43 protein-coding genes and 1 pseudogene (1 of these 44 running past the window's edge) are annotated in these 57671 nt (G+C 36.8%); 21 read left to right on the top strand and 23 right to left on the bottom strand.

The features are described from left to right. Positions 1 to 282, top strand: the 3' portion of a protein-coding gene (locus tag F6K40_RS12190) for a C6orf136 family protein (RefSeq protein ID WP_293136059.1). Its footprint begins 129 nt before the window's first position; only the last 282 of its 411 coding nucleotides appear in the window; its start codon lies beyond the left edge, outside the window; the stop codon is at positions 280 to 282. 365 nt (positions 283 to 647) lie between these two features. Here F6K40_RS12190 and F6K40_RS12185 read toward each other — a convergent pair whose 3' ends face one another. The 3 genes from F6K40_RS12185 to trpS all read right to left on the bottom strand — a co-directional run bounded on the left by F6K40_RS12185 (position 648) and on the right by trpS (position 3378). Then, positions 648 to 1541: a methylenetetrahydrofolate reductase gene (locus F6K40_RS12185; protein ID WP_293136056.1), complete on the bottom strand. Its 894-nt coding sequence runs from the start codon at positions 1539 to 1541 to the stop codon at positions 648 to 650. 434 nt (positions 1542 to 1975) lie between these two features. Next, on the bottom strand, positions 1976 to 2179 hold the full coding sequence (locus F6K40_RS12180) for a hypothetical protein (RefSeq protein ID WP_293136053.1): 204 nt from the start codon (positions 2177 to 2179) through the stop codon (positions 1976 to 1978). Between the two features lie 182 nt (positions 2180 to 2361). After that, on the bottom strand, positions 2362 to 3378 hold the full coding sequence (trpS, locus tag F6K40_RS12175) for a tryptophan--tRNA ligase (RefSeq protein ID WP_293136050.1): 1017 nt from the start codon (positions 3376 to 3378) through the stop codon (positions 2362 to 2364). A gap of 428 nt (positions 3379 to 3806) precedes the next feature. Between trpS and F6K40_RS12170 the strand changes: the two genes are divergently transcribed. The 4 genes from F6K40_RS12170 (at position 3807) to ygfZ (ending at position 8337) form a co-directional block, all read left to right on the top strand. Continuing rightward, entirely contained in the window at positions 3807 to 4238 is a 432-nt protein-coding gene (locus F6K40_RS12170) for an NUDIX domain-containing protein (RefSeq protein ID WP_293136047.1), read from the top strand. A gap of 204 nt (positions 4239 to 4442) precedes the next feature. Further along, complete coding sequence (locus F6K40_RS12165) at positions 4443 to 5000, top strand: DNA-binding protein (RefSeq protein WP_293136044.1); 558 nt, start codon at positions 4443 to 4445, stop codon at positions 4998 to 5000. Between the two features lie 1672 nt (positions 5001 to 6672). Then, on the top strand, positions 6673 to 7059 hold the full coding sequence (locus tag F6K40_RS12160; protein WP_293136041.1) for a hypothetical protein: 387 nt from the start codon (positions 6673 to 6675) through the stop codon (positions 7057 to 7059). A 225-nt stretch (positions 7060 to 7284) separates the two neighbouring features. Continuing rightward, positions 7285 to 8337 carry a CAF17-like 4Fe-4S cluster assembly/insertion protein YgfZ gene (ygfZ, locus tag F6K40_RS12155; protein WP_293136039.1) on the top strand — a complete coding sequence of 351 codons (1053 nt, stop codon included), beginning with the start codon at positions 7285 to 7287 and terminating at the stop codon, positions 8335 to 8337. 1402 nt (positions 8338 to 9739) lie between these two features. On the opposite strand, the gene yidD is transcribed toward ygfZ, so the two are convergent. The 3 genes from yidD to F6K40_RS12135 all read right to left on the bottom strand — a co-directional run bounded on the left by yidD (position 9740) and on the right by F6K40_RS12135 (position 12520). Then, positions 9740 to 9958 carry a membrane protein insertion efficiency factor YidD gene (gene yidD / locus F6K40_RS12145; RefSeq protein WP_293136037.1) on the bottom strand — a complete coding sequence of 73 codons (219 nt, stop codon included), beginning with the start codon at positions 9956 to 9958 and terminating at the stop codon, positions 9740 to 9742. Positions 9959 to 10780: 822 nt separating this feature from the next. Continuing rightward, positions 10781 to 11662: an aspartoacylase gene (locus F6K40_RS12140; RefSeq protein ID WP_293136034.1), complete on the bottom strand. Its 882-nt coding sequence runs from the start codon at positions 11660 to 11662 to the stop codon at positions 10781 to 10783. 15 nt (positions 11663 to 11677) lie between these two features. Further along, on the bottom strand, positions 11678 to 12520 hold the full coding sequence (locus F6K40_RS12135) for a M15 family metallopeptidase (protein ID WP_293136031.1): 843 nt from the start codon (positions 12518 to 12520) through the stop codon (positions 11678 to 11680). 972 nt (positions 12521 to 13492) lie between these two features. Between F6K40_RS12135 and F6K40_RS12130 the strand changes: the two genes are divergently transcribed. Both F6K40_RS12130 and F6K40_RS12125 read left to right on the top strand, forming a co-directional pair. Beyond that, positions 13493 to 14485 carry a ribose-phosphate pyrophosphokinase gene (locus F6K40_RS12130; RefSeq protein WP_293136071.1) on the top strand — a complete coding sequence of 331 codons (993 nt, stop codon included), beginning with the start codon at positions 13493 to 13495 and terminating at the stop codon, positions 14483 to 14485. A gap of 1326 nt (positions 14486 to 15811) precedes the next feature. Continuing rightward, positions 15812 to 17593 carry a DUF262 domain-containing protein gene (locus tag F6K40_RS12125; protein WP_293136029.1) on the top strand — a complete coding sequence of 594 codons (1782 nt, stop codon included), beginning with the start codon at positions 15812 to 15814 and terminating at the stop codon, positions 17591 to 17593. 154 nt (positions 17594 to 17747) lie between these two features. On the opposite strand, the gene F6K40_RS12120 is transcribed toward F6K40_RS12125, so the two are convergent. The 3 genes from F6K40_RS12120 to F6K40_RS12110 all read right to left on the bottom strand — a co-directional run bounded on the left by F6K40_RS12120 (position 17748) and on the right by F6K40_RS12110 (position 19427). Further along, positions 17748 to 18092: a XisI protein gene (locus F6K40_RS12120; RefSeq protein WP_293136027.1), complete on the bottom strand. Its 345-nt coding sequence runs from the start codon at positions 18090 to 18092 to the stop codon at positions 17748 to 17750. Beyond that, a complete protein-coding gene (locus F6K40_RS12115) occupies positions 18080 to 18535 on the bottom strand; it encodes an element excision factor XisH family protein (RefSeq protein ID WP_365671157.1) in 456 nt (151 codons plus the stop codon). Before F6K40_RS12115 ends, F6K40_RS12120 begins: the two co-directional genes overlap by 13 nt. A 265-nt stretch (positions 18536 to 18800) precedes the next feature. Next, complete coding sequence (locus F6K40_RS12110) at positions 18801 to 19427, bottom strand: hypothetical protein (protein WP_293136024.1); 627 nt, start codon at positions 19425 to 19427, stop codon at positions 18801 to 18803. Positions 19428 to 19702: 275 nt separating this feature from the next. Here F6K40_RS12110 and F6K40_RS12105 point away from each other — a divergent pair, with 275 nt between their 5' ends. Beyond that, positions 19703 to 19861 (top strand): addiction module protein, encoded by a 159-nt coding sequence (locus tag F6K40_RS12105; RefSeq protein WP_293136021.1) that lies wholly within the window; start codon positions 19703 to 19705, stop codon positions 19859 to 19861. Positions 19862 to 20535: 674 nt separating this feature from the next. On the opposite strand, the gene F6K40_RS12100 is transcribed toward F6K40_RS12105, so the two are convergent. The 3 genes from F6K40_RS12100 to F6K40_RS12090 form a co-directional block, all read right to left on the bottom strand. Then, positions 20536 to 20850, bottom strand: coding sequence for a hypothetical protein (locus F6K40_RS12100; RefSeq protein WP_293136019.1), 315 nt, complete (start codon positions 20848 to 20850; stop codon positions 20536 to 20538). Then, positions 20810 to 20935: a hypothetical protein gene (locus tag F6K40_RS12095; protein ID WP_293136016.1), complete on the bottom strand. Its 126-nt coding sequence runs from the start codon at positions 20933 to 20935 to the stop codon at positions 20810 to 20812. The genes F6K40_RS12100 and F6K40_RS12095 overlap by 41 nt, the downstream gene beginning before the upstream one ends. Before the next feature lie 68 nt (positions 20936 to 21003). Next, on the bottom strand, positions 21004 to 25467 hold the full coding sequence (locus F6K40_RS12090) for a HEAT repeat domain-containing protein (RefSeq protein ID WP_293136067.1): 4464 nt from the start codon (positions 25465 to 25467) through the stop codon (positions 21004 to 21006). Between the two features lie 336 nt (positions 25468 to 25803). Between F6K40_RS12090 and F6K40_RS12085 the strand changes: the two genes are divergently transcribed. The 12 genes from F6K40_RS12085 to F6K40_RS12030 all read left to right on the top strand — a co-directional run bounded on the left by F6K40_RS12085 (position 25804) and on the right by F6K40_RS12030 (position 44590). Continuing rightward, positions 25804 to 27474, top strand: a complete 1671-nt coding sequence (locus F6K40_RS12085; RefSeq protein WP_293136013.1) for a DUF3352 domain-containing protein — start codon at positions 25804 to 25806, stop codon at positions 27472 to 27474. A 677-nt stretch (positions 27475 to 28151) separates the two neighbouring features. Continuing rightward, the gene (locus F6K40_RS12080) at positions 28152 to 28706 is read left to right on the top strand and encodes an energy transducer TonB (protein WP_293136010.1); all 555 of its coding nucleotides are present in this window, start codon (positions 28152 to 28154) and stop codon (positions 28704 to 28706) included. A 1468-nt stretch (positions 28707 to 30174) separates the two neighbouring features. After that, complete coding sequence (locus F6K40_RS12075) at positions 30175 to 30855, top strand: actin-binding WH2 domain-containing protein (protein WP_293136007.1); 681 nt, start codon at positions 30175 to 30177, stop codon at positions 30853 to 30855. A gap of 902 nt (positions 30856 to 31757) precedes the next feature. Further along, the gene (locus F6K40_RS12070; RefSeq protein ID WP_293136005.1) at positions 31758 to 32495 is read left to right on the top strand and encodes a hypothetical protein; all 738 of its coding nucleotides are present in this window, start codon (positions 31758 to 31760) and stop codon (positions 32493 to 32495) included. Between the two features lie 316 nt (positions 32496 to 32811). After that, positions 32812 to 33726 (top strand): flagellar assembly protein H, encoded by a 915-nt coding sequence (locus F6K40_RS12065; protein ID WP_293136003.1) that lies wholly within the window; start codon positions 32812 to 32814, stop codon positions 33724 to 33726. Positions 33727 to 34260: 534 nt separating this feature from the next. Next, positions 34261 to 34452 carry a hypothetical protein gene (locus F6K40_RS12060; protein WP_293136000.1) on the top strand — a complete coding sequence of 64 codons (192 nt, stop codon included), beginning with the start codon at positions 34261 to 34263 and terminating at the stop codon, positions 34450 to 34452. Positions 34453 to 35016: 564 nt separating this feature from the next. Further along, positions 35017 to 37998: an L-glutamate gamma-semialdehyde dehydrogenase gene (pruA, locus tag F6K40_RS12055; protein ID WP_293135998.1), complete on the top strand. Its 2982-nt coding sequence runs from the start codon at positions 35017 to 35019 to the stop codon at positions 37996 to 37998. Between the two features lie 275 nt (positions 37999 to 38273). After that, positions 38274 to 40238 carry a bifunctional serine/threonine-protein kinase/formylglycine-generating enzyme family protein gene (locus F6K40_RS12050; protein WP_293135995.1) on the top strand — a complete coding sequence of 655 codons (1965 nt, stop codon included), beginning with the start codon at positions 38274 to 38276 and terminating at the stop codon, positions 40236 to 40238. Positions 40239 to 40425: 187 nt separating this feature from the next. Next, positions 40426 to 40854, top strand: coding sequence for a helix-turn-helix domain-containing protein (locus F6K40_RS12045; RefSeq protein ID WP_293135993.1), 429 nt, complete (start codon positions 40426 to 40428; stop codon positions 40852 to 40854). Beyond that, positions 40788 to 41375: an IS630 family transposase gene (locus F6K40_RS12040; RefSeq protein ID WP_365671171.1), complete on the top strand. Its 588-nt coding sequence runs from the start codon at positions 40788 to 40790 to the stop codon at positions 41373 to 41375. The genes F6K40_RS12045 and F6K40_RS12040 overlap by 67 nt, the downstream gene beginning before the upstream one ends. A gap of 559 nt (positions 41376 to 41934) precedes the next feature. Further along, entirely contained in the window at positions 41935 to 43437 is a 1503-nt protein-coding gene (locus F6K40_RS12035; RefSeq protein ID WP_293135991.1) for a CIA30 family protein, read from the top strand. A 589-nt stretch (positions 43438 to 44026) separates the two neighbouring features. Then, the gene (locus tag F6K40_RS12030; RefSeq protein WP_293135989.1) at positions 44027 to 44590 is read left to right on the top strand and encodes a hypothetical protein; all 564 of its coding nucleotides are present in this window, start codon (positions 44027 to 44029) and stop codon (positions 44588 to 44590) included. 356 nt (positions 44591 to 44946) lie between these two features. Here the strand turns inward: F6K40_RS12030 and F6K40_RS12025 are convergent, their stop codons facing one another. The 8 genes from F6K40_RS12025 to F6K40_RS11990 all read right to left on the bottom strand — a co-directional run bounded on the left by F6K40_RS12025 (position 44947) and on the right by F6K40_RS11990 (position 53788). Next, positions 44947 to 45888 carry an Rpn family recombination-promoting nuclease/putative transposase gene (locus tag F6K40_RS12025; RefSeq protein ID WP_293135986.1) on the bottom strand — a complete coding sequence of 314 codons (942 nt, stop codon included), beginning with the start codon at positions 45886 to 45888 and terminating at the stop codon, positions 44947 to 44949. Between the two features lie 313 nt (positions 45889 to 46201). Next, on the bottom strand, positions 46202 to 46921 hold the full coding sequence (locus tag F6K40_RS12020; protein ID WP_293135984.1) for a Uma2 family endonuclease: 720 nt from the start codon (positions 46919 to 46921) through the stop codon (positions 46202 to 46204). Positions 46922 to 47141: 220 nt separating this feature from the next. Then, positions 47142 to 48932, bottom strand: coding sequence for a bifunctional serine/threonine-protein kinase/formylglycine-generating enzyme family protein (locus F6K40_RS12015; RefSeq protein ID WP_293135981.1), 1791 nt, complete (start codon positions 48930 to 48932; stop codon positions 47142 to 47144). A 174-nt stretch (positions 48933 to 49106) separates the two neighbouring features. Beyond that, on the bottom strand, positions 49107 to 49418 hold the full coding sequence (locus tag F6K40_RS12010; RefSeq protein ID WP_293135978.1) for a hypothetical protein: 312 nt from the start codon (positions 49416 to 49418) through the stop codon (positions 49107 to 49109). A 783-nt stretch (positions 49419 to 50201) separates the two neighbouring features. Further along, on the bottom strand, positions 50202 to 50615 hold the full coding sequence (locus tag F6K40_RS12005) for a hypothetical protein (protein ID WP_293135976.1): 414 nt from the start codon (positions 50613 to 50615) through the stop codon (positions 50202 to 50204). 66 nt (positions 50616 to 50681) lie between these two features. Further along, positions 50682 to 50825: a hypothetical protein gene (locus tag F6K40_RS12000; RefSeq protein WP_293135973.1), complete on the bottom strand. Its 144-nt coding sequence runs from the start codon at positions 50823 to 50825 to the stop codon at positions 50682 to 50684. Positions 50826 to 51004: 179 nt separating this feature from the next. Beyond that, entirely contained in the window at positions 51005 to 52120 is a 1116-nt protein-coding gene (locus F6K40_RS11995) for a NarL family transcriptional regulator (RefSeq protein WP_293135970.1), read from the bottom strand. Positions 52121 to 52834: 714 nt separating this feature from the next. Then, the gene (locus tag F6K40_RS11990) at positions 52835 to 53788 is read right to left on the bottom strand and encodes a DMT family transporter (protein ID WP_293135968.1); all 954 of its coding nucleotides are present in this window, start codon (positions 53786 to 53788) and stop codon (positions 52835 to 52837) included. Positions 53789 to 53912: 124 nt separating this feature from the next. Between F6K40_RS11990 and F6K40_RS11985 the strand changes: the two genes are divergently transcribed. Then, entirely contained in the window at positions 53913 to 54629 is a 717-nt protein-coding gene (locus tag F6K40_RS11985; protein WP_293135966.1) for an FkbM family methyltransferase, read from the top strand. Positions 54630 to 55087: 458 nt separating this feature from the next. Here F6K40_RS11985 and F6K40_RS11980 read toward each other — a convergent pair whose 3' ends face one another. From F6K40_RS11980 to F6K40_RS11970, 3 genes and pseudogenes are all read right to left on the bottom strand, one after another. Beyond that, positions 55088 to 56080, bottom strand: coding sequence for a DMT family transporter (locus F6K40_RS11980; RefSeq protein ID WP_293135964.1), 993 nt, complete (start codon positions 56078 to 56080; stop codon positions 55088 to 55090). Positions 56081 to 56295: 215 nt separating this feature from the next. Next, positions 56296 to 56985, bottom strand: coding sequence for a class I SAM-dependent methyltransferase (locus F6K40_RS11975; protein ID WP_293135961.1), 690 nt, complete (start codon positions 56983 to 56985; stop codon positions 56296 to 56298). 325 nt (positions 56986 to 57310) lie between these two features. Then, positions 57311 to 57671: pseudogene (locus F6K40_RS11970) on the bottom strand (glycine amidinotransferase); the annotation flags it as partial.

Here is a 57671-nt window from a genome sequence, read left to right as displayed (position 1 = left end):
TTTAATTATCGAATTATTTTTTGGACTTTGCGTTTTCATGGTCGGCTATTTTTTACAGAACTATATTTTGATTTACATAATGTTCAACAAACCGCAGAAGATATAATTTTGGCAAATTGGACTGTGCGTGGCGTCTTAAGAGTTCCTTGGAAAACTAAGATTTTATTTAATGGTTATTCAACTTATAAGTTGAATCAAGATAAGTTGATTTATGAACATATTGATACTTGGGATAGAAAACCAAGTGAAATATTAAAGCAGTTTTTATACTCTAGGGATTAGGGAGTAGTTTTCAATCTGAATTCTGAATTATGACTCCTACCCTCACCCATAAGACTTATGTAAACATTCAGCTTTTAAACGTAATAACTTGAGTTTAGGTTAGTTAAAGGAGACCTTTTTATTCATAACTTTTAATTTTCTGGCGCTGGTAATTGGTAAGATGATTTTCACCTAGGTGTAAGACCCATCATTTATTTTAATAAGATATTTTAGAGGTATTAGAAACAGATTTATCTTAAAGTTTCATCTCTTGATTTACCAACGCCAATTTTCTTATGCGACTAATTCCTCCAGAAAGTTTGATAATCAGTTAATAAGTCATAGCGGAGAGCTGATAGCTGACTGCTGAATGCTTACAGACTTATTCAGGAGACCCTGATTGGAGAAATTTCAGCCATATCTAATATTTGGGGAATTAAGTCTTCTCGCTTAATTGCCATTAGATGAACTCCATGACAAATATTGCTTGCCATTTTTATTTGTTCGGCAGCAATTTTCATTCCTTCTTGTAAAGGTTTCTCTGCATTTGCTAAACGATTAATAATATGTTCTGGTATATCAACTCCCGGCACATACTTATTTAGAAAAGCAGCATTTTTCGCAGATTTAAGTAAAAATATTCCGGCTAAAATTGGCTTATTACTATCAACTGCAATTTGATTCATAAATTTTTCTAGTTTATCAAAATCAGAAATTAATTGACTTTGAAAAAATTGAGACCCTGCTAATAATTTACGTTCAAATCGTCTTTTTAATCCTGACCAACTAGGGGACTGAGGGTCTACCGCAGCACCTACAAATAAATCTGTTGGTCCATCCGGTAAAACTTTCTCATTCCAGTCCATCCCTTGATTTAACTTGGCAATCATTTTTAATAGACGTGTGGACTCCATGTCAAATACACTTCTGGCATCTTTATGGTCTCCTGCTTTTACAGGGTCTCCAGTCAGGGCCAAAATGTTGTGAAGTCCTAAAGCTGAAGCTCCCATTAGGTCTGCTTGTAAAGCTATACGGTTGCGATCGCGACAAACTACTTGATATATTGGTTCTATCTTATGATTTTTCAAGATGATAGAAGCTGCCAATGAGGACATTCTTAATACGGCACGACTACCATCAGTAATATTAATTGCATGAACTTTGCCTTTTAGGGTTTCGGCCATTTTAATCATGTGAGTAGGGTCAGCTCCCTTGGGTGGTGCTACTTCAGCAGTGATTAAAAATTCTCCAGATTTGACGGCATTGCGAAATCTATTCATTTATTTGTATTTATTTATTTAGCTATGGTTAAGTTTGCAATTTTTGTTATGACTATTGGATAGATTAACTCTAATGATAATTGCTGTTAGTTATTAATCAATATTTGACTACTCTCCTAGCTGAAGCTCAGGAGCTTCTAAAGTTAGGTATTAGGCTTGCCTGCTATTTAACCAGTTTGATAAGCTTTAACTAATCCATAATAATATTTCCAAGATTCTGCTACACTTCTTAATATTTGTTGTGCAGCTTGAGAATGCAAAACTTTATAGTGGTTATTGGTTTTATAGCATTTCTCATAAAGATGAGGTACAGTTACGATCCCCCTAAATCCCCCTTGAAAAGGGGGACTTTGAAGACTCCCCCCTTTTTAAGGGGGGCAGGGGGGATCTAAAACTGTATCTCACCAATTTGAGAAACGCTATATCTTCTTTTTCTAAGTCAAATTTACCGATACTTTTTTGAGTTTTAAAATACAATTGTCTAGCATAATAAATCCCCATATTTGAGTTTTAAAATACAATTGTCTAGCATAATAAATCCCCATATTTGTTAATTTGTGAGCTGCTTCACAGAGAAACTTTAATATGTTGATTAATTCTTTGTCTTGATTAACTTGAATTTCTTTACAAGGGGACATACTCTAACTCTTAGATATTAACAAAGATAGTATCTATAGAACAGGACGGATAAATCCATATATTCTGAACGATTAGCTCGTTTTCATCCCTCGGCTGCAGCAGGAGGGCTTTCAACTTCGCTGTTCGGTAAGCATTTAACTGTCAGATATTAGCTATGAAGTTATTAACTAATTATTTTTTCCTATTCCCTATTCCCTATTAATGAATAACCCAAAGCTTTTTTAACTTTTTCTAGAGTTTGATTAGCGATCGCTCCTGCTTTTTGCTTTCCTTCAGCTAAAACAGATTCTAGATAACTTTTATCATCCATGACTGTTTTATATTTTGTTTGAATTGGTCTTAAAGCTTCAATAGTTGCCTCAGTTAATAAAGGCTTAAATTTACCCCATCCCATATCTTGACATTCTGTTATTACCTCTTCCTTTGTTTTAGCTGAAAATAATCCATAAAGAGTCAATAAATTCTTACATTCAGGTCGTTCAGGATTATCAAATTCCAAACCTTTAACCGCATCTGTTTTGCAACGTTTAATTTTTTTAGTAATTACATCTGGTGGATCTAATAGATTAATTCTACTTAATTCTGAAGGGTCAGATTTAGACATTTTGTTAGTACCATCTGTCAAGCTCATTACTCGCGCACCCTCTTTTCTAATTAAAGGTTCTGGTAATTTTAATATACTTTCTCCCTGACCAAATTGATGATTAAACCTAACCGCTATATCGCGAGTAAGTTCTAAATGTTGTTTTTGGTCTTCTCCAACAGGAACTTTATCTGCATTATAAAGTAGAATATCTGCAGCCATTAAAACCGGATAATCTAATAAACCTGTACCAACATTTTCCCCCTGTTTAATTGCTTTTTCCTTAAATTGAATCATATCTGTCAACCAATTCAGGGGAGTAATACAGTTGAGAAACCATGTCAATTCACTATGAGCAGGAATGTGAGATTGCACAAATATGGTAGAGTAATTTAGGTCTATACCGCAGGCCAAATATAAAGCGGCAATAGTGTAGGTATCTGTAGCTAGTGTAGCTGGATTATGGGGTACTGTAATAGCGTGTAAATCTACTACACAGAAAAAATTGTCGTATTCTTTTTGCCCTTCTACCCAGTTGCGAATTGCACCTAAATAGTTACCAATATGAAGGTTTCCAGTTGGTTGAACTCCAGAGAGTACGCGCTGTTTACCCATTATTTTTCTAACTTTAGTGGTTCAAAATTAATTAATACTTAAGAATAACATATTATTAACAGATAACAGTATTTTAGGAAAAAATATGTTAATGAAAGTCTGCTCAAAAATTAACATAACCAAAAAAACAAGGTCTCAAGTCTCCCTATTTTAAGGATATCTTGAAAGTCTCTGACTTCAAAGGTCGGAACTGATAACTGATACCAAATCCGGTTTAGAAAAGCTGATTATAAATTTTCTCTATTGTATATTGAGCTTTACTTTTCACTTTACACCGTAATCAGCCTATAATAACCGGATTTGGTATGATATAGCAGTCGAAGCAAAGATTAGGACATTTCTAAATCCTAAAACCCTTTGAAAGTTTACTATTCCCTATTCCCTATTCCCTATTCCCTATTCCCTAGCGCTATAACTGATAACTGAAAATGACATACCGTAATCCTACTCCTACTGTTGATATTATTATTGAACTAATCGACCGACCAGGGCGTCCTATTGTACTAATTGAACGCAAAAACCTACCTTTTGGTTCGGCAATTCCTGGTGGGTTTGTTGACTATGGAGAATCTGTCGAAATTGCAGCCCGACGAGAAGCAAAAGAAGAGACCAGTTTAGAAGTGGAGTTAATTGAACAATTTTATGTTTATTCGGACCCCAAGCGTGACCCTCGTCAACATACTATGAGTGTGGTATTTATTGCCACTGCTAGTGGGGAACCTAAAGCGGCAGATGATGCGAAAAATTTAGCTGTCTTTGAACCTTGGCAAATTCCTACAAATCTCTGTTTTGACCACGACCAAATTCTCAAAGATTATTTGCGGTATCGTTATTATGGTTTAAGGCCAAAAGTTAAGTGAGTGGAAAGGTAATTGCTGAAGCCATCATGCTGTTGTGTGACTTGCTGCTGTTTTTACTATAATTTCTCCCTTTATGCAACAAATCTCTAAATCTCTAAAATTCCAATAATTTGCCACTTATTAACTTTTTTGGTAAATTGAGATATGATCTAGCTAAATAGATTATAATAAATATATATAACTTAAAACCATAACGTTATGGTTATGACTCTTTCATACGTTAGTACCACACAAGCAGCTTTTCTGCTAAATATTTCCACAGGTAGATTGCGACTTCTACTCAATAATGGTCGTGTTGTTGATGCCGAAAAAGTCGGCAGATTTTGGAGAATTCCTCTGAACCATCGGGGAATGCCAGAAATTACACCAGGTCGTCGTGGTCCTCAAGGAACTTGGAATAAATTTGAACGTACAGCCAAGACTATCGTTCATGTTCTCAGAAAAACTATAGACTATAACAGAGACTATAAAACTTCCCATCCAGCAGTAGCTGTGAAAGTAGGAGATAAAAAAGATTATTGCCACGCTCTGAAAATTCACGGTCCTTGCCAAATAGTTTATCAACCCCATCAACCAAATACAAGTCAAGCAGGAGGTGCCAGGCTGTGGATTGAAGTCGAGCCAGAAAAGAGAGTAGAGCGAGTGTACTTTAGTGATGGAGATTATGGTCCGCCACCAGAAGTAGTTCAGCAGCGTGCAAAAGCTAAGAAGTCAAAAACTCAGAAGAGAAAATCGAAAAAGAAAGGAAAAAAACAAAAGTAATTAAATATTTGGGAAAGGAAAGGAGAATTCTACAAGCAGTGTTTGGGTTCTGCCTAGTTTCTTGCTGTCTATAGAACCCCTAAGTGTATCTTTTCTTGAAATACAAAGGGTTCAGGAAAGCCGTTTTAAGGGGCGACTTACAACTATTGGTACTTAAACATTTTATGGTCGGAAAAATTCCTCAAAGTCTTTCTAGATATGGGAATTACGTCGATGCCCTAAAAATGGCTAGAACCCGTGCTTATTCAATATTTATGCCTTTTTGACGTAAAAGCATTTGCCGGTCTTAATTTGAGCATGTTTTTTGGGTTTATTTTGTTGAAGTCCCGCTATAAGGGTTCAGAAAACCGAAAAATTATGAAAAATGACTGCTAAAATCATCAAAGCCAGATGGGTATTGGACTTCTAATTTGTTAAATAGATCCCAAATGGGTTATATAGGATACTGCCGACGCAACTCTCGGCGATCACTAATCTCTTGAGTAGCAGTCAAACAAATTGACATCCTCCCGACGCTGCACTTGCCCCTGCAGCGCTGGTCTTCAACCAACGTTGAGATAAAAGTTGACCTTGGCTGTAGCATTTTCTAGTGTTCTTTTCCTAGGTCATACTCTGCAAACAAAATTTAACGCATAAGCAAGCTCAATATGAATTTCTGGAATAACCAATTTAATTGCTACATTTACATCAACAACAAACTTACTTGCTTAGACGCTCCTCTAGTAATAATTCAGCACTATCAGTAAAGGTTTGACCTTTGTATTGTTGTCATAAACGTTCAAATTTTAAATTTGACTCTTGATGATTTTGTTTGATGATGGGTTGATACACAACCATAGCTTCAATTTATTGATTACTAACTTTTATACCCGTATTTGGTATAAATTTGCGTTTTATTATTAATGATTGGATTTAGTAGACAGACGTAATACTAAATCCGGTATACATATAAGGTTGATTAAAAGGTTAAGGCAGAAGGGTTAGAAGGATTTGGACAAAGTAGCTTTTCATAACTGGATTTGGTATAATTCCCTTGTCTAGACTAACTTTCAAGAAGTTTTTCTTCCAAAAAATGTAGAAGTTTTACCGAAGTTTTGGTGAATAATCAATCCTAATCAGGAGGCAGGGCTGTTTTAAAAAGCAATAAGTAGGGTTTGCTGAAAAAAGCAAAGTGTGGTCCGGGTGGGAAGTGTGGTCTGGGTGGGAAGAAAGAGAAAGTAGGAGAAATAATTGTTAAAGTGATTTTTCTATCCTTGGTCTGGCTAAAATCCTAACTTTTTTAACCTTTTTGACCTAAAAGCTGGTACTTTTTCCCGATCTAAAGTTGTTAAAAGCTTTATCTGTCAATGCTTTCATATTTATTCAGCAAACCCTAAGTAGAGATTTTCGGATTCTACAGCCGTTTATACCGTGAATAATCGCCAAATACAACTAAATTTACTGATATTTGGAAGAATTAGTTAATTACTGAGGCTGAAACAGTCCAGTAGGGTGCGTTTGGCTCCGCAACATATTTGCAGAGCATTCTGTCAGGAAAAGGCGCTTACTACAAACTACGGTTCAACTGTAAAAAGATATATTTTAATCGAAATATTGACTTAAATTTACCATGAAATGCAAATAATTATCCCTAAATTAGGATAAAAATACTTATTTTTCAATCAAAAATATAATGAAGCCTAAAATCAACAATATTACTGCTTGGAAACAAGCTGAACTACTAATGCAGCCTGCCTTTATTAGAATATTAGATCATATTCGGAAAAAACTCGAAAATTCTGTTTGGCAAGGTACTTATGAAGAAGTACAAACTCCAATTCCAGGTTATAGATTAGATTTAGAATATGAAAACCAAAAAATTAGTATTAATGTCTGGGAACTCTGTTATCAAGTTTGTTTTAGTAACTATATTTCTACTCATGCTGCTGAGGAAACAGTAGAAATTGATATTGATATTAACCTTCTTAATGAAGAAGGAAATGTTAATTGGGATATGCTTGATGAAAAAGCTCTAAAAGTAGTAGAAAATATGATGGCAGATTTACCTAAAGTAGAATAGTTGCTGATAAGTTAATAGTTATAAGTTAAGAGAATAGAAAATAAGAGAAACAACTTGACTTAAGTAACTTGAGAAACGCTATCAAAAAAACTTATAGCAAATTTCATTTCATTCAGGTATACTAGCGGGCAAGATACCCAAACTACAAAGGTTTAAACTTTAATATTTGTACAAGCAAAAATCAAGATTAAATTACAACTAAAAAATCAAGATTAAATTATAACTATGAACCAGAAATTACAAAATATTCAAACATCTAATGGAGCAACTTTTCAAAACTCCATACCAGTTAGTTTTGGTAACGACACCCAAGCAATAGAAGCAACAAAACAGGGAGTAGCTCTATACGATCGCTCACATTGGGGACTAATACAAATTTCTGACGATGACCGTCTACGATTTCTCCATAACCAAAGTACCAATAACTTCAACATTCTTCAACCAGGGCAAGGTTGTGAGACAGTTTTTATCACACCCACCGCTCGGACCATTGACTTAGCAACAGCTTACGTTGCAGAAAACAATGTTTTGTTGCTAGTCTCTCCCGTCCGTTGTCAACAATTAATAGAATGGTTTGACCGCTATATTTTTCCCATGGATAAGGTAGAAGTAAAAGATGTGAGGAGCGAATATGCCATATTTAGTCTGATTGGAGTAGAAGGCAAAAACTCGATCGCCAAATTAGCAGGTACAACTCCTCCAGATGTACCCGATGCTAGTCATCAGTTAATAAATATGGGAAATATAGAAGTTAGGGTTGCTGTTGGTAGTGGGTTGGCAACAGAAGGATACACCTTGATAGTACCTGTGAATAATGCTGCTGAGATTTGGCAAATGTTGATAGAAGTTGGAGCAGTACCCATGGGCGATCGCTTGTGGGAACAACTAAGAATACAAGAAGGTCGCCCCGCACCAGACTATGAACTTACAGATGACTACAATCCTTTGGAAGCTGGTTTATGGAATACTATTTCTTTTGAGAAAGGTTGTTATATTGGTCAAGAAATTATTGCTCGTTTAAACACATATAAAGGTGTAAGAAAAAGACTTTGGGGAGTGCGTTTAAATGGAAAAGCAGAATTAGGAAATGTTGTACAAGTTGGGGATGAAAAAGTTGGAAAATTGACAAGTTTTACGGAAACTAATGATGGTTATTTTGGTTTAGTTTATATTAGAACAAAGGCAGGAGGAGTAGGTTTAAAGGTGCAAGTGGGAGATGTAGAAGGGGAAGTAGTTGAAGTACCTTTTCTGACACATCAAGATGAAGTTACAAGTTAGAAGCAATATCAAATCTGCTTGCTTGAGAGTGCTATAGAAACGTTCCCAGAAATCTACAAAAATCTAATAAAATCTATAATTATCTGATTTTTGGCAAATTTTCTGTTCCCTATTGCTGGTAACGTCGGCCTTATCCAGTCCACAAGCTGTCATATAGAATCCGGGTAATTAGTTATCGTATTACTGAGGAGTAATGAGTAATGAGTAATGAGTAATGAGTAATGAGTAATGAGTAATGAGTAATGAGTAAGGAGTAATGAGTAAGGAGTAAGGAGTAATATCAAATCCAGTTGAATACAAGAGTGTATTGTTGGGGGAGATGGTCCGATTGTCCGATTTAATAATGAACATATACTATATAACCGGATTCTATATTAAAGTCCTTTGCCGAAGGGGGAGCGTAGCTCTCACTGACCGCCTCAGCTAGATTCAAACTAGCATTTAAGTCTCTATCACAACTAAATCGGCAATATTCACAGTCAAAAAGACGCTCGGATCAAGACAGAGACTTTTTAACATTCCCACAGCTAGAACAAGTTTTAGAACTAGGAAACTATTGATCAACAACGGTTAGTTGGGAACCATATAGTTCACAATAAAGGCAATACACTGAAAAGATTGAAAAATACTCCCCCTACTCCCCTACTTTTAAGATTAGAATCAGAAGATTTATTCGGTTAGATCGCTATGTTAGTTAGCGCTAACCTTCGCATTTTCTGAGAGCTACCTAAAAAAATCGGCGTGTCAAATGATTTTCGGTTCCATCCTGAGAATTTTTGTGATACTATAAAAACTATAAGGGGTTGTTCGTCCCTGTACATGACTTTTTATTCAACTAAAGTTCCTTGGTAAAAGACAATTAGATATTCAGGAATTTTACCCAAGAGCAATACCAGTAATATTTTCATTTTATTCAGCACCCAAAAAATATATGCTGGTTTTTCCCACGATCAAATCTTTCTACCTATCGCTCCTGAGTAGAAAACCAATAATTTTTTCATTTTATGAAGCTCTTGAAAAAAAATCGGCGCGTCAAAAGATTTTCGGTTCTATCCTCAGAATTTTTGTGATACTATAAAAATTATAAGGGGTCGTTTGCCTTTACGTATGAATTTTTATTCAACTTAAAAAAGTTAAGTATTGCTCGTGCTCGAACTCTGTCGCTTTTTTTCCATGAATGGAGAGGCTTGATACCTTTGGGGATAATTAATCCATTATCCATTGGTAAAAGATAGCATATAGCAGTTTTCATGCTTGATAGACCACAGTTGTAATCATCGGGAGGCAGTCCGGGAAGATTTGTATTCATGATTAACTAGCCTTTGACTGCTTACTCCTTACTCCTTACTCCTACAAAAGTTTTGTGGTCTACTCAACTGAAAAGCGCTGTAAGGTTTCTATATCACTTTTTCGGAGGTACTGGATCATAACCACCAGGATGAAAAGGATGACAACGTAAAATTCGCATAACTGCCATTCTACTACCTTTAAAAATTCCAAATCTTTCTATCGCTTCCATCGCATATTCTGAACAAGTCGGTTGAAAACGACATGATGGAGGTAACATTGGTGAAATCAAAATTTTGTAGGCTTTAATTAATTTAATTAGTAATACTTTCATATCTAAATCAAAATTAAAAATTTTTTGCTAATTTTATATAGCGTTTCTCAGCAATCGTGAGGTACACCTATCTTTATTTGTTCCTATTTCCTATTCCCTGTTCCCTGTTCCCTGTTCCCTGTTCCCTAAAACCAAGGAATTTTGTACCTCACGCTTCTTGGGAATTGCTATATAATATCATATCTCGCATTTCCAAGTAAAATATTTAGGGAAATTTCCTCAAAATACCTATTGGAAAAACAACTTCTGAGTTCTGAATTCTTTTAGCTCGCCTTTTCAGGTAAAATATTTTAGGGAAATTTCCTCAAAATACCTATTAGAAAAACAACTTATGAATTCTGAGTTCTGAATTCTTTTAGCTCGCCTTTTCAGGATAAATATTTAGGGAAAGTTGCCAAAATACTTATTGGAAAAACAACTTCTAAATTCTGAATTTTGAGTTCTGAATTCTGAGTTATCAATTCTTTTATCCTACCTTTTCAGGATAAATATTTTAGGATAACTGCTCAAAATACTTATGGCAAAAACAACTTCTGAATTCTGAGTTATCAATTCTTTTATCCCGCCTTGTCAGGATAAATATTTTAGGATAACTGCTCAAAATACTTATGGCAAAAACAACTTCTGAATTCTGAGTTATCAATTCTTTTATCCCGCCTTGTCAGGTGAAATATTTTAGGATAATTGCTCAAAATACTTATGGCAAAAATAACTTCTGAATTCTGAGTTATCAATTCTTTTATCCTGCCTTTTCAGGTGAAATATTTAGGGAAAGTTGTTCAAAATACCTATTAGAAAAACAACTTCTGAGTTCTGAATTCTTTAAACTGTGATACTCTCTTGTTTTGTCAAACACATAGCAATTCCTTTTTCATAATAAGCCGCCTCATTAATAAAAACTGGCCATACAGGACTTTCTTCCTGATAATAAATTGTTTTGCCATCAAAAGTTAAAAACATTGGCTCACCAGGACTTAATTTTTGATAATCTCTCCCTTGTAATTCAGGATGAATCATTGCTGCTATTTCTCCATCCTCAGTTTTAGGATAATCCACAACTTTTAAGTGTTTATAAATGACAAAATCGCCATTTATATGATGTAGCTTACCTTCATTAAAATGTTCAATGAAATCCAAACTTATCTGAATTAATTTTTCTGTTTTATAAAATAAATCTGCCTGAAGAGTTCCTTGAGCGATCGGACCTACTTCGATGCCAATACTACGTTCACAAATGGAATTTATAAAAGAATTTTCCACTCCTGGATTAATCCAAAAATAAACTTTCACATCTGGCTCAACCGAACTTAAATAAGCAGCCATTTTTAAGTTAAAAGGGTGATAATTTAACAAAATAATTGTTAATCCCATGTTGGCAGTAGTAGTATGCAAATCCAAGATAAAATCAAATTTAGGGTTTCCTTTCGGTCCTAGCATTTGATTAATAAATTTTGCTCTACTTTCTTCATAGTTAAGGTTTGTCTGATTTTCTAAATTCTCCAATTTAAAACAACGGTTTAAATCTGTATCAATGTATCTTGTAACTAATTCAAATGCTTGAGGATTAGCCAATAATGTTTTAGTCTCAAAATTTTTTCTGCTAATCAAGTCTGGAAACTTTTCAAATTTTTTGACAAGGTATATCCCTGTAAATTCATTCCCGTGTGTTCCTCCGACAATTGCGAATTTATTAATTTTTTCCATTATCTTAAATTCTAATTATTCATCCTTGTTGAATTCTGGATTTTCTGGAATTAACTCTGATTCTTCAGAAATGATATTAGGTAGATAAAAAGTTTCTAGACTGTGGCGATCGCCTACATAACGCCAATGCCAAGGTTCATAACCAACTCCTTTCTCATTATCGACAGGTATCATTTCAAAACTAAAGTAGGCAGCATTATTTTTTAGCCACTGAAAAGCTGCCGTATTTTCAAATTCCACATTTTGGTAAGTTTCAGGTGCATTTTTATCCCCAATATCAACAGCATAACCTGTTATATATTCCCCATAACTTAGAGGTGAAAAATTGTCGGGAGAATTTGACTCAATAGTATTAGTATTACTTAGCAAAGTTTCTAACTCAGATTTAGACTTAAATCCTCTCAAAGCTACTAAATTAATCCCTTCATTTCTAGCAGCATCAAGCATTTTTAGAAAATTTTTGGCTGCATTTATTTGCAATCTAACATCACTATCAGCAACTATATATGCTAGTTCCATTTCTGCTATTTGTGAGTAAGGCAAATCTGAAAGGGGATTTTTCTGTGGTTCAATTATAGGGGTTTTTGTGTCAGAAGAATTAGCTGCCTTAATACTATCAGTTTTAGTTTGAGGTGATGAAGCATTAACTTGGTTGAGATTAGATTGAACTTGTAATCCCAGAGTAACTACTCCTACCAAAATAACTATTCCCATCCAACTCCAAATCCATTTTTTATTGTCAGTTGGAGTTGGAATAATTTCTTCATGCTTTTGGGGATCTCGGACTGCTTCGGGAATCTCATCTACAACAGTTTCCTGGACTAAAGATAAATTTTCTGAGAGACTTTCGTTGTTCAAAACTTGACTCCTACTAGTGAATTTCAAAATCGTTTTTTATTCTAAAGGTAAATCTTGATAAGTCAACATTCCAGATATATAAAGAACTATCAGCGAATTAAATGTGCCAATTTACTCGACTTTTGTAGATTTTAGATTATTCTTGATTTTATAAGGTTAAAGGTGAGTTTAGTTCAGTTTATACAATTCTGTATGTCCAAAATATAACTCCACCAAAACTAGGAAAAACGGCCATCGTTGTGGTTGATCATATTTCTCATGGCGATTATCAAGCACAGAAAAATCACTATATCCAATTTATTCCTCCTACTTTCTCTTTCTTCCCACACTTCCCACACTCCCCACGTTATGGTTTTTTCCGCAAACCCTAATTATTAACGCTTTTGCCTTATTCTTTTTGACTTTTGACTTAAAATTAAGTACAAGAACTCAGAAACCTCTTTTATTACTAGGGCGTGTCATCAATTAAATCTGAAAGTGATATGTGGCAATAGTTTTGAGCTTTTGGCCTTTAAAAAACTCCTGATTCTAAAAACCTTGACTGACAAAGCTTGTAACTTCTAATTGATGACACCTCCTAGATATCTATAATGTTTAAACCAACTATTTATAGTAGAAACTAGGTTTTTTTGGGTAAATCCTATTAGACATAGGCGTGAAAATTAAAAATAGAATCAATTCTTATCCAGAAATTATCAATTACTTCTTCCTGTTCCCTGTTCCCTGTTCCCTGTTCCCTCTTTTCCGGAGATGTCTATTTATCAGAAAAATAGTATCTGCTTAAGATATTTTACATTTTTCAAAGACTTATTTAATTTTATTAGTAAATATTCCATAATAATTACATTAATTGGATAAAGATTTTTGGTGTATTGAGGATGAAATAATCTTTCTGTCGATAAAAATACGGAAGAATATTTGTGATTTGAGATGATAAGATCACGATGAATAAAGGTGCTACGAGGGCTTGCCGTGATCCGTGCTACTTTACCAATTCAGGCTACTGTGCCTGCTATTGCTAACGATCATAATCGACTAAGACTTTTTTCTGGATCAGCTAACGTTCCTCTATCTACGGAAGTAGCTAGATACCTAGGTTTAGACCTAGGCCCAATGGTGCGTAAACGATTTGCTGATGGAGAGTTATATATTCAAATTCAGGAATCAATTCGGGGCTGTGATGTTTATTTAATTCAGCCTAGTTGTCGTCCAGTTAATGACAACCTGATGGAATTATTAATAATGGTAGATGCTTGTCGTCGTGCTTCTGCTAGACAAATTACTGCAGTAATTCCTTATTATGGTTATGCCAGGGCAGACCGTAAAACTGCTGGACGAGAATCAATTACTGCGAAATTAGTGGCCAATTTAATTACTGAGGCAGGAGCTAGTCGTGTTTTAGCAATGGATTTGCATTCCGCTCAGATTCAGGGTTATTTTGATATTCCCTTCGATCATGTTTACGGTTTACCAGTAATTTTAGATTACTTAACAAGTAAGAATTTATCTGATATTGTTGTTGTTTCTCCCGATGTGGGTGGGGTGGCAAGAGCCAGAGCTTTTGCGAAAAAGCTAAATGATGCTCCTTTGGCAATTATTGATAAACGTCGCCAAGCTCACAATGTGGCAGAAGTTTTGAATATAATTGGGGATGTTAAGGACAAGACTGCTGTTCTGGTAGATGACATGATTGATACTGCTGGGACTATTTGTGAAGGTGGGCGACTGTTACGGGAACATGGGGCACGACAAGTTTATGCTTGTGCTACTCATGCTGTATTTTCTCCACCAGCTATTGAGCGTCTTTCCAATGGAGTATTTGAAGAGGTGATTGTTACTAATACTATTCCATTTAATGAGGAAAATTCATTTTCTCAGTTGACAGTTCTTTCAGTTGCGAATTTATTGGGTGAGACTATTTGGCGCATTCACGAAGATACTTCAGTCAGTAGTATGTTTCGCTAGAATTTAGGATTCTTACATATTACCGAATAATTAATAATTATTAATTAAATAATTCAGGTTAAAAGCCTCTCCTTTCAAGGGGAAAAAATAATTTTTTTTCCTTATTAGTCAATCCTCTCCCTAAAAGGGAGAGGTAATTATTAATTATTAATTATTAATTGTTAATTGCTGAAATACCTCTTACTTCACTATTTTTAGGAGGGAAGAATTATGAAATTTTTAGGAATATTTAACAGAGTTAATTTATTAACAGTAGGGTTTGCTTTAGCAACTCTGCTGTTATTTTCACATTTACAGGGGGAATAGTTAATACTGTTTCACAGAAGTTATGCATCAAGTGCGTGAACCTATCCCACTAATAATATTTTTGCTGAAAATCCCAAATATTCTTAAAGATAAAAACGAAAAATCCAGCTTTTCAGGAAAATTTTACTTAAATAAATAAGCATTTTTAGAATCGTGGGATAGGTTGGTAATTCTGAGGTATCCATTTCCTGCGGAAAGGCTTCGCCAACAGAATGTAAGACGCACATCTGACAGTCAAAAGTTAAAAGTTAAAAGTAATATTTTACAGGCTCGAAACTTTGACGCTAGAGTAATTTTCGGAAATTATTTCACTTATATAGTTTGAAACTAGAAATAAATTCCAAAATTCTTGACTATTCCCTATTCCCTTCTTCAATAATTTTTAGATTAAGTATCAACAAAAAAAGTATATTTTTCTTGCATTTTGCATAATCAAAATATAGCAATATGCGCTTATGTTGTAAAAATTTAAAAACTAGAAATAAATTCCAAAACTCTTGACTATTCCCTATTTCCTATTCCCTATTGCCTTCTGCAATTATTTTTAGATTAAGTATCAAAAAAAGGTATATTTTTCTTGGATGTTCCATAATTAAAATATAGCAATATGCGCTTATGTTGTAAAAATTTAAAAACTAGAGATCAACTCCAAAACTCTTGACTATTCCCTATTTATTTCTGCAATTATTTTTAGATTAAGTATCAAAAAAAGGTATATTTTTCTTGGATATTCCATAATCAAGATATAGCAGTATAAGCTTATGTGGTAAAAATTTAAAAACTAGAAATCAACTCCAAAACTCTTGACTATTCCCTATTGCCTTCTGCAATTATTTTTAGATTAAGTATCAAAAAAAGGTATATTTTTCTTGGATGTTCCATAATCAAGATATAGCAGTATAAGCTTATGTGGTAAAAATTTAAAAACTAGAAATCAACTCCAAAACTCTTGACTATTCCCTATTCCCTATTCCCTATTCCCTTCTTCTCTCTATTCCCTTCTTAAATTGAGGTAATTATATGGCAACTATCGAATCTCAAGACATGACTTTAGAAAAGTTATTTGATGAATTTTATCTTATTCCTGATTATCAGCGCGAGTATGTTTGGGAAGAAAAAGAGGTAAATGAATTTATTCAAGATATCTATGAAGAATTTTCCGAACAAATTCAAAATACCTATTCTGAGTATTTTATTGGCAGTATAATTGTTTGTAACCGTGGAGAAAAATTGTATGAGGTAATTGATGGGCAGCAACGCATGACTACTGCTTATTTAGTCCTCTGTGCAATTCGGGATTATTTATTAAGTATTAATCCTAATGAACGTATTGAAGCATTAAAAAATAAGATTGCTGCTTTATATACAGATAACTGGGGTAATGACCAGTTTAGACATAGGGTAGAACTACAATATGAGGAAAGTCGAGGCATACTCGAAAATATTGCTCTACAAGTCGATTTAGACCAAATATCTCCTACTCGCTCTGTTAAAAATATTCAGAATGCTTATGCTGAAATTAGAGATTTTCTTTCTGATAAATTTGAACTAGATAAATTTACTATTTATAATCTGAAAAAGTTTTACGCATACTTTCTCAAAAATGTTAAGTTAATTCGAGTCAAAACAGCTAGTGTTGCCCATGCTTTGAAAATATATTCAACTCTAAATCATCGTGGTTTACCCCTAGATGATATGGATTTACTCAAAAATCTGATTTTTGCTAAAGCTAAACAAACAAACTACGATAAAATCAAAGTCAAATGGAAAAAAATTCTAGATTTGCTCTATAATTCGCAAGAAAAACCAATGCGTTTTTTGCGTTATTTTATATTAGCTAAGTATGCAGAAGATGGGAATTATATAGCTGAAAAAGAAGTCTATGATTGGTTCCTACAAAATGAATCTTTGTGTGGATATAAAACTGAACCGATTCGGTTTGTGAATAATTTACTTGCCTCAGCTCAAGCTTATTCAGAATTTTTAGCAGGTAATAATATTGATGGAACTGTCAATCGTTATTTAGTAAATATTAGAAATCTTAGTGTAAATGTTAGGCAGCATTTAATATTACTTTTGGCTGTAAATAAATTGCCTCAAGATTGTTTTGTCGATCTATGTAGAGAGGTAGAAAATTTATTATTTTTAGCAATGTTGACTAGCGAACGTAATCAAAAAGCATTTGATGGCATGATTCTTAAGTGGGCAAGTGAATTACGTCAAATTACATCACGAGAAGATTTCGATCAGTTTATTGCTAACCAAATTATTCCTAGCAAACAACGAGTAGCAGACAAATTTGACAAAGCATTTTCTAAACTGAATAAATCATCATTCCAGCCATATCAAATTAAATATATTTTGGCAAAACTAACACAATATATAGATGAAACTGCCTGGGGTAGTGTAGCAGGAATTGATGATTTAAGAAATTATATTCTCAAATTAGAATTAGAACAAATTTTGCCAGAAAATCCGACAAAAGAAGTGATTGTAGATTTTGATAAACCTACTGAAATAGGAAATTATAGTAAACGTTTAGGAAATCTGACTTTGTTAGAAAGTTCGATTAAATCTGCTATTGCTAATGCTAACTTTGCTGAGAAAAAATTAGGTTATACAAAGTCAAGATTTTTGCTGACTAGAACTATTGCCGAAGTAGTTTCTGTTGGAGAAAATACAAGTATAGATTTAGCAGTACAAGATTTAAAGACATTTGAAAAATGGGATTCTCAGGCAATAGAAACTCGCCAAGAAATGTTGATTAAATTAGCGAAAAAAGTTTGGGATGTTCCTAAATAGTCAGTTATCAGTTAAGGGAATAGGGAATAGGGAATAGGGAGTAAAAACACAAGTTAAGCTAAATTTTTCAATTCAGATTCCTTTTTCAAAGATCAGAACTTAATTTTCAATTGCTAATGGCTTATGACTAAATTTTTACTAATTATCTACTTTTCTACTCAGGTGTTCCATAACCTGTGTAAGGACGTTTATAAGGAGGATGTAAACCGATAATAATATCCTCTTTTGGTATTCCCATATCTGTCAAATCTTGGGCTAGATCGGCTTCTGTCATATTTCGCTGAATCCAAATTTTACCATCTTTAATATCGAAATGGATAAAACAGTTATAAACTCGTTTAAGTCCATCCCAACCAATATCTAGAACTTGATAATGATCATTTTCTGTATCACAAATAATTTGACACTCAATTTCTGTATCAGAATTATTATCTTCTAGAGTGGCATGATTATTCAATAATTGGCGGATTATATTTCTGTAATTTTCTAATTTTTCCATTCAATAATTATCTCCTCAGTAGGATTATAAATCAGCAATTTTACTTGATAAAATTTGACTGCTTCTTGAATAAATTTTTCCTGAAAAAATGACTTAAAAGTATCAAAAGGAACTGCTAAGTAAAGTATTCTATCTGATTCAATCATTTGCAATGCTAAACGATAATTTAAAAATTGACCTAGTGCATTATGAAAGTCCGTAATTGTTGAAGTCTTGAGGAAACTTTTGATTTCAACTGCTATTTTCTGCTCTGCTTTTTGAGCTGCTATAATTTTTTCTGCTCCTAAATCTACTTCCAGCTTAATTCCCTCAATTTTTATTTTTAGAGGGTCTGCTGTAATAATCCAATTTTCTTTTAGGAGTGCCTGTTTTACCGAAAAATTTTGGTTTAAAGCCTCCCCTTGGATAGGGGATAATAAATAAAAATTTTCATGGTTAGTCAATCCTATCAGTTTCAAGGAGAGGTAATAATTAATTATTCATTATTAATTATTAATTATTAATTGTTTAAAGCACCATGAAATAGGTCTTTAGCAGCCATTACTTTTGATATAAATTATAGGACTATTATATAGGGTTTCTCAGATTACTGAGGTACAGTTTTTTTCTTCCATTCTATTCCCTGTTTCCAGAATTACCGAAAAATTGAAGGAAAAAATTCCTTTTAACCCAATCCTTCTATCAGAAGAGGTAATTAATAATTATTAATTATTGAATATTCCCTACTCCCTCTAATACAACAAAAGAATCTAAAAAAGCTTTAGCTTCTGGAAAGTCTAAATTTCCATCTTCAGCAATTACTTGTAAAGTATATAATATTGGTCCGTTAGGGTCGATATATATTCTTGCTAGTGTTTTTAAATCAGGTCTTTCTCGTGACTGGAAAATGATTTCTCTACCTGGAAATCCTTTGTAACTAATTCTCTTTTCACTAACTATTATAGAGTTAGTATTTTGTGCTGCTCCGTCTCGCGCTCCATCTAATCCTTTTTCTACATTATATTGGCTAGGTTCAACGGGATATTTAACGTGAGAAACATAAAAAATTCGTTTTTCTTCTGGATATTGATAGAATACAAATAGGGCATTTAATTTTCCTAAAGGGGTATTTAGAGATAAATTTTCTTCTTGTGGTTTTTGGGGAAAATAAATTGTATAACTGCCGTCTTTAGCTTTGTAGTTATACCAGTTATCGGCCAGATAAATAATATTGGTTTGAGTAAATTCTGATGAAGATTTTGATGATGGGTATAGAATATTTGCTGCATCTAAATTTGATGCAAAAGGAAGAATTGTAATTAGACTGGAAATTCCAATAATTAAGGATAATCTCATTATCTTAAGCTTAAAGATTTTAAAGTATTTTTAATAAAATTATAATTCGATTTAAAGTATTTGTGGTGTTATTTTTTATAGTAATAAGTTGTAGCTTGGGTGGGGCGATCGCCCCACCCAACAATAACTGCAATTTGTGGGATTAATTTGTTGGGTTTTTCCGTTGGAAATGCTCCGCAAACGTTCCTCAACCCAACCTACTACTAATAAATGTGGTATGAGCGATCGCTAATAATGTATTAAAATGCAAATAAGTTGCATTAACTAATTTAATTATGACTACTAAGCTAATAAATCAAATCTTACAACTCAATATTTCAGAAAGACTAGAATTAATAGAAAATATTTGGAATAGTATTGCCGATATGCCAAATGAAATTGAATTAACACAAACACAAAAACAAGAACTAGATTATCGGTGGGAATTATTATGAAGAAAACTCAGAAATAGGTTCAAACTGGCAGGAAGTTAAGCAAAGAATTAAAAACAGGAAATGAACTACAAAATTATTATTCAATCTGAAAATGATAACCGGGTAGGGACGTTGCATGCAACGTCCCTACTTTGTCGTCTACTAAAGGATTTAACTTTCCTGGCGGGAAGTCCCTTGCTCTCCCTATGGGATAGCGTCGGGATGAAAGCCAGGGCCAGGATTCGGATACCTTCATAAGCTAAACGTTCATATGCCCTTGACAAGCTACGAGCATTTTGTTATTATCAATGTCAACACAGGGGGAGGACATCACCTCTGTCTAAACAGCGGTCAGGGTTTCCCAGACTGAAGAATCCCTATAAGTCCCGTAAGGGCAACGTCGGGAGTATGTCAATATTATTTCAGGATCGAACTTGCTGCTATTTGCTGGATTAATATGTTGGGTTGAGGCACGAAACCCAACCTAAGGCTACGTTATACCTCTGAATCCGTATATCCGTGGCATAATCCGTGTGAGCAGCTCAACCCAACCTACGACAAATCATAATCAAGCGATCGCCCAACCGAACCATAACAGAGTACCTGTAGGTTGGGTTAAGCGGTAGCGCAACCCAACAAAAGCTGCTATTTGCTGGATTAATATGTTGGGTTGAGGCACGAAACCCAACCTAAGGCTACGTTATACCTCTGAATCCGTATATCCGTGGCATAATCCGTGTGAGCAGCTCAACCCAACCTACGGCGACGTTATACCTCTGAATCCGTATATCCGTGGCATAATCCGTGTGAGCAACCCAACCTACGGCGACGTTATACCTCTGAATCCGTATATCCGTGGCATAATCCGTGTGAGCAACCCAACCTACAACTACGTTATACCTCTGAATCCGTATATCCGTGGCATAATCCGTGTGAGCAACCCAACCTACGACTTTGGGAGTTAATTTGTCAAATTTTGTTATACCTCTGAATCCGTGTATCCGTGGCATAATCCGTGTGAGCAACCCAACCTACGACTTTGGGAGTTAATTTGTCAAATTTTGTTATACGTCTTAATCCGTATATCCGTGGCATAATCTGTGTGAGCAACCCAACCTACGACTGAGACTTTTGGAGTTAAGTAGCACAAGCTTCTAGCTTTTTTATTTTGAACCGATACCTCCATGAATTGTGACTCCGCTGCTGCCAGAAAGATCGATATCTATTTTATCTCCCCTATCTATATCACGCCCGGCAGTATTAGTATTAATATCACGCCCCGCTTGAATATTCTCTTGTGCTTCCTGTTTTACTTCCTCCCATCCGCCATCGGGTAAACCTTTACCCCCACGCAATAACGCTACGGGAAAATCTTCTGTCTGGGAAAAGTCGAACATGGGAGTTTGTTTTTTGCCTAATTTTTGAGCGCTTTCGGGAACGGTTTTGCTGACATGACTCATAAGATTGGAAACGGTGACAATTTTATCTCCTGGTTTATTGCCTCCTCCTTGTAATGCTTCCAGAAAATGGTATGTGTAGATACTCATTTTTCCATCGGAGCGTATCCATGATAACTCGTCTCCTGTGGATGAGGTGAATACTGCTCGCCCTGTTCCTTTTCTTAAGTCTGCTATTAAGTTTTTCGGGAGGGCGGTTTGACTGAAGTTTTCGGGTAATTCTAGTTCCTCTGTTTGTTTGGCGGTTGCCATTCCTTGGGCGTGACAACTATCTATTATTACTAATAGTTTTTGGGCGGATATTTGCTGGAGGGCGTTGTTAAATTCTGTTGCTGGTAATGCTGTTTTTTGTGGTTTTACGGGACTGGTGTCGTGGGGGATTAAATAATAGTTTTGGGTTGATTTATCTAGCCAACCATGACCCGAATAATAGACTAATATTGTCGCTTCTGGGTCATTTTTTGCTTTTTGTTGGAGCCAGTTTAAGTTGTCTAAAATGTTTTGTTTTGTTGCTTGTTCATTGCTGAGGAAGCGGAGATAATTTTCTTTGTCAATGTAACTACATAAGTCGGGGTTTATGAGGAATGATTTGATTGTTTGAACGTCTTTGACTGTGGTGGGGAGTGACCAGTTGGGGTATTTGCAGTCGCCGACTCCTATTAGTAGGGCGTAGTTGTGAGAAAGTGTTTTAGACATGGGTATTTTGGGGGTTGGTTTGTAGTATTGAAGGCGTTGTTGGATGGTTTTAATGGTGTCGATAGTTTCAGATAGCATTTGTTTGACAAAGCGATCGTTTTGTAGTTTTTTTGTCAACTCAATAGTTGTGTTTTCTGAACCTATTTTACTCAGAGCTTCTGCTGCACTCCTACACACATTAGACTCTGAGTCTTCTAGGAGTGGAATTAATCCCTCAATTGCAGTTTCTGAACCGACTTTACCCAGAGCTTCTGCTGCACTACTACGCACATTATACTCTGAGTCTTTTAGGAGTGGAATTAATCCCTCAACTGCAGTTTCGGAGCCAATTTTACCCAGAGCTATTGCTGCTCTCCAACGCACATTAGACTCTGAGTTTTCTAGAAGTGGAATTAATTTCGGAATTGCAGTTTCTGAACCTATTTCACCCAGAGCTACTGCTGCCTTCATAGATACATTAGAGTTTGAGTCTTCTAGGAATGGAATTAATCCTTCAATTGCAGTTTGCGAACCTATTTTAACCAGAGCTTCTGCTGCACTCCAACTCACATTATAGTTTGAGTGTTCTAAGAGTGGAATTAATTTCGGAATTCCAGTTTGCGAAGCTATTTTAACCAGAGCTTCTCCTGCTCTCCAACCCATATAAGGGTCTGGGTGTTCTAAGAGTGGAATTAATTTCGGAATTGCAGTTTCCGAACCTACTTTACCCAGAGCTTCTACTGCTCTCATACGCAGATAATAGTCTGAGTCTTCTAGAAGTAGAATTAATCTAGGAATGCCAGTTTCCCGACGTATTTCAATCAGAGCTTCTACTGCACTCCAACGCACAAAAGAATCTGAGTCTTCTAAGAGCGGAATTAATTCCTTAATTGCAGTTTCAGAGCCAATTTTACCCAGAGCTTCTGTCGTACTCCAACGCACATTAAACTCAGAGTCTTCTAGAAGTGGAATTAATTCCTCAATTGCAGTTTCGGAGCCAATTTTACCCAGAGCTTCTGCTGCTCTCCAACGCACAAAAGAATCTGAGTTTTTTAGGAGTGGAATTAATTCCTCAATTACACTTTCAGAGCCAATTTCACCCAGAGCTTCTACTGTACTCCAACGCACATTAAACTCAGAGTCTTCTAGAAGTGGAATTAATTCCTCAATTGCAGTTTCGGAGGCAATTTCACCGAGAGCTTCTGCTGCTCTTCTACGCACAAAAGAATCTGAATTTTTTAGGAGTGGAATTAATTCCTCAATTACACTTTCAGAGCCAATTTCACCCAGAGCTTTTGCTGCTCTCCAAAACACATTAAACTCAGAGTCTTCTAAAAGTGGAATTAATCTGGCAATAGCAGTTTCAGAGCTAATTTTACCCAGAGCTTCTGCTGTTCTTCTACGCACCTCAGAGTCTGAGTCTTTTAGGAGTGGAATTAATTCCTCAATTACACTTTCAGAGCCAATTTTACCCAAAGCTTCTGCTGCTCTTCTACGCACCTCAAAGTCTGAGTCTTTTAGGAGTGGAATTAATTCCTCAATTACACTTTCAGAGCCAATCTCACCCAGAACTTCTGCTGCTCTTCTACGCACAAAAGAATCTGAGCCTTTTAGGAGTGGAATTAATCCCTCAATTGCTGTTTCCGAACCTATTTTACCTATAGCAAATACTGCACTCCAACGCACATATTTGTCTGAGTCTTCTAGGAGTAGAATTAACCCCGGAACAGCAGCATCCGACTTCGTTAACTCCGCCAAATAAACCTCCAACAACACAGGCAACTCCAACCGCTCAACCTCTGCAAACATCCGCTCCTGAAACCTCCGTTGCACCTCTCCCACCAACCTCGCCCCCAAAAACCAATCTACCTCCAACGCCAACCTTACCACCCGCACCGCTAACCCCTCATCCTCCACCAACCCCAACATCAACGCCACAACTTCCGTCCACTTCAAATAATTCAAATAATCCCACTGCAACTCATAGTCACTCAAACCAGACAACCGCAACAACAACCTTTCCGCCACATAATACTCCTGCAACAACTGATGGCGAAACGAAATCTGACCATCATCTCCCACCTGAATCAAATGATGCTCCAATAAATCCTCCAACCAACGCATCGCACAGTCAGTCGGAGCTACCACCTCCCCTCGCAAAAACTCTGCCAACACCTCCTCAGCTTTTTGCCGAGAAATAGCAACCATAATCTCAGTTTTCGACTCCCCATTCGTCATCACCCACGCCAACTCCTGCAATAACCGATCCCACCAACGTCGAGAACTTTCATCAACCGGAACATCTTGCTTGAGGCGACTACTATAAGTCTGAGTAAAACTCCGAAACACCAACCCCAGATGAGCAGGTATTACCTTGTTATAGCCAAACACCGAACACAACATCAACAAAAACATCGGAGTTTCCCCCAACTCCCGCAACCTCCCCTGCAACTGCTGCCATAAATTTTCACCATGCTCCGGCAAATAAGCACAGACAAACTCCTGCATTTGAGATTCCGTCAGAGGCAGCATTTCCAACCTTTTCTCAATCCCCAAATCTCCCCCCAGACTCAAATCTCGCGTGGTAAACACCATGGCAGTATTGGGGTAGTCTTGCCGAAACATTCTCACCTGTTGTCGTGCCGCTTCCGATGCCATCTCGTTAAACCCATCGAAGAGGAGCAAAAGGGGAGTGTGGGGAGTGTGGGAGGTGTGGGAAGTGTGGGAGGTGTGGGTAGGGACGTTCGCATTTTTGTTATCAACGTCCGTACGGGAGGTGTGGGAGGTGTGGGGAGCGAAAGATTCATCCCTTGGTTCAGCAACGCCCAAAAATTCACCTTGACGGAGCCAAGTTTCTAGAGTTGCTTTATCTATATTTATGGTGGGGTGGTGTTTGTGGATAAATTTTTGGATTCTGTCAAGTATGGAAGTTTGACTGTAGCGTAGTTCGATGAGAATGGGAATTCTGGGTTTATTCCCCCTTGTCTCCCTTTGTGAGTTTTTATCCCCCCCAACCCCCCTTTGAAAGGGGGGGGTAGCTCTTGTTTCTCCTTCAGTATTCCTGGGAAACTCCCTCCTTTCTCTTGTCTCCCCCCTTGGAAAGGGGGAAGTGTCTCTTGTCTCCCCCCTTTCAAAGGGGGGACTAAGGGGGGATTCTTCTTTTTCCAAGGAAGACCTTAACTTCTCGGCCTCCTCCAACAATAATCTGGCCAAAGCAGTAGATTTTCCCGATCCTGGTCTTCCTACCAATAAAACATGATTCGGGGCATATTTGCGCAAACCCTCCAAAACCGTCAACCGTTCAATTTTCTCTTCTGGACGTTCCCTCTGTTTTTCCTCGGACTCAATAGTTTGTACCATCAAACCCAAATCCAACAATGGGGAAATATTTTGCCGTTGCTCAAGACGCTTTTTTCCCGCCACATCCGTCAGAGTATAAACCTCCCACCATTTGGCGTATTCTTGGCAAATTGATTCTAGATAGGGCTTCCACATACAATTCAAAATTCAAAATTCAAAATTCAAAAGTTAGATTTTTTTGATTATTTTTACTCTTTACACAAAGTCAGAAATTAGTAGAAAATTACAAACTATTGTTCATATACAATATTGTAGATTGTAGGTTGGGTTAAGCGACAGCGCAACCCAACAAAAACCCAAGGGTTGTTTAGTTTCGCTTGAAAAAGCTTTTTGCCGGCTCAAGTCAAACAACGTAACCTAACAAAAACATAGATAATGTTGGGTTTATCCTGCGGATAAGCTCCGCTAACGGGATACCTCAACCCAACCTACAAATTTATATTTTAATCTCTAATTCCATTTTAGCTAAGAATGAAAAAGCAAGATAAAACCTTACCTTTAACCTTACTAGGAGCTGCCTGCTTAATGATTATCGGCAGTGTCGCTGGCTATATCCTCATCTCTTCCGAAGAAACAGTAGACAATTTGCCTGTGGGTGCCGAGGTTGTCCCCAAGGATGCAATGATGACTTTACATCTTTCTACTGACTCTACTCAATGGGAAAATTTACAACAGTTTGGCACTCCTCAATCAAAAGCTGCTTTGCAAAAATTGTTGGGGCAGTTGCGCGATCGCTTCCTCACTACTTATGGTTATAATTATCAACGAGATATTCAACCTTGGATAGGTAAGGAAGTAGCGATCGCTTTTTTGCGCAAGTCTACTCTAGAACCGACTAACCCAACTACTCCCGATTCTCCGCCACCTCCCCCCGCTCAACAAGCAACTCTGGTGGTATTGCCGATCGCCGATCCAACGGCAGCTCAACAAATTTTAGACAAACCGCGCTCTCCTAAAGAGGGTAAATTAGTTAAACGTACCTACAGAGGTATTGAAATTACAGAAACTGAAGGAGTACCTAATCAAGATATTTCTGTAGCAGCATTGGGAGGAGAGTTTTTGGTAGTTACTAATTCTCAAACGGCAATAAACCGAGCGATCGATATATATAAAGGAGATAATTCTCTAGAAGAAGCTCCTGGTTATACAGAAGCGATGAAGACATTGGAAAGTGCGGCACCTTTTGCTCAGGTATATGTGAATATTCCTGCTGCTGCTGCTTATACTTCTAGTAAATCTATTACTCCTGTGTCTGAGGAAAATCTCAAACGACTTGAGGATAATCAGGGAATGGCAGCAACAGTCAGTATAGTTCCTGAAGGTATAGATTTAAAGGCAATTTCTTGGCTAAAACCTAATAGTGAGAAAAAGTTTACTGTCGAAAATAATGCCACGGGAATGTTAAGTCGGGTTCCTGGAAATGCTTTGATGATGATATCTGGCAGTAATTTACAGAAAATGTGGTCTGATTATGTCAAGGGTGCGGGAGCTAATCCCATCGCTCCCATTAACCCAGGGGTATTTCGTCAAACTGTGAAGAATGCAACTGGTATGGATCTAGATAAGGAATTTATCGATTGGATGGCAGGAGAATATTCTTTGTCTTTGCTACCTATTCCCAAAAATAAGGAGCAGTTACAAAAATTTGCTGCGGGGTTTGTGTTTATGGTTAAAGCAAGCGATCGCCGTGCTGCGGAAGAGTCTCTGAAAAAATTAGATGAGGCGATGAAGAAAAGAGAATTTGAAGTAGGTGAAGCTGTTGCTAGCGGACAACCTGTTGTGAAGTGGACTTCCCCCTTTGGTGGTTTTACCGTAATTCGTGGTTGGTTGAATGGGAACGTAGTATTTTTCACTTTAGGAGGATCTATAGAAAATCAAATATTGCCTGCACCGACAAATTCGATGGCAGAAAGTGTGGTATTGCAAGAAACTTTACCATTAGAGTCAGAATCTTTTAATGGTAACTTTTTCATTGATATTAGTCGGACTTTCAATCCTCAAAATCTTTCTATTCCGCAGTTACCTACCAATCAAAAAATTTGGTTAGATGGTATGGAATCTATTGGGGTGACATCTATTGTTAGTAATAGTCGCACAACCAATTATGATGTATTTGTGAAATTGAAAAAACAGGAGCTCTAGAATTCAAAATTCAAAATTCAAAATTCAAAAGTTAGAAGTCAGGAGTTAAAAGTAATCTCTGACATCGAATCTTGCTAAAAGCGTAGGTTGGGTTGAAGAATGAAACCCAACATACAGCAGATTCCAGGTATAGCTGAACTCAGAACTGACAACTCAGAAGTTGAAAGTAATCTGTGACATCGAATCTTGCTACAGGTGTAGGTTGGGTTGAAGAATGAAACCCAACATACAGCAGATTCCAGGTATAGCTGAACTCAGAAGTCATATCAAATCCGGTAGTATCGGTATAATTCAAGACTGTAGGGGTTTGGTCTCCAAACCCTCGACCAACTAGGAGTTTTCACTCTTTTCTGATGGTAGAATTATATCACTCCTTTCGCGAGCGGATTTGATATCAAAAGTAATCTGTGACATCGAATCTTGCCAAAAGCGTAGGTTGGGTTGAAGAATGAAACCCAACAGACAGCAGATTCCAGGTATAGCAGAACTCAGAACTGACAACTCAGAAGTTGAAAGTAATCTGTGACATCGAATCTTGCGAAAGGTGTAGTAGTACACCGACATAGCTAAAATGGTGCCGTGCGACGGATTGATAAATCCGTTTTCTAGTCTAAATTTAAGTCGTCTAAGGCACCCTACTCAATTACTCGAATTTTCTACTCCCTTGATAAAAAATTATGATTAAAATTTCTCCCAATATTCAAAAATTTTCCTCTTGGTTAAAAAGACTAAAAGTTATCATGTTGTTATTAGTCTTTTTAGTAATTCCGACATCGGTTGTAGCTCAAGAAAAAAATCGGATGCGATTACGTATTGAGTTCGATATAAATAGAAAAGGAAAACCGACTAATTTAGAAATTATCGAAAGTAGTGGTAACAAAAAATTCGATAAGGAAACTTTAGAAGCAATGGAAAAAATGCGCTTTGAGCGATCGGATGATACTCGAAAAGGAATATCTGCTGACATAAATATTGAATTAGATGGATTAAATTCCTACGTTTATCCGCCACAGATGGTTAAAGAATTCATCGATGGTTGTAGCAATGGAGAAGAGGGAAAAGAATTTTGTGTTTGTATGATTCAACAAGCTGAAAAACAATATCCTTGGGAAACTTTTTTAGAAGTTTCTCTTGAGATATCTGAAGGTAAGGTTTCTCCTCAAAGCAAAGAAATTTTTCAATACCTTTTATCTTCTTGTATCACAAAAGTTCCCATAGAAGAATTTTTCTAATGAAATAACTGATTTGGAGTATTGATTATTTATGTAGGATAATTCATATCATGTCCGGTAGCATCGGTATTGTAAAACGGTAAGAATTCAGAATGCGAGAATGCGCGAATTTAGAATTCAGAAATTTGCTTTGTCAGGTTTTAGTATTCTTGGAATTAAGGGTATTAACCCCGAAACAACTTAAATTTCCTGTAGATATTCATCCTTTGGTTTGCACTTTCCGACACCAGCGGACATGATATCAAGCGCTTTCTCCCTTGCTGCTACACAATATGCCACAGCAAAAGCGCTAGAGTTATTCAAAGGTGTCAGAAAATTTCTCAAAGATCCAAACAACCTATTTGGGATTACTTGGTAGAACTCGTACTATTCAAGTAATATCATGTCCGGAGCAGAGCGTGATAGAACGACCTTCCGCTTACACGACCAAAAAACTTTCTCTTCATTTATAGCTTAAAATTCTCTCCTCTTCGCTCCTGACTCCTGACTCCTGACTCCTGAATTCTGACTCCTCCATTTTTATTTATAACTATTCAACCGGACATGATATGATATATCCTTTTAAGCTGGATGCGCCACTACTAGCGCGTCCAGACTAAAAAAATTGTGGGTAATATCAAATCCTTTTAATTGGACATAAAAAAAATCTCATATCTTCATAACTACGTTCATCTTTACAGCACTTTTCAGATTGATGAACCACATATTCACATTTCAAACCTAGTAGGGACGTTCCATGGAACGTCCCTACTGTGGTTTACTGAAATGAAAACCGCTGTATGATTCTTTCTTCTCCTGACTCCTGACTTCCCCTCCTGGGAGGGGTTAGGGGTGGGTTGACTCCTGACTCCTAAAGACTTAAGCAATCTATAACTGTTTAAGCGGATTTGATATAAAACCTCCCCCCTCTCCTTGCAGGACTATGCTTTACCCACATCTTTCTTAACATAAAGCTTGGGCATTATAGACGAGTTATGCGCAAGTCTTGGCCTGGCTTTTTTGGGAGAAAAAATGTATTTTTTAGTACATTATTTTTAATAACTTCAGTAGTTTTATTTAGCTACTATGATTTTTTATCCTGACAATAATTAATATTAAATCAGCTAAAACTAGCAAAAAAATGATTTGATATATACTAATTAATTGATAACTGAAGTATTGCCCAAGTATAGCATTAATGCATGGGAATTGGTATAATCCATATCAGTCTGTAATGGCCATTGTATGTTTCGACATTGACGAGGTAATTATTAATTATTAATTGTTAATTGTTAATTATTAATTATTGAAAATACTGATACTACCGGACTTGATATTATTTCTGAAAAATTGCTTGGGGATAACTTCCTATTTCTGAGGCATAAGCACAGCAATACAAGAATTTAATATTATTTGAGGAACTGAATATCTCCAAATTGGAGTTTTGAATAAGATATAAACAAAATACTTACAAATAGGAGCTAAAAGAATGAAATACTTTTCTATTGTCATGGAGCTATTACGAGAGAGGCAGAAGTTTCTAGAAGATATTCGTCAAGGTCATCAACTCAAGGAAAAAATATTCGGTTTATTAATTTCTAGTGCTGTATTTTTTGCGATTTATGGTGCAATAATAGGTAGTTCAAATAGTTGGTTACAAGCATTTTTTTCTGCTGTTAAGTTACCAGCATTATACTTATTAACTTTAATTATTTGTTTTCCGACGTTATACTTCTTTAATGTCATGTTTGGTTCCAAGAAAAGCTTTGAACAATTTTTGACATTATTAATGACGGCAATGGCATTAATTGCGGTTTTATTATTTGGCTTTGCACCAGTTAGTTTGTTTTTCCTCTTGTCTATAAATAATTATCAGTTTTTTGTATTATTAAATGTTGTTATTTTTGCAGTTACAGGCTTTTTAGGGGTACAATTCTTTTACCAGGGAATGAATTTTTTATCTGAAGAAGATGCAGAAGGAAAAGAAGTTAGATTGAAGATTTTGCGATTTTGGTTGGGATTATATGCTTTTGTGGGATTTCAATTAGGATGGACTCTGCGACCTTTTTTTGGCTCACCAGGAGAACCTTTCCAAATTTTTAGAGACAGAGGAGGTAATTTTTATTTAACGATTATCAATCTAATTACCAGTCTTTTAGGGTGGAATTAATGAAGTAAAATTAATTCAAAATTCTTGCATTATTAATTCTTGCATTATAACTTATGCCTAAAATCAGAGGCTTGAAATAAGGAAAATATTTTTGATTTTTTCGTTCTACAGAACAAGGCTTGAATCCTTAATTAAACAATTATTGAAATTCACTTATAATCAAAATTTTTGAACGCGTGAATTTTTAATTTTGAATTCAAAAAATGGTCAGAAGTCAGAAGTCAGAAGTGATGTTTGTAATGGGGATTTAATATCATGTCCGCTGGTAAACCGGCACAGGCAAGATGCCTATTCCACAAGGTGAATATCTACAGGAAATTTTAAGTTGTTTCGGGGTTAATACCAAATTTATAGATGTTTGCTACAAATAGCTAGGAGACTTCTTAGGAGTCAGTAGTCAGGAGTCGGGAGTCTTATGGGAATGGGTTCAATACCATTTTTTAGGTGGTAAGTTATCTTTTTTATCCAAGGGACATCTCCTATAAAATCTTTTGATAACCCTTATTATTCGTAACATTCTTTTTTTAAAATAGTATATAGCGTTTCTCAGCAATCGTGAGGTACACCTATCTTTATTTGTTCCTATTTCCTATTCCCTGTTTCCTATTCCCTATTCCCTATTCCCTGTTCCCAGTTAAGTGTTCCCTGTTCCCTAAAACCAAGGAATTTTGTACCTCACGCTTCTTGGGAATTGCTATAATACCCTTAATTCCAAGAATACTAAAACTTTCATCCCAAATTTCTGAATTCTAAATTCTGAATTCTGAATTCTTACCCTTTTAGAATACCGATGCTACCGGACATGATATAACTTCCCCTCCAAAAACATTTCGCCAATCAAGGCGGGGTTTTAGACCCAATTATTTTGATAAAATTTTTGTGGGAGCAAATGTGAAATAATTATGCAACCAGATTTACCAGATTTAAAAATTACAGATTTAGAGGTAGAGCAGTTAAGTTCTAAAAGTTCCAGTGATATATCAATGGTTAATTTATATCAGTTACCATTAGGATTTAGTAGAAGGCAAATTTTGTCAATTATGTTGAATCAAATTGTTGTATTTGGTTTAACTTTAATTATTTCTCTACCTCTTACTTTATTGATGATTACTAAGACAAGTTATGCTTCTGATGACCCTCGCTTAATCAGTCTATTTATTAAAATTGTTCTGGGAATATCACTAGGTATTACTCTGTGCTGGAATATTTATATGTGGTGGAAAACTCAACCACTAAAAGAACTAGCAAAATTGCAGAATGAGGTAAATAAATATAATCAGGTAATTATGGCTGTAGAGATTATGGATAGATTAGCTGCGGTGGGAAATTTAGAAGTAAATTTGATTAATCGAAATGATGTGCTTAAAGCATTGGAAGTAACTAGAGAAAGTTTGATTTGTGCATTACAAACAGAAAGAATTTTACGGGAAAATCAAGATTTTATGATCAGGCGGTATGAATTATTTGCCAGTATGGAAAATAATTTGTCTGCTCTAATGAATTTTGATGTTAAAAATCAGGCAACTGAATATGGAAAGTTACTAAATGAAGCGTTAGAAATTGGTATAAGTGTGCAGAAAGAAGTACGAAAGTTGTCTGGTGTTTCAGCAGAAAATAATATTCATATTGGAAAAAAATAAACTTTAGTATTTCAAGTCTCTTTATTCCATATAGGTGCTGTTCAATAATTAATAATTAACAATTAATAATTAATAATTTCTTCTTCTTTTCAAGAAGAGGATTGGTTAAAAGGGAAATTTTTTTCTCCTTTAAAGGAGAGGCTTTAAGCCATAGTTTTTCGGTAACTGATAAGTGATATAGCCCTACACATTAAGGTGTTTGACATTTCTAAATCCTGTTTGCGCAGCATGACCTAGGAAAACCCTTTGAAAATTTACTATTCCCTATTCCCTATTCTCTATTCCCTATTCCCTATTTCCTAGCGCTATAACTGAAATGACCAGATTTATCCACGACCAATTTGCTAAAGATTATTTAGAAGAACTATTATCACCATTCGGAGAATGTCAAGCACCTCTAGAAATCCGCAGTGAAATTAGACAAGTTGATGTCTTTTTTACACCAAAAACTAGCTCGCAAAATGCACCAGAAGTATTAGGATTATTAGGAAAATTAGCCTCTAATATTTCTTTATTTGAACCTTTCCGTAATCCTGTATCAATTAACGAAATTCGGACTTGTGTACTGAAATTATTAGAAGTTCATACAGATTATATCCGTCGAGCGAATCGAGAAAAGACTAAGATTACTGAAGAGAATTATCCTAAATTATGGATTTTAACACCCACTGCATCAAGTAAAATACTAGAGAATATTGGTGCTAAAAATGATGGGGATAATTGGGGTGAAGGAATTTATTTATTAGCTCCATTCTTGAGAACTGGATTAGTAGTAATTCATCAATTACCAGAAACATTAGATACTTTATGGTTAAGAATGTTAGGTAGAGGCAGCGTCCAACAAAAGGCAATAGATACATTAGAAACACTACCACAAGGAAATCCATTCCGGGAAAATGCTTTATTGTTATTATCTTCTTTGCGTAGTAATTTAGAAGTAAGTTCAGAATTAGAAGAAGAGGATAGAGACTTAATTATGCGTTTATCACCACTTTTATTGGACAAATTAGAAGCTGCTACTCAGTCAGGTATAGAGCAAGGTGCCCGAGTCGAACGTACTACGATTATTGAGAATTTGCTGATAATGAAGTTTAATTCCTTGGATGAGCAACTTAGGGATATTATTGAACCAATATTATCTTTATCTCCAGAGGAATTTTCCTCTTTACTATTACAATTACCTCAATTATCTCGTGAGGAATTATTGGCAAGATTTAGTAGCGAAAATTAATACTAATAGTTAACAAATAATGCTTACGTTAGCTGAAATTTAAATTATTAAGTGATTAACACAGACGGAATAATTTTTGTGTTAATTATTAGCCAGTTAGTGTTAATTATTCTTATTTTAACTTCTTTGTAGGGACGTTGCATATAAGACCAAGTCTGAAAAAAGAATGTTACAAATAATAAGGGCGATAAAAAAAACTTGCTTAGGAGATGTTTTTTTGACGAGTTCAATAAGTTATGAACTAAGAATGGCATCTAAGCTATTCCCATTTGACTCCTAACTCCTAACTCCTAACTCATTACTCCTAACTCCTAACTCATTACTCCGTAGGGACGTTGCATAACAAAAATGCGTTTTCTTATAGGGAATGCTACGCAAACATCTCACGCAGTGTTAGCGGAGCTTTGCGTCAGCAAAACGTCCCTACTTACTCCTTAAAAAAACGAGATATTTGTAGCAAAAATTTATCAAATTGGTATAAGGTCTCTGCCTACTCAAGAAAGTTTAGTAAACATTTTGCACTTGGTATTAATTATGCGCTTATCACCACTTTTATTAGACAAATTAGAAGCTGCTAATCAGTCAGGTATAAAGCAAAGTATAGAACAAGGTGTCCGAATCGAACGTACTGCAATTATTGAAAATTTGTTGATAATGAAGTTTAATTCTTTGGATGAGCAACTTAGGAATATTATTGAACCAATATTGTCTTTATCTCCACAATAATTTTCCTCTTTACTATTACAATTACCTCAATTATCTCGTGAGGAATTATTGGCAAGATTTAGTAGTTAGAATTAATAGGGGAATGGGAGATGGGGAGATTGAGATTTTTAATGTAGTTCGATCCCTAAAAATATTTTACCGAATAATTAAGGTTTAAAGCCTCTCCTTTAAAGGAGAAACAATGAATTAATTTTCCTTTTATTCAATCCTTTTCCTTTTAGGGAGAGGTAATTATCAATTATCAATTATCAATTATCAATTATTGAACTATTCTCTGTTGCCTGCTACTACAAAAAGTCTGTTCTTTAAATATAAATATTGGGGCAAATCTGATTTAGGAGTAATAGAATAAATATCACAATTGATTAATTTCTGTTAATTAACAAGGTAAAAGTATGGTCAGAGAATAGCTTTTAAATTAGAATTGAAATATAAGAACATATTGGACTGAAAGTACCGGAAACAATATCGGTAAAACACTAAATTTTCAATTTATTTTAGTGATAAATACCTAAATTAATCCGATACAGAATCCCAATTAATTTAACCATACTTTAAAAAACAATGGTCGCACAAATATCCGATAACAACTACGAAACCCAGACCCAGGAAATAGCTAAACAACTCTTGACAGTAACTCAAGAAAAAAATCGTTCTTTCTTAGGTCAATTGCAAAATCAAATGCGGTGGGATGATAAACTCCTTGACTGGGCGATGGCAAGTCCTGGTTTGCGGGTGCAACTATTTCGTTTTATTGACTGTTTACCAGCATTACGCAGTAAACCAGAAATAGCTGCTCACCTTCAAGAATATCTGACTACTGAAGAAGTTGAACTCCCAGATGCTCTGAAAAAACTTCTCAATTTTGCTAACCCAGACTCTGTTCCTGGTCAAGTAGCAGCGACGACTGTTGCACCCGCAGTCGAAACCCTCGCCCATAAATACATTGCCGGGGAAAGTGTCAAACAAATTATCAAAACTCTGGAAAAACTACGGAAAGAAAAAATGTGCTTTACCGTAGACTTGCTTGGGGAAGCAGTTATCACTGAAACTGAAGCACAGTTATATTTAGACCGTTATCTGGAACTGATGACTCAACTTTCTCAAGCTGCTAACAAGTGGTCGTCAGTTCCCCAGATAGATGAAGCAGAAGGAGAACAACTGCCACGAGTACAAGTATCGGTAAAACTGACAGCATTTTATTCCCAGTTTGATCCCCTTGATGCCAAAGGTAGTCAGCAAAGAGTGAGCGATCGTATCCGCACTCTACTCAGACGCGCTCAAGAACTCGGTGTAGCAGTTCACTTCGATATGGAACAATACAACTACAAAGACCTAACCATTGCTATTCTCAAAGAATTGTTGATGGAAGAAGAGTTTCGCAACCGTACCGATATCGGCGTCACAATTCAAGCATATTTGCGGGATAGTGAAAAAGATGTACAAGGTATTATTGACTGGGCAAAAATTCGAGGTCGTCCTGTTACGGTTCGACTCGTCAAAGGAGCGTATTGGGATCAAGAAACCATCAATGCTTTACAACACGATTGGCAACAACCAGTATTTAACGATAAACCCGAAACCGATGCCAATTTTGAAAATTTGACTCAGATGATGTTAGAAAATCATCAATATATTTACTCAGCGATCGGTAGTCATAACGTTCGTTCTCAGGCAAGAGCGATCGCCATTGCTGAAACTCTAAATGTGCCTCGCCGTTGTTTCGAGATGCAAGTTCTCTATGGTATGGGCGACCAAATAGCGAAAGCATTAGTAGAAAAAGGTTATCGCGTCCGAGTTTATTGCCCCTACGGCGACTTATTACCAGGAATGGCATATTTAATTCGTCGCCTTTTGGAAAATACTGCCAACAGTTCATTCCTCCGACAAAGTTCAGAAAACCGACCTTTAGAAGAATTATTGGCAGCACCTACTACTAACGGCAAAACTACAATTCACGATATTGTCAAACCAGTTTTCCCCAATGCTGCGGATAGCGACTACGCCAACGCCCAACAACGGCAACAAGCACTGGATGCAATTGGTCAAGCGCGATTAGAATTAGGAAAAACCTATCTGCCAATTATTGATGGTGAATACACAAATACGGAACAAATAGTTAATTCTGTTAACCCATCAAACCCTAAAGAGGTAGTTGGCAAAATTGGTTTAATTTCTGTCGAACAAGCAGAACAGGCAATTCAAGCAGCAAAAGCAGCATTTCCTGGTTGGAAGAAAACACCAGTTCGGAAACGGACAGAGATATTGCGTAAAGCTGCCGACTTAATGGAAAAACGTCGCCACGAACTGACAGCATGGATGGTTTTAGAAGTTGGCAAACCTCTGAATCAATGTAACGCGGAAGTTTCTGAAGCTATAGATTTTTGTCGTTATTATGCTGACGAAATGGAACGGTTAGATGGTGGTTATAAATATGATGTTGCTGGAGAAACTGACCGTTATCATTATCAACCCCGTGGAATTTCTTTGGTGATTTCTCCTTGGAATTTTCCTCTAGCTATTCCTACTGGAATGACGGTTTCTTCTTTGGTGACTGGTAACTGCACGTTATTGAAACCTGCGGAGGTGTCATCGGTTATTGCCTCAAAAATTGCTGAAATTTTGGTGGAAGCAGGTTTTCCGAAAGGAGTATTTCAGTTTGTTCCGGGTAAGGGTTCCAGCGTTGGCGATTTTATGGTGAAGCACCCAGATGTTAATAGTATTACTTTTACTGGTTCTCAGGAAGTAGGTTGTCATATTTATGCTCAAGCTGCAATTTTGCGTCCAGGGCAAAAACATCTGAAACGGGTTATTGCTGAGATGGGTGGTAAAAATGCGATTATTGTGGATGAGAGTTCTGACCTCGATCAAGCGGTTGCTGGTGTTGTACATTCTGCTTTTGGATATAGCGGACAGAAATGTTCTGCTTGTTCGCGGGTTGTGGTGTTGACTCCAATTTATGATGCTTTTGTCGAACGGTTGGTAGAAGCTACGCGATCGCTAAACATAGGAGATGCGGAGAAACCAAGTACGCAAGTTGGTCCGGTAATTGATAATAAGGCGCAAAAGCGGATTCAGGAATATATTGATAAGGGTAAGCAGGAGGCGGAAGTTGCTATTGAGATGAGTGCGCCAGAGGATGGTTATTTTGTTGGTCCGGTGGTGTTTAAGGATGTGTCACCGAATGCAACTATTGCTCAGGAAGAAATATTTGGTCCGGTATTGGCAGTGATGGAAGCAGAGAATTTTACGGAAGCTTTGGAAATTGCTAACGGAACGAATTTTGCTTTGACTGGGGGGTTGTATTCTCGGACTCCTTCTCACATTGAACGAGCAAAAGCAGAGTTTGAAGTGGGGAATTTGTATATTAATCGTGGAATTACCGGAGCGATCGTTTCCCGACAACCGTTTGGTGGGTTCAAGTTGTCTGGTGTGGGTTCAAAAGCAGGAGGTCCTGATTATCTGCTGCAATTTTTGGAACCGCGCACGATAACTGAGAATGTTCAACGGCAAGGTTTTGCACCTATTGAGGGTGTGGATAGTTGACCTAACCCCCCAACCCCCTTCCCTGCAAGGGAAGGGGGGGGAAGATTCTCCCCTCTCCTTGCAGGAGAGGGGTCGTGGGAGAGGTCTTCAGCATGGGAGGAAGATTCTCCCACTGATAACTGAAAAAAAATGTTGTTGACAAAAAAACTTGACATGGTATTATAAGCATAATGGGAAAGGTGCGCTCAGATATACTCAAATAAATTCGGCCAAAAAAACCTATTTCCCCGCTAGACAGTCTGATAACTGATAACTGATAACTGATAACTGAAATTATGCAGTCTGGAAAAATCCTGAGAAACCACTACAAAATTATTGACTCTCTCGGAAGCGGAGGGTTTGGAGATACCTACTTAGCTGAAGATTTAGATTTACCAGGAAATCCGAAATGTGTAGTCAAACACCTCAAACCTAAAAGTTCAGATCCAGAAGTTTTAGCTACTGCCCAAAGGTTGTTTGAGAGAGAAGCAGAAACTTTATACAAATTAGGGCAAGACTCAGACCAAATACCAAAATTATTTGCCCATTTCCAGGAAGGAACAGAATTTTACCTAGTACAAGAATATATAGAAGGACAAGATATAAGTAAAGAACTTACCCCAGGAAAAAAATTAAGCGAGTCTTATACCATTGCCCTACTCAAAGGAATCTTAGAAGCATTAGCAGTAGCTCATCAAAAAAATATAATTCACCGAGACATCAAACCAGAAAACTTGATGCGTCGTAAGTCAGATAACAAAATAGTATTGATAGACTTTGGGGCGGTAAAAGAAATAAGTGTATTAACCACAGGTTTAACTGTAGCAGTAGGTACACCTGGTTATATGCCAAGCGAACAAAGTAATGGCAAACCAAGATTAAGTAGCGATATATATGCAGTGGGAATGGTAGGAATACAAGCACTGACAGGCAAAGAACCAGAAAATTTACCAACAGACCAAGATACAGGAAATATAATCTGGCGAAACGAGGCACAAGTTAGTAACCATCTGGCAAATATATTAGATAAGATGGTGTGGGAGTATTTTAGAGAGCGTTATAAAAATGCTACTGAAGTATTAGAAGCATTAAATATTCAAACTCCACCACAACCAACGCCAGCACCAACACTACAACCAACACCACAACCAACACCAGCACCAACACCACAACCAACACCTAGTCAAACAAAAACAGTAGTAGCAAAACCCCAACCCCAACCTAATAAAACTAGAAGACAAATATTGATATTAGGAGGTTTAGCAGGAAGTGGGTTTGTTGCAGCAATATTAAGTAGAGATTTTGGGAATAAACCATCTCCAGAAAACATTTCTACTCCCCAACCAACACCAGAAACAACTCCAGAAAACATTTCTACTCCCCAACCAACACCAGAAACAACTCCAGAAAATATTTCTACTCCCCAACCAACTCCAACACCTTCCCCTACACCACAACCCAAATTTCCGATTCAAACATTTACTACCGTCACAGTTAACAGCAGAGGAGAAATAATAAGTCGCCTTTCAGGTCAAGCAGAAGTAATGACAGAAAATTTTGGCAATGGAGTTTTCCTAGAAATGGTAAAAATTCCCGCAGGTAGATTTCTCATGGGATCTCCAGAGACAGAAGCAGGAAGAAGAGATCGTGAAAGTCCCCAACATTATGTAGATGTGCCAGAATTTTTCATGGCAAAGTATCCAGTCACTCAAGCACAATGGCAAGCAGTTATGAGTAATAATCCTTCTAGTTTTCAAGGTCCGAGTCGCCCTGTAGAAAATGTATGTTGGTTCGACGCAACAAAATTTTGTCAGAAACTCTCACAAAAAACAGGTAAAAGATATAGTTTACCCAGTGAGAGTCAGTGGGAATATGCTTGTCGAGCTAGAACTTCTACACCTTTTTATTTTGGCGAAACTATAACGTCTGACTTAGTTAACTATAATGACAATACTCCTAAAGGAATATATCGAAAAGAAACAACAGATGTAGGAATTTTTCCTCCCAATGCTTTTGGTTTGTACGATATGCACGGCAATGTTTGGGAATGGTGTCAGGATGTTTGGCATGATAATTATGAAGGTGCACCTACTGATGGTAGTGCTTGGGAAACTGGGGGAGATACCCAGATAGGGGTGCTTCGTGGTGGCAGTTGGAACACCTATCTTGATAATTGTCGGTCTGCCATGCGTTTTATGTTCTACAACTATAGCTGTACTTACCCCTGGGGTTTCCGTGTAGTTATGTTCCCTGATTTGTAGTTTCCTTTTTCAATTCAGGAAAGAACAAAAAAGTTTGCGGTTAGAGTAGCCAAAGCTTGTACTTGGTTAGAAGGAAAATCTAATGTAAGTAGAACCTTACAGCGCTTTTCATATGAATGAACCACAAAAATGTAAAATGTGACTAAAGACCAAAATAGTTATCTAGAGCGATCGCCAAACCACAAAAATGGCCAGACCATATTCAACAGATTTACGTCTTCGTGTGCTTAGGGCCTATCAAAACCAAGAAGGTTCTCAACGTCAAATAGCACAAAGGTTTCAAGTTAGTTTAACTTTTGTCCGTAATTTATTACGGCATTATCGAACCACAGGAACTGTGAATCCAAAGCAACGTGGAGGAGGACCATTACCTAAATGTGAGGCTAATTTTGATTCTTTAATTCAGCAGAAAATTCAACAAAAACCAGATATTTTACTTTGTGAGCTATGCGAATATTTAGAAATTAGAACAGGAGTAAAAGTCAGTCTATCAACAATGTATAGAATTTTAAAAAAAATCAATATAAGTAGAAAAAAAAAGTATTTGCGATCAGTGAACAAAAGAGAGAAGATATTAAGCAAAAACGTTATGAGTATCGAAAATGGCTGGATTTAGTAGACATAAATAATTTGGTTTTTGTGGATGAATCAGGAGTAAATTTAGGAATGACTCGTCTTTATGGTCGAGGAAAAGTAGGAGAGAGAGTAGTCAGCAATGCTCCTAGAAATAAAGGTAAAAACACAAGTGTCTTAGGAGCCTTAAGCGAGTATGGTTTAATAGCATCAATGACGGTAATTGGTAGTACAAATAAAAACGTATTTGAAACATATGTAGAGCAAATTTTAGTACCTCAATTATGGCCAGGAGCAATTGTATTGATGGATAATTTAAGTATTCATAAAGGGCTAATAATTGAAGAATTAATTAACTCAGCAGGAGCCAAATTAATATTTTTACCAGCCTACTCTCCAGATTTGTCACCTATCGAATTATGCTGGTCAAAATTTAAAAATTTCCTCCGTTCTTATCAGCCTCGAACTTCAGAACAATTGGATCGAGTTATTAGTTTAGCGATCGCTCAAATTACTGAAGATGATGCCATGGGTTGGTTTGAACATTGTGGTTTATTCATATGAAAACCGCTGTATATCAAGTCTCATTAATTAACCATAATAAAAATGTTCTTCGTCTCTAAGGAAGAATATTTTTCACTCTTTCCCTTTCTTCCCTACTCCCTACTCCCTACTCCCTACTCCCTGCTCCCTAAATTTTTTATTGTGGTTATTCAAAGAGGCATGATATAAAGCCTGACAAAGCAAATTTCTGAATTCTAAATTCTAAATTCTAAATTCTGAATTCTTACCCTTTGACAATACCGATGCTACCGGACATGATATTATATCATGTCCGCTGGTATCGTTGGTGTAAACTCAAGGGTGAATTTTACCGGAAATTTAAGTTTTTTTCTGGCTCTTAAGTATTCCTGCCAGTTAAGTGTTCCCTCCTCCCTCCTCCCTCCTCCCTGTTCCCAGTTAAGTGTTCCCTGTTCCCTACCTTTGCTATACAATACCGATGCTACCGGACATGATATAATGCATCATTTGGCTCATAAAGGCCAAAAGTTATCAAGGCCATTCGGCAAAATTTATTAATATATCTTAATATATATTAAAGAAAAGTTGAGATTTTAAGGATATGGCCGTGACTGACAACCAAACATCTAAATCGAAGTCAAGTCGATTATTCCAAACCCTAGCTTATTTTGGGGTGGTACCCTTTATCGGTAGTTTTAAATGGTTACAAAAATTATTTGGAGAAAAGACACCATCAGCAACAAATGCATCAGAAGTCGTATTAGTAGTTGGTGCTAATGGTGGAGTAGGTAAACGAGTTGTACCTTTACTACAAAAACGGGGTTATCAAGTCCGATCGCTCGTTCGAGATGCGAAAAAAGCTGAAAAAGTTCTTGGCAAGAATGTTGAAATAGTAACTGCCGACATCACTAAACCAGAAACCCTCACTCCTGAGATATTCAAAGATGTTAGTAAAATTATCTGTTGTACAGGTACGCGAGTTCAACCTGTAGAGGGAGACAACCCAAACCGAGACAAATATTATCAAGGCATCAAATTTTTCATGCCAGAAGTTGTTGAAGATCCCCAACTTGTGGAATACGAAGGCATGAAAAATCTAGTAGCAGCAGCAAAACCACAACTACAACCAAGCAACAATAAAATCATCTTTGACTTCACAAACCCTACCCAAGATGTCAAAGAAACCTGGGGTGCATTAGACGATGTTGTGATGGGAGGAGTCAGCGAAAGTTCCATTCGTCTGACAGGTAGTAGCGCTCTTTTCTCTGGTAATGTCTCGACAGAAAACTCTGGCGGTTTCGTATCTGTACGTACTCGTAACTTCGATCCTCCAATGAATTTATTGGGATATGCTGGTATCGAACTTCGGGTGAAAGGAGATGGTAAACGTTATAAATTTTTCCTGCGTTGCGAAGACAAATGGGATGGGGTTGGTTACAGCTATTCTTTTGACACCGTTTACAATATCTGGATGACTATTCGTATTCCATTTAAAGATTTAATTCCAGTATTTCGTGCCAAAGTTGTTGAAAATGCTCAACCTTTTAATCCTAGTCAAGTTTATTCTTACCAATTAATGTTGAGTAAATTTGAATATAACCGAGAACTTAATCCTAAATTTGCACCAGGATTTTTTCAGTTAGAAGTTGAGTCTATTAAAGCTTATGGTAGGGACGAATTGCCTAAATTTGTTTTAGTTAGTTCGGCGGGTGTAACTCGTCCGGGGCGACCAGGTTTAAACTTAGATGAACAACCTCCAGCAGTGAAATTTAATGATCAATTAAAAGGTTTATTAAATTGGAAATTAAAAGGAGAAGAAGTTATTCGTTCTTGTGGAATTCCTTATACAGTAATTCGACCTTGTGGAATGACTGAACAACCAGGTGGTCAAGCATTAATATTTGACCAAGGTGATAATATTAAAGGTATTGTTAGTCGGGATGATATTGCCGAACTTTGTGTCAAAGTTTTAGAAGAAAATCAGGCTTGCAATACAACTTTTGAGGCAAAAGGAGATAAGGAAAATCAAGCAACTGCTGAAAATTGGCAGAAGTTATTTAATAGTTTAGAAGCTGATAGTAAGAAGTCAGCTTTGACAGTTTAAAATGTTGCAAATAATGTAGGTTGGATTGACGAAGGAAACCCAACATAAAGAGTCTCATTCCAGTAGTGGAATGTTTCAGCTAAAACTGTGCATTAGATTTTAGGTTGTGGGAAGACAAGGAAGACAAGGAGGACAAGGAAGACAAGGAGGACAAGGAAGACAAGGTGGTAAGGGAGAAAAAAGCCTATTGCACTATTTAAGATGAAACAGTCCAGTAGGGTGCGTTAATGAAAATGTAACGCACCACTTCTATATTTAAGGTCAATTCAGTTATCAATAAATAGGGCTTGCTGATTAAATATCAAAGCATTTACATAAAACGGCTAAAGCCTTTTTAGGTATTGAAAAAGTACAGGTTTTTCGTTGTAGGGAGCTAAAAAAGTTAGGATGAAAGAGTTGACGCGAGGCATAAAAACCAAGGAATAAAATATCCGACTAGCAACTCTAAATTCCCCATTCCTCCTGTCTCCTGTCTCCTGTCTCCTGACTCCTACCCTTACTCGCCTATACTTTTTCAGCAAGCCCTAAATAGGAAACTTCTGTATGTGATAAAATCTTGAATAATAGATAAATTAAGGAAAATAAAATAATGCCTAAAGGTTTTGGTGTATCTAATTCTGGTTCTAAGAAAAAGAAAAGTAAGTCAGGTAAATTTTTTTCAGAATTACCAGCAGTAAAAGAACTTTTTGTAATTATTAATTTGCCGAAAAATTTGGAAATAGTTCCTCTGGAAATAGAAATATCTTTTGACGAAATTGCATTATATAGCATGGTTAAGATTAAACCATATTTGATTGATGTCAAACCATTTTATCGGCAAGTAAAATTCCTTTCTAAATTTATTGAAACCAATTCTATATCCTGGTCAGATTTTATTTCTGATGCAGGTAAATTTGAGGATCAATTTAAAACATTGCTTTTAGCTAAATATTTAACAATTAAAACTCAAAAGTCTCATGCTGTAATGAAAATTGGTGAGATAAATAAAATAAATACAGCTAAATATCTACCTGCTATTAGTTTGACTTACGATGAAGGTTCTAAAATATTAGAAGCAGAAATATTGGATAAATTTGGAAAAATGCCAACATTTGATGAATATTTTAAATCTCATATTGAAGATGTATCAACAGAACTAAAAGAAAATTTATAAGATTCAGAAGTGGAGCATTTTACTGTATATTTTAGGAGTCAGGAGACAGGAGACAGGAGACAGGAGGAATCGGGAATGAGCGAGTTGCTAGTCGGATATTTTATCCCTTGGTTTTTCTGCCTCGCGTCAACCCTTTCATCCTAACTTTTTTAGCTTTTTAGAATAAAAACCCTCTACTTTTTCAATGCCTAAAAAAGCTAACGCGAATCGCCCCTACAGGGTTTTTGTTATGACGATGTGGTTGCTCAATTTGAAAAGCACTGTAAGGTATAAAGCCTCTCCTTTCAAGGAGAAAAAAGAAAAAATTTTCCTTTTATTCAATCCTCTCCCTTTTAGGGAGAGGTAATTATCAATTATCAATTATCAATTATTGAACGTTGTTTCTTTGACAACCAATTCGATAAATCGTCGAAAGTAGTAAAGTCAAAAATCTCCTCACTCAAATTTTCTAATTCTGACAAAGACAAATCTGATAACTGATTTTTAAGATTCTCTGGAACTTCACCAAAACGCTTTTTAAGTAGGCGAGTTATGAGAGCGATCGCCTCTTTAATTCTGCCTTTTTCTTCCCCTTCTTTTTCCCCTTCTTGTTTAGCAAAAGTAATTTGACCGCGACGGTCTCGAAGCAAGGTTTCTTGTCCGTGTAATTTGTCGAGTTCTTGAGGAGTTAAATTAGCGTGTTTGGCAATATTGAGAGCTTTTTCTATTTCGGGAACCTCCTTTAAAGAAGTTGGTATTTCCTCCAAAATTGCTGCTTCTTTAATAAAATAAATCCACTTATCTGTTAAAGTCTCTAATTCGGATAAATTCTTCTTAAACCTGGGCAATTCCACAAATACAAAACCCATTTGTTCTTGAGTATATTCAAAATTTTTTGATTTCTCTTTTAAAACAAAGTTAGTAATCAATTTATCGTTTTTTTGAAACATCAGAAAATCCACAATTGTTAAAGCTATTATTGGTCTAATTTCTGGATAATCTTCTCCTGATTTGAGTTGGTTTGAGTAAATTTTAGCGGCATTATAAACCACGCGATTTCCAAAACCTGCTACGTTAGCAACTTGCATCTCAATAATAACTGTTGACTTATTGTCTAAAACTGCCCGAACATCTAAAAAACTATCCTTTAAAATTTGAACTTGACCGGGGCTATAGGGGTCAATAATTTCTAGAGATTTAATCTTGTTTTTCCCCTCATAAATAATGGCGTTCAGAAAACTAATTAATATGTCTTGACTCCCATCGGAACCAAATATTTTCTTAAAAGCATAATCAAGTTTTGGATTAATAAATCTCATGGTAATTTTACCTCCTAATTAATTGTTACTAATTCTCAAAGCACACAAGGATTTGGTCACGGATAGCTCACACGGATTTGGCCACGGATACACGGATGGCACACAAGGATTTGCCCACGGATAGCTCACACGGATTTGGCCACGGATACATGGATGGATGTAGGTAAAGAGAGAACAGGACTTACGCAAGGGCACTAATGATAGTGTAAACATCGGGAATATTGACCAAACTATACACCATATATAGCGGTAATGCGTAAGTCCTGGAGAAAAGTGGAAGGCAGAAGCGACCTACACAGACTACTAGACTTTTCTACAAGATTTGATCGGGGTCAATACCTCTTTCTCTGAGTAAGTCCGCTAGTCGGTCAGCACGTTGTCGTTCTTGGTCAGCACGTTGTCGTTCTTGGTCAGCACGTTGTTGTTCCTGGTCAGCACGTTGTCGCTCTTGTTCCCTAGCTTGGTCTAACTCCATAAAAGTCAGAAATTTTTCCCCATCTGGTCGATATATTTCCAAAGTTTCTGGTGTGACTTGAAAGCGGATACCCAAACGAGGACTCACCCAACCATCTACTTCTTCTATTGTTCTTAAGCGTTCCCCAACTCTAATTGAACCTGTCAAATTTATACGATCGGGGTCATAAACATAATATTCTTCGACTCCATAATCATCATAAGATTGTAGTTTCTTCCTCATTTCTTTGGGAGTGTTTCCTGGAGACAAAATCTCAAATACCACCTGGGGTGCAATATTTTCTTCTTCCCACTGTTTATAAGAACCGCGATCGCCTTTCGGTCTGCCAAAAACCACCATTGCATCGGGAGCAATACGAGTTTTATTATTGCCTTCCACGGGATACCAGAGCAAATCTCCAGCGACAAATACATCCGGAACTTGGGCAAATAAAATTTCTAGGTTTTCTTTGATAGTGACTATCCAGCGAAATTGTTTTGTATTATCTGCCATTGGTTGACCGTCACTATCTGGGTAAATAATTTCTGGTTTAGTATCGGTGGTTAATTCTTTTACCATACTGTTTCACCATTAAGTTTTTTAGGCTAACTGTATTATAGTTTGATTGGATATATGAGTGTCTAGAATAATTATTTTAGGGTTTCTCAGTCTTCTAGAGCTACAGGTTCATCAGGAGCGTCATATAGCTCACACGGATTATGGCACGGATATACGGATTAAGGGGAAAATGAGAAAAGAACACAGGGGAAGGGTTCTAGGAACTAAAGGCAGAAACTTCTTACACAGAGCAGACGACACGAAAACCTCTATAGTTGTATACAGTGTATACAAAGTTTTTGCCACGCCTGGCACTCCGGCAATACCTAGAATCACTACTCCAGCTACCGCCACGGAGCACTCTCCTAACACTATCACCTCCAGTTTGCCAAGCACTTCCATCTGTGGGCGCACCTTTATAGTTATCATGCCAAATATCTTGACACCATTCCCAGACATTACCGTGCATATCGTATAAACCAAAACTATTGGGAGGAAAAATTCCCACATCTGTTGTTTCTTGTCTATATTCTCCTCGGGGAGCATTTCCATAAGGATAGTTGCCATTATAATTAACTAACTTAGACGTTATAGTTTCACCAAAATAAAATGGTGTTATTGTTCCTGCTCGACAAGCATATTCCCACTGACTTTCACTGGGTAAACTATATTTTTTACCTGTTATTTCCGAGAGTTTTTGACAAAAATCTATCGCTTTGTACCAATTTACTTGTTCAACAGGACGTTTTGCACCTATAAACCCAGAAGGATTATTTCCCATAACTGCTTTCCACTGTGCTTGAGTGACTGGATACTTTCCCATGAAAAATTCTGGCACATCTACATTATGTTGCGGAACTTCATTATCATCTCCTTTTACTTCTTTCTCTAGATACCCCATGAGAAATCTACCTGCGGGAATTTTTACCATTTCTAGGGAGACTCCATTGCCAAGCTTTTCTGTCATTACTTCTGCTTGACCTTGAGGGCGACTTATTATTTCTCCTCCGTTGTTAACTTTGACGGTGGTAAATGTCTGAATGGAAATTATGGGTTGTGGTCGAGAGGTAGGTACTGATGGATTTGTTTCTGGTTTTGCTGGGGTAGTAAAAAATTTGTATATAGCTGCGACAAACCCAATTCCTGCCAAACCTCCTAATAATATCAATATTTGTCTTCTGGTTTTATTAGGTTGGGATCGTGGTGTTGCAATGGTAAAACCTAACGCTTCTAATACTTCCATAGCATTTTCATAACGCTGTGCAAAATATTCCTGCACCATCCTATCTAATATATTTGCTAGATGGTTACTTACTTGTGCTTCATTCCGCCAGATAACACTTCCTGTATTTGGATCTGTGGGTAAATTTTCTGGGTTTATACCAGTCAGTGCTTGTATTCCTACAATTCCTACTGCATATATATCGCTACTTAATCTTGGTCTGCCGATACCTTGTTCGATTGGCATATACCCTGGTGTACCTATTGGTATAGTTAAATTTATTGTACCTGGTTGTTGACCTGTGGTTAATGCACTTATTTCTTTGACTGCCCCAAAGTCTATCAATATTATTTTGTTATCTGACTTACGGCGCATTAAATTTTGTGGCTTAATATCTCGATGAATAATATTATTTTGATGAGCTACTGCTAATCCTTCTAATATTCCTTTAAGCAGAGCAATAGTGTCAGACTCGCTTAATTTTTTCCCCGATGTAAGTTCCTGACTAATATCGTGCCCTTCTATATATTCTTGTACTAGGTAAAATTCTGTTCCTTCCTGGAAATGTGCAAATAATTGTGGTATTTGCTCTGAGTCTTTGCCTAATTTGTATAAGGTTTCTGCCTCCCTATTAAACCACCTTTGGGCAAGATATAAAACTCCAGGATCTTTAGGTTTGAGATGTTTGACTACACATTTCGGGTTTCCTGGTAAGTCTACATCTTCAGCTAAGTAGGTATCTCCAAAACCTCCACTTCCGAGAGAGCGAATAATTTTGTAACGTTGTTTCAGGATTGTTCCAAGCTGCATAATTTTTTCAGTTATCGGTTATTAGACTTTCTCCCATGCTACCTAGCAGGGAAATAGTTTTTTTTGGCCTAATTTATTTGAGTATATATGAGCGCACCTTTTCCATTGTGTTTATAATACCATGTCAAATTTTTTTTGTCAATTTCGCTTTTTCAGTTATCAGTTGTCAGTTATTCAGTGGGAGCATCTTGCTCCCGTATTTAAAACCTCTGTTGCTCCCGTACTTAAAACCTCTGTTGCTCCCGTACTTAAAACCTCTGTTGCTCCCGTACTTAAAACCTCTGTTGCTCCCGTACTTAAAACCTCTGTTGCTCCCGTACTTAAAACCTCTGTTGTTCCCGTACTTAAAACCTCTGTTGTTCCCGTACTTAAAACCTCTGTTGCTCCCGTACTTAAAACCTCTGTTGCTCCCGTACTTAAAACCTCTGTTGCTCCTGTACTTACAGCAGTTTTCCTGCACGGTAGACCACAGTAGGGAGGTTCCATGGAACGTCCCTACGGGGTTTTGCTTGTAACGATGTGGTTCATCAATCTCAAAAGCGCTGTAAGAACTCTCCCCCGATCCCTATCCTTGCAGGAGAGGGGAGAATCTTCCTCCCCCGGCGTTGGTGATTTGAGGTATGATTTCTTGTCCTGATTCAGAGCGCAAACAAAAAACTTTCTCCCTCTACTATTCTTTCTTCTTCTTTCTTTCCTCCTGATATAGAATCCGGTTATATAGTATATGTTCATTATTCAATCTCCCCCATCTCCCCATCTCCCCATCTCCCCCAACAATACACTCTTGTATTCAACCGGATTTGATATTACTCCTTACTCCTTACTCCTTACTCCTTACTCATTACTCATTACTCCTTACTCCTCAGTAATACGATAACTAATTACCCGGATTCTATATGACTCCTGACTCCTGACTCCTGACTCCTAAATAATTAAGTTTAATATCATACACTAATTCACCAACGCCCCTCCCCCTTTCCTCCTCCCACACTCCCCACACCTCCCACACACTCTCTACAATTACTATGCACCACCACCTTATTTCTTAATGATGGGAGCCACGATTGTTTTGTACTCCCAATACTGAGACGGTACAGGTGGATTTACATCAACAACCTCAAAATCGATCTGGGAAAAACCGGCTTCTCGCAAAAGTTTTTGATGTGTTTCTGGTATTTCAGTGGCAACACGTGAAAAATAAGTAAATGTTCCACTTTTTTTGAGTAATATCATGTTCGGATAATCACTTATAAAAAAATCTTTTCCCTTCTAACCTTTTCTTTCCTTCTGCCTCCTGCCTTCTGCCTTCTGCCTTACCTCTTCCAAAGTGTAAGTATTCAACCGAACATGATATAACCTACCTGCTTCCTGAAAAAATTCGTGTTGGTGGAAAGTTCCTGCATCCTCTGGAGTTAGCGGTACAGTATCAAACAAAATCCCGTCAAAACTCTCATCATCAAAATGGGAACTAACCTCTTGCCAAAAACCTGAGACAATTTCCATCCTGCCTGTATTCAAAGCTTCCGGGTATTTCTGACGAGCAAATTCGCGCACATCTGGGTGAGCTTCAACGATCGTATGTTTCTCAATATCGGGGCAGTCTTGAATGAAACCTGCTGATAATCCAAGTCCAAATCCTAATTCCAATACTTGTCCGCCATTTGAAGTTGCGATTGAAGCCAACTTTTTCATATAGAAGCCATTTGGTATCTTTAGAAAAGAGGGAGTAGGGGAGTAGGGGAGTATGCATTACTCATTCATTGTCTGAGCTAGAATATTTACAACCCTACATTTTTTGAGTCCTGTACGGACCACACCTCCCACACCTCCCACACCCACCTCCCACACCTCCCACACCTCCCACACTTCCCACACTTCCCACACTTCCCACACCTCCCAATAATAGATCCCAAATGGGTTCTATAGGGAATTTCCCAGTCCTGCATTACTTCAACACCATTAATAATCAATTTATCGGAAGTATAATTAACTTTTTCCTGTATCCACTTTTGTTGCTTAGTGTCCATAATTTTTGTTTGTCAGCTAGATATACAGATTGGAAGTACCCAAATTTAAAAGTACGATTTCAGTGTACCGCGCCTCCGCACGTCGCAAGTAGCACAATGCAACCCACCCCCAAAAATATAATGGTCTTTAAAATCCACCAAAATTGGTTTTAAGCCGATCTCCTTAAAAAACTTGATAGTTGGTTCTTCACTCTTCTCAACAACCACTCGCTCCTCATCAATCATCAAAATATTCATCGAAAGCCAACGGCTTGACATATGAAATTCAGCATTTGCCACACCTCTAGGAGGATAAAGAATCTCCCATCCCCCTTGCTTAAACATATCTAGAATCTCGGGTGAAATGCACTGGCGATCGGGGCAAGACAAAACACGCCCTTCACCGATAGGAACCCAAGTTCCATCCATGTGTATAGGACCTGGATCGCGGAACTTGACCCTGTGGACTCTGTACTCCGAGCCAAGATGTCTCTGCATCCACTGAATTCCCAAGTCATTAGTCACTTGGCTCCTCTGCGCTAAGATGTCTTTGCCAAAGCGCGTGAAATCAGCAGCATCGAAACAAGGCTCTGACTCAGTGGTAATGAAGCGGCCATTCAATGGACCAACGCTATCTGGCACTCCAGACTCCCCTCGGAAAAATGCCATATCTTCTTCAGGATAGTCCCAATCGTAGAGATCGTCAGACATCTTGGGCTTAGGAGCTGCTGTCCAGCCTGCCCCCTGCTGGAAGTATTCTTGGATTAAGGGTCGATAGCGCAAAAACTCGAAATAGCGGCATCGCTGAGACATAGGCGCTTCGATAATCTCATCCCCCACGACCAACAATACATCTCTTACATCGGCATTGAAGAATCCCGCTGATTCAAAATAAGGTGTTTTGAAAACATGATGAGCATAATTAACAGGTTCTGGTCGTCGTACAATGACACCTTCTGCCTCAAGCACTTCTTGAAGATTGTCGAGAGCTTTTGCAGCTTTCTTGACCAATTCTGTGGAGTAGGGCTGTCCGCCATACTGCTGATAGAAGCTCCAGTAGTCTTTTCTTATGAAGGTCTTCATCTCATGGGTTAAAACAGGTGCCGTCACTCCGTCAATAGTTCCAACAATTATTTCTTCTAATGGGTCCCATTCGTTATAGCTACAGACTGGATAGTTCATTATTTTGTTATCCTTCTAAATAAATTGTATTCTTGTTCCATGTACTCAGGTATTATACAGCAGCACTGGCAAAGTAAACTTCTCCAAATCAGGACTTATATCAAATCCGGTTAAACAGTTATAGATTGCTTAACTCAGGAGGAGACAGGAGACAGGAGACAGGAGTCAGGAGGAGAAAGAATTGTAAAGATGAGCGTAGTTATGAAGATAGGAAATTTTTTTTATGTTCAATTAAACGGATTTGATATTACGCAGAACTACAATATTTAGTAGGGGCGAATGGCATTCGCCCTCTACAGATAGCGTATTATCTAAAAGTTTGCGTAAGTCCTGCAAATTTAACTTGATTTTTGGTGGCAATTAGTATTACAGCGGTTTTCATTTCAGTAGACCACAGTAGGGACGTTCCATGGAACGTCCCTACTCGGTTTGAAATGTGAATATGTGGTTCATCAATCTGAAAAGCGCTTTCAATAATGGATAATGGATAATTACCTCTCCCTAAAAGGGAGAGGATTGACTCAAAGGAAAAAATTTATTTTCTTCCCCTTGAAAGGGGAGGCTTTAAACCTGAATTATTTAATTGTTTAATTGTTTCGGTAAAGTACGGTAAGAAAAATTAAGTTGTGTCTTTTTGGAAGGCGTATGTTCTAACCTCAATCAGATAATTTGCTTAGGTTTTTGGCTTGTGTTATCAAAACCTAATGTAGAATTTTACTCTGTGTTACTTTTAGTCGGTTGACTAGATACAGCCAGAAATAAACCAAACAAAATCACAAATAAAGCCACCCAGTCAAATAAGCTTAACTTTTCACCAAAGACTACCCAAGCAGCGATCGCAACTAAAACAGGTTCTAATAAAAGCACTAGAGCGACAACCCCTGACGAGAACTTTTTCAGACTATAAGCAAGAAGTCCTTGCCCCAATACTTGGTCTATTAAAACTAGAGCAGTTACAAATATCCACCCATTCACTGAAGAGGGAAAAAGTCGATCTTCCGTCAACAGAAATATCGGCAAACTTAACAGAGTTCCTATTCCACAACACCATAGCATTATAGTTGTTGAATCAATTTTAGTTCTCAGTTTTTCGATCGCCAGCAGATACGCAGCTTCCAATATTGCCACCAGAAAAGCTGCTATATCACCTTGAATTTTGTTCGTACCAATTTGTAGATCGTCTAACCCAATAGCACTTGCACCGACTATGGCAATTATCATCCCAATCAGGAATTTGTTGCCAAACCGCTGACCCCAGAGCAACCAAGCTAGGAGACAAGTGAATATTGGTTTTATACTTGCTAGTACGGTAGAAATGGCGAGGTCTGTTTGACTCACAGACCAAGCCCATAAACCTTGGAAAGCCAGAAATAAAGCAGCCATTGCCACCAATAACCAAATATCTCGACTGTCTAATTTTTCTTGTATGGGTTTTTCATTATTGCCTCGGTTATTTAGGGTATTGACTCCTTTCCAAAACCCAAAGGCGATCGTACCAAATGCCACTCGGTCAAATACTGTTCCGTAGGGGGTAATTTCTGCTTCACATAACCGGATAAATATTGAGCCTGAAGAATATGCGAGTACGCCCACACATAAAGAAGCGATCGCTAGTAGATTTCTTGTTTGAGAATTATCTTGTTGTGGGACTTCCAGTCGATCAGTCATTTAATTTATAAGTTTTAATTTTTGAAAAAATATGGAAAAAAATTCCCTTAAATCATATACTATTTAGGGAGAATATTTTTCTACTAAATAATCAACTTTTTGGCTAAAGCCATTACTAAAATATATGATTGAAACTCAAGCATACTTACACAAAATTAGCAAGGAAATTCCGGAAATATTTTTTCTGGAAATTGGGGCGATGGATGGAAAATCTTTTGACGAGCTCCACCAGTTTATTAAGCATTACAAATGGCATGGAGTTTTAGTTGAACCACTTAAAGATATGTTTGAATTGCTAAAAATTAATTATTCAGGATGTAAAAATCTTTATTTTGAAAATTCAGCAATTACAGATCGAGAAGAAATTCAACCAATATTGAGAATTCCTATAGATATTGTTGAAAAGGGTTTAGCTCCAATATGGGCTAAGGGTATTTCATCATTTTACGATAATCGGAATGCTATTGGAGGCATGGGTGGATTGCTTTATGGAAGAAAAATGGATGAGAAGTTTTTTGAGTCTTACAAAAAGTACATTGTCCAAGAAAACGTCAATTGCATTACACTAGAAAAACTTATTAGTAAATACAATGTTACTAAAGTAGATGTTTTACAAATAGATACAGAAGGTTCTGATTATAAAATATTCAAGCAGTTTGATTTTAATAAATTTAAACCTTATTTTATTAAGGTAGAAGTTGGTAATTTACCAACAAGTGAATACCAAGAAATTAAATCTATTCTGGAAAAAAATTATTATGATTGTAAATTAGAAGGGTTGGATTTATATGCACAAAAAAATCAGGAAGAGGAAATCAGAAATAATATTTTAATTATCTAAGAGAGAAAGGGTCAAATCAATTCAAAATTCAAAATTATTAATTCAAAATTATAACCTTTGCCTGTTTGCTCGGCATGAGCAGTCAAGTCAGAGGCTTGAAATAAGGAAAATATTTTTGATTTTTTCGTGGTTGTACGAACGAGGCTTGAATCCTTAATTAAACAATTATTGAAATTAAGTTAAAACCAAAATTTTTGAACTTTGAATTTTGAATTTTGAATTCAAAAAATGGTCATTTCAGTTATCAGTTATCAGTTAGCCTCTTGTCGGAGGAACTGCAAGTTATTAGACTCTCTAGTTTATCTAAAACTATAACGTTGTAGATGAAAAAAAAGAGCAATTAATTACGAATTAGGTCATTGCCTACAGCGCTTTTCATTTGAGTAAACCAGAAAGTAGGGGCGAATGGCATTCGCCCTCATTTCGCCCTCATAAGGTTATCGTTTTTTTTATGTGGTTCATTGACCTGAAAATTGCTGTAATGTAGAATTTTCCTCTGTATTAGTTTTAGTTGGCTGGCTGGATACAGCTAGAGATAGACCAAGCAAAATGATCAATAAAGCTACCCAGTCAAATAAACTTAACCTTTCACCAAAGATTACCCAGGCCGCTATTGCAGCCAAAATAGGCTCCAACAGAAGAACTAGAGCTACTAACCCTGACGAAAACTTTTTGAGACTATAAGCAAGAAATACCTGCCCCAATACTTGGCTAACTATAGTTAGAGAAATTACAAATACCCACCCGTTTACTGAATAGGGAAAAACTCTATCTTCGGTGAACAGAAATATAGGCAAGGTTAACAAAGTTCCTAATCCACAATACCAGAAAATTATAGTTGTTGCGATAAACTTAGTTCTCAGTTTTTCTACAGTTAGCAGGTATGCAGCTTCCAAAATTCCTGCTAGTAAAGCTGCAGCGTCACCTTGAATCTTGCCAGCACCAGTTTCCAGCTCGCCCACTCCCATAGCAGCTACACCCCCAATGGCAATTACCATTCCAAGGAGGAATTTGTTATCAAAACGCTGACCTAAGAGCAGCCAAGCAAAGAGGCAGGTAAATATTGGCTTCAAACTAATCATTAGAGTAGACATCGCGACAGTGGTTTGACTCAGAGACCAAGACCATGAAATTTGGAGAGCAAGATAAAAAATAGTCATTGCCAGCAATAACCATAAATCTTCTGGAGTGATATCTAACTTTTGTTGTGCAGGTTTGTTAGCAGAAAGTCGATGACGCACTGCATTGATTCCATTCCCAAATCCGAAGACAATAGTAGCCAAGAGCAATCTGTCAAAGACAGTCGCTATAGGACTGATTTCCTGTTCACACAGTCGGATAAAGATCGCAGCATTAGCATAAGCGAGTAAACCAGCAAATAAAGAGGCGCTGGCTGCTAGATTTCCTGTTGAAAAAGTATTTTGTTGTGATGCTTCCTGTTGATTGGTCATTTTCTGATTTAGAAGTTTTGACTTGTGAACAAAAGATCAGGACTTAGGCAAAATATTAAGTCATACACCATCTGTAGGGGCGATTCGCTTGCTCGCCCCTACAATATATGGTGGTTCTGCGTAAGTCCTGAAGATCAAAAAACTCCCTCAAATCAGATACTATTGAGGGAGGATATTTTTCTATAAAATAATCAACTTTTTGGCTATAGCTACTACTATTTTTGAATAACAGGAGCAAGAATTGTTTTGTACTGATAATATTTGCAATCTGAAGGAGGATTCACGTTGACAATATTAATATCAAACTTAGAAAACTGAGCTTCTTGAAGTAGTGGTATTTGAGTTTTATTAAAAAGCTCATAATCATCTGGATATTGGCTTTTAAGATTTCCCCAAGAAGTTAAGTTGCAGTAAGTGATAATTCCATTGGGTTTCAGCAGACGATAAGCTTGCTTGAGAAATCCAAATTGGTGTGTATGCAAATCTTCTTCGGAAGTAGGATAAGTGTCATAAAGAATCCCATCGAAACTAGCATCTGGTAGAGTAGGGATAACATCTTCCCACATTCCAAATAAAGGAGTAACTTTTTGAGCTGCTGTCTTTTGAAATTCTAAGAGGCGTTGGAATACTCCTTCATTCCCCTCAATTATTGTATGCTCAAGTATGGGGAAACTTTGAACAAAGGAGGCTGAAATTCCCATCCCGAAACCTACTTCTAGAACTCGACCACCATTTTTAGTGGCAATAGAGGCAAGTTCTTTCATGTAGGGTTCTTCCCAACGCTCCATAACAGGATGCCCCAGGATAGTTAGTTTCGTATCTTCTTCGGAATATTCAGCAGATGCTGTATCCCAGTTTGATTTGCTGTTCCCTTTAGGGGTGTATCCTTTGAGTGATTCATTCATAACTAAAAAATATCAGAACTTAAGCTACTAAATACCAAGAAAACTATAGCACTACAAAAAAGTGTTAAAAAAACCACTTTAGCTAAGTGCTAATAGCTATAAATTTACCGAAAAATCAAGGTTGAAAGTCTCTCCTTGAAAGGAGACAAAAGAAAAAAAAAATTCCTTTTAACCAATCTTCTTCTTTTTAAGAAGAGGTATAGTAATCAGGAATGAGATGTGAGAAACCCCTACGATAAAATATTACAAATTCTCACAAATGACAACTGATTGCTAAATTATTAATTATTAATTATTAATTATTAATTATTGAAAGCCCTATTTCCTAATCAGTTGGTTCGGCAAACCCATAAGATTCTAGTTGACTGTTGCGCCTGACATCGCAAGTAACACAGTGAAATGAACCACCAAAAGTATAGACATGACGGAAATCAACAGGAATTACTTCAAAGCCTAAATCTTTGAATAGCTTATGGATGGGTTCTTCTTGCCTTTCTACAATAATCCGTTCTGGATCTAAAATCAGAATATTCATGCACAGCCATTTACTGGACATATAAAGTGGCCAGTCATCGGGGATAGTAGGTTGAGTTGCTTCCACAACATCCCATCCAGCTTTCTTGAAAATATCAATTTGCTTGCAAGGTCTGTCAGGATTGGTTAAAACTAATCCAGGTTTAAGAGGA

Origin of the sequence: Okeania sp. SIO3I5 (assembly GCF_010672085.1) — a bacterium.
Lineage (GTDB): Bacteria > Cyanobacteriota > Cyanobacteriia > Cyanobacteriales > Microcoleaceae > Trichodesmium.
This window is presented reverse-complemented; position numbering and strand designations above follow the sequence as displayed.

What these genes read in the sequence shown, in the direction of transcription:
- F6K40_RS12185 (WP_293136056.1), bottom strand. Translation starts at nt 1,541, where the DNA reads ATGAATAGATTTCGCAATGCCGTCAAATCTGGAGAATTTTTAATCACT.
- F6K40_RS12180 (WP_293136053.1), bottom strand. Translation starts at nt 2,179, where the DNA reads ATGTCCCCTTGTAAAGAAATTCAAGTTAATCAAGACAAAGAATTAATC.
- trpS (WP_293136050.1), bottom strand. Translation starts at nt 3,378, where the DNA reads ATGGGTAAACAGCGCGTACTCTCTGGAGTTCAACCAACTGGAAACCTT.
- F6K40_RS12170 (WP_293136047.1), top strand. Translation starts at nt 3,807, where the DNA reads ATGACATACCGTAATCCTACTCCTACTGTTGATATTATTATTGAACTA.
- F6K40_RS12165 (WP_293136044.1), top strand. Translation starts at nt 4,443, where the DNA reads ATGACTCTTTCATACGTTAGTACCACACAAGCAGCTTTTCTGCTAAAT.
- F6K40_RS12160 (WP_293136041.1), top strand. Translation starts at nt 6,673, where the DNA reads ATGAAGCCTAAAATCAACAATATTACTGCTTGGAAACAAGCTGAACTA.
- ygfZ (WP_293136039.1), top strand. Translation starts at nt 7,285, where the DNA reads ATGAACCAGAAATTACAAAATATTCAAACATCTAATGGAGCAACTTTT.
- yidD (WP_293136037.1), bottom strand. Translation starts at nt 9,958, where the DNA reads ATGAAAGTATTACTAATTAAATTAATTAAAGCCTACAAAATTTTGATT.
- F6K40_RS12140 (WP_293136034.1), bottom strand. Translation starts at nt 11,662, where the DNA reads ATGGAAAAAATTAATAAATTCGCAATTGTCGGAGGAACACACGGGAAT.
- F6K40_RS12125 (WP_293136029.1), top strand. Translation starts at nt 15,812, where the DNA reads ATGGCAACTATCGAATCTCAAGACATGACTTTAGAAAAGTTATTTGAT.
- F6K40_RS12120 (WP_293136027.1), bottom strand. Translation starts at nt 18,092, where the DNA reads ATGGAAAAATTAGAAAATTACAGAAATATAATCCGCCAATTATTGAAT.
- F6K40_RS12110 (WP_293136024.1), bottom strand. Translation starts at nt 19,427, where the DNA reads ATGAGATTATCCTTAATTATTGGAATTTCCAGTCTAATTACAATTCTT.
- F6K40_RS12105 (WP_293136021.1), top strand. Translation starts at nt 19,703, where the DNA reads ATGACTACTAAGCTAATAAATCAAATCTTACAACTCAATATTTCAGAA.
- F6K40_RS12100 (WP_293136019.1), bottom strand. Translation starts at nt 20,850, where the DNA reads ATGCCACGGATACACGGATTCAGAGGTATAACAAAATTTGACAAATTA.
- F6K40_RS12095 (WP_293136016.1), bottom strand. Translation starts at nt 20,935, where the DNA reads ATGCCACGGATATACGGATTAAGACGTATAACAAAATTTGACAAATTA.
- F6K40_RS12090 (WP_293136067.1), bottom strand. Translation starts at nt 25,467, where the DNA reads ATGTGGAAGCCCTATCTAGAATCAATTTGCCAAGAATACGCCAAATGG.
- F6K40_RS12085 (WP_293136013.1), top strand. Translation starts at nt 25,804, where the DNA reads ATGAAAAAGCAAGATAAAACCTTACCTTTAACCTTACTAGGAGCTGCC.
- F6K40_RS12080 (WP_293136010.1), top strand. Translation starts at nt 28,152, where the DNA reads ATGATTAAAATTTCTCCCAATATTCAAAAATTTTCCTCTTGGTTAAAA.
- F6K40_RS12075 (WP_293136007.1), top strand. Translation starts at nt 30,175, where the DNA reads ATGAAATACTTTTCTATTGTCATGGAGCTATTACGAGAGAGGCAGAAG.
- F6K40_RS12070 (WP_293136005.1), top strand. Translation starts at nt 31,758, where the DNA reads ATGCAACCAGATTTACCAGATTTAAAAATTACAGATTTAGAGGTAGAG.
- F6K40_RS12065 (WP_293136003.1), top strand. Translation starts at nt 32,812, where the DNA reads ATGACCAGATTTATCCACGACCAATTTGCTAAAGATTATTTAGAAGAA.
- F6K40_RS12060 (WP_293136000.1), top strand. Translation starts at nt 34,261, where the DNA reads ATGCGCTTATCACCACTTTTATTAGACAAATTAGAAGCTGCTAATCAG.
- pruA (WP_293135998.1), top strand. Translation starts at nt 35,017, where the DNA reads ATGGTCGCACAAATATCCGATAACAACTACGAAACCCAGACCCAGGAA.
- F6K40_RS12050 (WP_293135995.1), top strand. Translation starts at nt 38,274, where the DNA reads ATGCAGTCTGGAAAAATCCTGAGAAACCACTACAAAATTATTGACTCT.
- F6K40_RS12045 (WP_293135993.1), top strand. Translation starts at nt 40,426, where the DNA reads ATGGCCAGACCATATTCAACAGATTTACGTCTTCGTGTGCTTAGGGCC.
- F6K40_RS12035 (WP_293135991.1), top strand. Translation starts at nt 41,935, where the DNA reads ATGGCCGTGACTGACAACCAAACATCTAAATCGAAGTCAAGTCGATTA.
- F6K40_RS12030 (WP_293135989.1), top strand. Translation starts at nt 44,027, where the DNA reads ATGCCTAAAGGTTTTGGTGTATCTAATTCTGGTTCTAAGAAAAAGAAA.
- F6K40_RS12025 (WP_293135986.1), bottom strand. Translation starts at nt 45,888, where the DNA reads ATGAGATTTATTAATCCAAAACTTGATTATGCTTTTAAGAAAATATTT.
- F6K40_RS12020 (WP_293135984.1), bottom strand. Translation starts at nt 46,921, where the DNA reads ATGGTAAAAGAATTAACCACCGATACTAAACCAGAAATTATTTACCCA.
- F6K40_RS12015 (WP_293135981.1), bottom strand. Translation starts at nt 48,932, where the DNA reads ATGCAGCTTGGAACAATCCTGAAACAACGTTACAAAATTATTCGCTCT.
- F6K40_RS12010 (WP_293135978.1), bottom strand. Translation starts at nt 49,418, where the DNA reads ATGGAACCTCCCTACTGTGGTCTACCGTGCAGGAAAACTGCTGTAAGT.
- F6K40_RS11995 (WP_293135970.1), bottom strand. Translation starts at nt 52,120, where the DNA reads ATGAACTATCCAGTCTGTAGCTATAACGAATGGGACCCATTAGAAGAA.
- F6K40_RS11990 (WP_293135968.1), bottom strand. Translation starts at nt 53,788, where the DNA reads ATGACTGATCGACTGGAAGTCCCACAACAAGATAATTCTCAAACAAGA.
- F6K40_RS11985 (WP_293135966.1), top strand. Translation starts at nt 53,913, where the DNA reads ATGATTGAAACTCAAGCATACTTACACAAAATTAGCAAGGAAATTCCG.
- F6K40_RS11980 (WP_293135964.1), bottom strand. Translation starts at nt 56,080, where the DNA reads ATGACCAATCAACAGGAAGCATCACAACAAAATACTTTTTCAACAGGA.
- F6K40_RS11975 (WP_293135961.1), bottom strand. Translation starts at nt 56,985, where the DNA reads ATGAATGAATCACTCAAAGGATACACCCCTAAAGGGAACAGCAAATCA.